Origin of the sequence: Kribbella pittospori (genome assembly GCF_004331465.1) — a bacterium.
Lineage (GTDB): Bacteria > Actinomycetota > Actinomycetes > Propionibacteriales > Kribbellaceae > Kribbella > Kribbella pittospori.
Window position 1 is genome coordinate 54,664 of sequence record NZ_SJKB01000019.1, and the last position, 55,300, is coordinate 109,963.

58 protein-coding genes (2 of these 58 running past the window's edge) are annotated in these 55,300 nt (G+C 68.2%); 27 read left to right on the forward strand and 31 right to left on the reverse strand.

Features of this window, described 5'->3' with window-relative positions:
• Positions 1 to 247 carry the 5' portion of a RidA family protein gene (locus E0H73_RS38840; RefSeq protein ID WP_131365141.1) on the reverse strand. It extends 122 nt beyond the left edge of the window, so only the first 247 of its 369 coding nucleotides appear in the window; the start codon lies at positions 245 to 247; the stop codon falls past the left edge of the window.
• 142 nt (positions 248 to 389) lie between these two features.
• Here E0H73_RS38840 and E0H73_RS38845 point away from each other — a divergent pair, with 142 nt between their 5' ends.
• Complete coding sequence (locus tag E0H73_RS38845) at positions 390 to 704, forward strand: DUF427 domain-containing protein (RefSeq protein WP_202867779.1); 315 nt, start codon at positions 390 to 392, stop codon at positions 702 to 704.
• Between the two features lie 200 nt (positions 705 to 904).
• Here E0H73_RS38845 and nadC read toward each other — a convergent pair whose 3' ends face one another.
• Both nadC and E0H73_RS38860 read right to left on the reverse strand, forming a co-directional pair.
• Positions 905 to 1,774: a carboxylating nicotinate-nucleotide diphosphorylase gene (nadC, locus tag E0H73_RS38855; RefSeq protein WP_131365143.1), complete on the reverse strand. Its 870-nt coding sequence runs from the start codon at positions 1,772 to 1,774 to the stop codon at positions 905 to 907.
• A gap of 194 nt (positions 1,775 to 1,968) precedes the next feature.
• Positions 1,969 to 2,805, reverse strand: a complete 837-nt coding sequence (locus E0H73_RS38860; protein WP_131365144.1) for an enoyl-CoA hydratase/isomerase family protein — start codon at positions 2,803 to 2,805, stop codon at positions 1,969 to 1,971.
• A gap of 146 nt (positions 2,806 to 2,951) precedes the next feature.
• Here E0H73_RS38860 and E0H73_RS38865 point away from each other — a divergent pair, with 146 nt between their 5' ends.
• Positions 2,952 to 3,899, forward strand: a complete 948-nt coding sequence (locus tag E0H73_RS38865) for an ornithine cyclodeaminase family protein (protein WP_131365146.1) — start codon at positions 2,952 to 2,954, stop codon at positions 3,897 to 3,899.
• Positions 3,900 to 3,978: 79 nt separating this feature from the next.
• Here E0H73_RS38865 and E0H73_RS38870 read toward each other — a convergent pair whose 3' ends face one another.
• Positions 3,979 to 4,356: a winged helix-turn-helix transcriptional regulator gene (locus tag E0H73_RS38870; RefSeq protein ID WP_337590340.1), complete on the reverse strand. Its 378-nt coding sequence runs from the start codon at positions 4,354 to 4,356 to the stop codon at positions 3,979 to 3,981.
• A gap of 225 nt (positions 4,357 to 4,581) precedes the next feature.
• Here E0H73_RS38870 and E0H73_RS38875 point away from each other — a divergent pair, with 225 nt between their 5' ends.
• Both E0H73_RS38875 and E0H73_RS38880 read left to right on the forward strand, forming a co-directional pair.
• The gene (locus E0H73_RS38875; protein WP_131365150.1) at positions 4,582 to 4,998 is read left to right on the forward strand and encodes a YciI family protein; all 417 of its coding nucleotides are present in this window, start codon (positions 4,582 to 4,584) and stop codon (positions 4,996 to 4,998) included.
• On the forward strand, positions 4,998 to 6,212 hold the full coding sequence (locus tag E0H73_RS38880; RefSeq protein ID WP_131365152.1) for an RNA polymerase sigma factor: 1,215 nt from the start codon (positions 4,998 to 5,000) through the stop codon (positions 6,210 to 6,212). The genes E0H73_RS38875 and E0H73_RS38880 overlap by 1 nt, the downstream gene beginning before the upstream one ends.
• Here E0H73_RS38880 and E0H73_RS38885 read toward each other — a convergent pair.
• Both E0H73_RS38885 and E0H73_RS38890 read right to left on the reverse strand, forming a co-directional pair.
• Positions 6,177 to 7,190 carry a serine hydrolase domain-containing protein gene (locus E0H73_RS38885; protein ID WP_131365154.1) on the reverse strand — a complete coding sequence of 338 codons (1,014 nt, stop codon included), beginning with the start codon at positions 7,188 to 7,190 and terminating at the stop codon, positions 6,177 to 6,179. The two genes, E0H73_RS38880 and E0H73_RS38885, sit on opposite strands and share 36 nt — an antisense overlap.
• A 77-nt stretch (positions 7,191 to 7,267) precedes the next feature.
• The gene (locus E0H73_RS38890; protein ID WP_131365156.1) at positions 7,268 to 7,651 is read right to left on the reverse strand and encodes a DUF3224 domain-containing protein; all 384 of its coding nucleotides are present in this window, start codon (positions 7,649 to 7,651) and stop codon (positions 7,268 to 7,270) included.
• A 163-nt stretch (positions 7,652 to 7,814) separates the two neighbouring features.
• On the opposite strand from E0H73_RS38890, the gene E0H73_RS38895 reads away from it, so the two are divergent.
• The gene (locus E0H73_RS38895; protein ID WP_131365157.1) at positions 7,815 to 8,084 is read left to right on the forward strand and encodes a hypothetical protein; all 270 of its coding nucleotides are present in this window, start codon (positions 7,815 to 7,817) and stop codon (positions 8,082 to 8,084) included.
• Between the two features lie 83 nt (positions 8,085 to 8,167).
• Positions 8,168 to 11,134 carry a helix-turn-helix transcriptional regulator gene (locus tag E0H73_RS38900; protein ID WP_131365159.1) on the forward strand — a complete coding sequence of 989 codons (2,967 nt, stop codon included), beginning with the start codon at positions 8,168 to 8,170 and terminating at the stop codon, positions 11,132 to 11,134.
• On the opposite strand, the gene E0H73_RS38905 is transcribed toward E0H73_RS38900, so the two are convergent.
• A complete protein-coding gene (locus E0H73_RS38905) occupies positions 11,116 to 11,949 on the reverse strand; it encodes a helix-turn-helix domain-containing protein (RefSeq protein ID WP_165555994.1) in 834 nt (277 codons plus the stop codon). The two genes, E0H73_RS38900 and E0H73_RS38905, sit on opposite strands and share 19 nt — an antisense overlap.
• Before the next feature lie 122 nt (positions 11,950 to 12,071).
• On the opposite strand from E0H73_RS38905, the gene E0H73_RS38910 reads away from it, so the two are divergent.
• Positions 12,072 to 12,623 carry a carboxymuconolactone decarboxylase family protein gene (locus E0H73_RS38910; RefSeq protein WP_165555995.1) on the forward strand — a complete coding sequence of 184 codons (552 nt, stop codon included), beginning with the start codon at positions 12,072 to 12,074 and terminating at the stop codon, positions 12,621 to 12,623.
• 4 nt (positions 12,624 to 12,627) lie between these two features.
• On the opposite strand, the gene E0H73_RS38915 is transcribed toward E0H73_RS38910, so the two are convergent.
• Entirely contained in the window at positions 12,628 to 13,311 is a 684-nt protein-coding gene (locus E0H73_RS38915) for a hypothetical protein (protein WP_131365164.1), read from the reverse strand.
• A 171-nt stretch (positions 13,312 to 13,482) separates the two neighbouring features.
• Here E0H73_RS38915 and E0H73_RS38920 point away from each other — a divergent pair, with 171 nt between their 5' ends.
• Together E0H73_RS38920 and E0H73_RS38925 are read left to right on the forward strand one after the other, a co-directional pair.
• Complete coding sequence (locus E0H73_RS38920; RefSeq protein WP_131365166.1) at positions 13,483 to 14,637, forward strand: sensor histidine kinase; 1,155 nt, start codon at positions 13,483 to 13,485, stop codon at positions 14,635 to 14,637.
• On the forward strand, positions 14,634 to 15,341 hold the full coding sequence (locus tag E0H73_RS38925; protein WP_131365168.1) for a response regulator: 708 nt from the start codon (positions 14,634 to 14,636) through the stop codon (positions 15,339 to 15,341). The genes E0H73_RS38920 and E0H73_RS38925 overlap by 4 nt, the downstream gene beginning before the upstream one ends.
• Here the strand turns inward: E0H73_RS38925 and E0H73_RS38930 are convergent.
• The 3 genes from E0H73_RS38930 to E0H73_RS38940 are packed head-to-tail and all read right to left on the reverse strand — an operon-like array spanning position 15,334 to position 16,890.
• On the reverse strand, positions 15,334 to 15,960 hold the full coding sequence (locus E0H73_RS38930) for a hypothetical protein (RefSeq protein ID WP_131365169.1): 627 nt from the start codon (positions 15,958 to 15,960) through the stop codon (positions 15,334 to 15,336). The genes E0H73_RS38925 and E0H73_RS38930 overlap by 8 nt on opposite strands.
• Positions 15,953 to 16,249: a DUF167 domain-containing protein gene (locus E0H73_RS38935; RefSeq protein WP_131365171.1), complete on the reverse strand. Its 297-nt coding sequence runs from the start codon at positions 16,247 to 16,249 to the stop codon at positions 15,953 to 15,955. Before E0H73_RS38935 ends, E0H73_RS38930 begins: the two co-directional genes overlap by 8 nt.
• Positions 16,250 to 16,254: 5 nt before the next feature.
• Positions 16,255 to 16,890 carry a TetR/AcrR family transcriptional regulator gene (locus E0H73_RS38940; RefSeq protein WP_131365172.1) on the reverse strand — a complete coding sequence of 212 codons (636 nt, stop codon included), beginning with the start codon at positions 16,888 to 16,890 and terminating at the stop codon, positions 16,255 to 16,257.
• An 84-nt stretch (positions 16,891 to 16,974) separates the two neighbouring features.
• Here E0H73_RS38940 and E0H73_RS38945 point away from each other — a divergent pair, with 84 nt between their 5' ends.
• The gene (locus E0H73_RS38945; protein WP_238164559.1) at positions 16,975 to 18,450 is read left to right on the forward strand and encodes an MFS transporter; all 1,476 of its coding nucleotides are present in this window, start codon (positions 16,975 to 16,977) and stop codon (positions 18,448 to 18,450) included.
• 66 nt (positions 18,451 to 18,516) lie between these two features.
• Positions 18,517 to 19,935 carry a serine hydrolase domain-containing protein gene (locus tag E0H73_RS38950; RefSeq protein WP_202867780.1) on the forward strand — a complete coding sequence of 473 codons (1,419 nt, stop codon included), beginning with the start codon at positions 18,517 to 18,519 and terminating at the stop codon, positions 19,933 to 19,935.
• A 31-nt stretch (positions 19,936 to 19,966) separates the two neighbouring features.
• On the opposite strand, the gene E0H73_RS38955 is transcribed toward E0H73_RS38950, so the two are convergent.
• Together E0H73_RS38955 and E0H73_RS38960 are read right to left on the reverse strand one after the other, a co-directional pair.
• On the reverse strand, positions 19,967 to 20,620 hold the full coding sequence (locus E0H73_RS38955) for a response regulator (protein WP_131365174.1): 654 nt from the start codon (positions 20,618 to 20,620) through the stop codon (positions 19,967 to 19,969).
• Positions 20,617 to 21,747: a sensor histidine kinase gene (locus tag E0H73_RS38960; RefSeq protein ID WP_131365176.1), complete on the reverse strand. Its 1,131-nt coding sequence runs from the start codon at positions 21,745 to 21,747 to the stop codon at positions 20,617 to 20,619. Before E0H73_RS38960 ends, E0H73_RS38955 begins: the two co-directional genes overlap by 4 nt.
• A 133-nt stretch (positions 21,748 to 21,880) precedes the next feature.
• Here E0H73_RS38960 and E0H73_RS38965 point away from each other — a divergent pair, with 133 nt between their 5' ends.
• Positions 21,881 to 22,546 carry a hypothetical protein gene (locus E0H73_RS38965; protein ID WP_131365177.1) on the forward strand — a complete coding sequence of 222 codons (666 nt, stop codon included), beginning with the start codon at positions 21,881 to 21,883 and terminating at the stop codon, positions 22,544 to 22,546.
• Here E0H73_RS38965 and E0H73_RS38970 read toward each other — a convergent pair.
• The 5 genes from E0H73_RS38970 to E0H73_RS38990 are packed head-to-tail and all read right to left on the reverse strand — an operon-like array spanning position 22,494 to position 25,677.
• The gene (locus E0H73_RS38970; protein WP_131365179.1) at positions 22,494 to 23,165 is read right to left on the reverse strand and encodes a nucleoside/nucleotide kinase family protein; all 672 of its coding nucleotides are present in this window, start codon (positions 23,163 to 23,165) and stop codon (positions 22,494 to 22,496) included. The genes E0H73_RS38965 and E0H73_RS38970 overlap by 53 nt on opposite strands.
• Positions 23,162 to 23,377, reverse strand: a complete 216-nt coding sequence (locus tag E0H73_RS38975; protein ID WP_131365181.1) for a hypothetical protein — start codon at positions 23,375 to 23,377, stop codon at positions 23,162 to 23,164. Before E0H73_RS38975 ends, E0H73_RS38970 begins: the two co-directional genes overlap by 4 nt.
• Positions 23,374 to 23,640, reverse strand: coding sequence for a hypothetical protein (locus E0H73_RS38980; protein ID WP_131365183.1), 267 nt, complete (start codon positions 23,638 to 23,640; stop codon positions 23,374 to 23,376). Before E0H73_RS38980 ends, E0H73_RS38975 begins: the two co-directional genes overlap by 4 nt.
• A 31-nt stretch (positions 23,641 to 23,671) precedes the next feature.
• Positions 23,672 to 24,670, reverse strand: a complete 999-nt coding sequence (locus E0H73_RS38985) for an RNA polymerase subunit sigma-70 (protein WP_131365185.1) — start codon at positions 24,668 to 24,670, stop codon at positions 23,672 to 23,674.
• A gap of 32 nt (positions 24,671 to 24,702) precedes the next feature.
• The gene (locus E0H73_RS38990; protein WP_131365187.1) at positions 24,703 to 25,677 is read right to left on the reverse strand and encodes an NADPH:quinone oxidoreductase family protein; all 975 of its coding nucleotides are present in this window, start codon (positions 25,675 to 25,677) and stop codon (positions 24,703 to 24,705) included.
• A gap of 161 nt (positions 25,678 to 25,838) precedes the next feature.
• Between E0H73_RS38990 and E0H73_RS38995 the strand changes: the two genes are divergently transcribed.
• Complete coding sequence (locus E0H73_RS38995; protein WP_131365189.1) at positions 25,839 to 26,750, forward strand: AraC family transcriptional regulator; 912 nt, start codon at positions 25,839 to 25,841, stop codon at positions 26,748 to 26,750.
• Here the strand turns inward: E0H73_RS38995 and E0H73_RS39000 are convergent, their stop codons facing one another.
• Positions 26,751 to 27,191 (reverse strand): hypothetical protein, encoded by a 441-nt coding sequence (locus tag E0H73_RS39000; RefSeq protein ID WP_131365191.1) that lies wholly within the window; start codon positions 27,189 to 27,191, stop codon positions 26,751 to 26,753.
• A complete protein-coding gene (locus E0H73_RS39005) occupies positions 27,191 to 29,488 on the reverse strand; it encodes a CehA/McbA family metallohydrolase (RefSeq protein ID WP_131365193.1) in 2,298 nt (765 codons plus the stop codon). The genes E0H73_RS39000 and E0H73_RS39005 overlap by 1 nt, the downstream gene beginning before the upstream one ends.
• A 184-nt stretch (positions 29,489 to 29,672) precedes the next feature.
• On the opposite strand from E0H73_RS39005, the gene E0H73_RS39010 reads away from it, so the two are divergent.
• Genes E0H73_RS39010 through E0H73_RS39030 form a run of 5 tightly spaced genes read left to right on the forward strand, consistent with a single transcriptional unit; the run spans position 29,673 to position 35,012 of the window.
• Complete coding sequence (locus tag E0H73_RS39010; RefSeq protein ID WP_131365195.1) at positions 29,673 to 30,758, forward strand: amidohydrolase family protein; 1,086 nt, start codon at positions 29,673 to 29,675, stop codon at positions 30,756 to 30,758.
• Positions 30,745 to 31,920: an NAD(P)/FAD-dependent oxidoreductase gene (locus E0H73_RS39015; protein ID WP_131365198.1), complete on the forward strand. Its 1,176-nt coding sequence runs from the start codon at positions 30,745 to 30,747 to the stop codon at positions 31,918 to 31,920. Before E0H73_RS39010 ends, E0H73_RS39015 begins: the two co-directional genes overlap by 14 nt.
• The gene (locus E0H73_RS39020) at positions 31,917 to 33,188 is read left to right on the forward strand and encodes an ABC transporter substrate-binding protein (protein ID WP_131365200.1); all 1,272 of its coding nucleotides are present in this window, start codon (positions 31,917 to 31,919) and stop codon (positions 33,186 to 33,188) included. The genes E0H73_RS39015 and E0H73_RS39020 overlap by 4 nt, the downstream gene beginning before the upstream one ends.
• A complete protein-coding gene (locus E0H73_RS39025; protein WP_238164560.1) occupies positions 33,185 to 34,159 on the forward strand; it encodes a carbohydrate ABC transporter permease in 975 nt (324 codons plus the stop codon). The genes E0H73_RS39020 and E0H73_RS39025 overlap by 4 nt, the downstream gene beginning before the upstream one ends.
• Positions 34,152 to 35,012 carry a carbohydrate ABC transporter permease gene (locus E0H73_RS39030; protein WP_238164561.1) on the forward strand — a complete coding sequence of 287 codons (861 nt, stop codon included), beginning with the start codon at positions 34,152 to 34,154 and terminating at the stop codon, positions 35,010 to 35,012. Before E0H73_RS39025 ends, E0H73_RS39030 begins: the two co-directional genes overlap by 8 nt.
• Positions 35,013 to 35,015: 3 nt before the next feature.
• On the opposite strand, the gene E0H73_RS39035 is transcribed toward E0H73_RS39030, so the two are convergent.
• The 10 genes from E0H73_RS39035 to E0H73_RS39075 form a co-directional block, all read right to left on the reverse strand.
• Positions 35,016 to 35,864, reverse strand: coding sequence for a DeoR/GlpR family DNA-binding transcription regulator (locus E0H73_RS39035; protein WP_131365202.1), 849 nt, complete (start codon positions 35,862 to 35,864; stop codon positions 35,016 to 35,018).
• A 97-nt stretch (positions 35,865 to 35,961) separates the two neighbouring features.
• Positions 35,962 to 36,978, reverse strand: coding sequence for an N-acetylglucosamine-6-phosphate deacetylase (gene nagA / locus E0H73_RS39040; RefSeq protein ID WP_165555996.1), 1,017 nt, complete (start codon positions 36,976 to 36,978; stop codon positions 35,962 to 35,964).
• Positions 36,979 to 37,151: 173 nt separating this feature from the next.
• A complete protein-coding gene (locus E0H73_RS39045; protein WP_131365206.1) occupies positions 37,152 to 38,621 on the reverse strand; it encodes a glycoside hydrolase family 3 protein in 1,470 nt (489 codons plus the stop codon).
• A gap of 19 nt (positions 38,622 to 38,640) precedes the next feature.
• Complete coding sequence (locus tag E0H73_RS39050; protein WP_131365208.1) at positions 38,641 to 39,462, reverse strand: carbohydrate ABC transporter permease; 822 nt, start codon at positions 39,460 to 39,462, stop codon at positions 38,641 to 38,643.
• Complete coding sequence (locus tag E0H73_RS39055; RefSeq protein ID WP_131365210.1) at positions 39,459 to 40,433, reverse strand: carbohydrate ABC transporter permease; 975 nt, start codon at positions 40,431 to 40,433, stop codon at positions 39,459 to 39,461. Before E0H73_RS39055 ends, E0H73_RS39050 begins: the two co-directional genes overlap by 4 nt.
• 12 nt (positions 40,434 to 40,445) lie before the next feature.
• Positions 40,446 to 41,582 (reverse strand): extracellular solute-binding protein, encoded by a 1,137-nt coding sequence (locus E0H73_RS39060; RefSeq protein WP_165555997.1) that lies wholly within the window; start codon positions 41,580 to 41,582, stop codon positions 40,446 to 40,448.
• 19 nt (positions 41,583 to 41,601) lie between these two features.
• Entirely contained in the window at positions 41,602 to 41,745 is a 144-nt protein-coding gene (locus E0H73_RS46230; protein WP_165555998.1) for a hypothetical protein, read from the reverse strand.
• Positions 41,742 to 42,968, reverse strand: a complete 1,227-nt coding sequence (locus E0H73_RS39065) for an ROK family transcriptional regulator (protein ID WP_131365214.1) — start codon at positions 42,966 to 42,968, stop codon at positions 41,742 to 41,744. Before E0H73_RS39065 ends, E0H73_RS46230 begins: the two co-directional genes overlap by 4 nt.
• A 162-nt stretch (positions 42,969 to 43,130) precedes the next feature.
• A complete protein-coding gene (locus tag E0H73_RS39070) occupies positions 43,131 to 44,471 on the reverse strand; it encodes a GGDEF domain-containing protein (protein ID WP_131365216.1) in 1,341 nt (446 codons plus the stop codon).
• A 173-nt stretch (positions 44,472 to 44,644) separates the two neighbouring features.
• Positions 44,645 to 45,889: an MFS transporter gene (locus tag E0H73_RS39075; protein WP_131365218.1), complete on the reverse strand. Its 1,245-nt coding sequence runs from the start codon at positions 45,887 to 45,889 to the stop codon at positions 44,645 to 44,647.
• 180 nt (positions 45,890 to 46,069) lie between these two features.
• Between E0H73_RS39075 and E0H73_RS39080 the strand changes: the two genes are divergently transcribed.
• The 3 genes from E0H73_RS39080 to E0H73_RS48495 all read left to right on the forward strand — a co-directional run bounded on the left by E0H73_RS39080 (position 46,070) and on the right by E0H73_RS48495 (position 47,321).
• Entirely contained in the window at positions 46,070 to 46,543 is a 474-nt protein-coding gene (locus E0H73_RS39080; RefSeq protein WP_131365220.1) for a hypothetical protein, read from the forward strand.
• Positions 46,544 to 46,824: 281 nt separating this feature from the next.
• The gene (locus tag E0H73_RS46730; RefSeq protein ID WP_202867781.1) at positions 46,825 to 47,142 is read left to right on the forward strand and encodes a PHB depolymerase family esterase; all 318 of its coding nucleotides are present in this window, start codon (positions 46,825 to 46,827) and stop codon (positions 47,140 to 47,142) included.
• Positions 47,139 to 47,321 carry a hypothetical protein gene (locus tag E0H73_RS48495; RefSeq protein WP_420323449.1) on the forward strand — a complete coding sequence of 61 codons (183 nt, stop codon included), beginning with the start codon at positions 47,139 to 47,141 and terminating at the stop codon, positions 47,319 to 47,321. The genes E0H73_RS46730 and E0H73_RS48495 overlap by 4 nt, the downstream gene beginning before the upstream one ends.
• A 461-nt stretch (positions 47,322 to 47,782) precedes the next feature.
• Here the strand turns inward: E0H73_RS48495 and E0H73_RS39095 are convergent, their stop codons facing one another.
• A complete protein-coding gene (locus E0H73_RS39095) occupies positions 47,783 to 48,466 on the reverse strand; it encodes a GAP family protein (protein WP_131365222.1) in 684 nt (227 codons plus the stop codon).
• Positions 48,467 to 48,618: 152 nt separating this feature from the next.
• Here E0H73_RS39095 and E0H73_RS39100 point away from each other — a divergent pair, with 152 nt between their 5' ends.
• From E0H73_RS39100 to E0H73_RS39125, 6 genes are all read left to right on the forward strand, one after another.
• Positions 48,619 to 49,128: a hypothetical protein gene (locus tag E0H73_RS39100; RefSeq protein WP_131365224.1), complete on the forward strand. Its 510-nt coding sequence runs from the start codon at positions 48,619 to 48,621 to the stop codon at positions 49,126 to 49,128.
• A gap of 106 nt (positions 49,129 to 49,234) precedes the next feature.
• Entirely contained in the window at positions 49,235 to 50,068 is an 834-nt protein-coding gene (gene qcrC / locus E0H73_RS39105) for a cytochrome bc1 complex diheme cytochrome c subunit (protein WP_131365226.1), read from the forward strand.
• 173 nt (positions 50,069 to 50,241) lie between these two features.
• On the forward strand, positions 50,242 to 52,920 hold the full coding sequence (locus tag E0H73_RS39110) for a LuxR C-terminal-related transcriptional regulator (protein WP_131365228.1): 2,679 nt from the start codon (positions 50,242 to 50,244) through the stop codon (positions 52,918 to 52,920).
• Positions 52,921 to 53,040: 120 nt separating this feature from the next.
• A complete protein-coding gene (locus tag E0H73_RS39115; RefSeq protein ID WP_131365230.1) occupies positions 53,041 to 53,589 on the forward strand; it encodes a hypothetical protein in 549 nt (182 codons plus the stop codon).
• Positions 53,586 to 54,098: an RDD family protein gene (locus E0H73_RS39120; RefSeq protein WP_131365232.1), complete on the forward strand. Its 513-nt coding sequence runs from the start codon at positions 53,586 to 53,588 to the stop codon at positions 54,096 to 54,098. The genes E0H73_RS39115 and E0H73_RS39120 overlap by 4 nt, the downstream gene beginning before the upstream one ends.
• Before the next feature lie 77 nt (positions 54,099 to 54,175).
• Positions 54,176 to 55,300, forward strand: the 5' portion of a protein-coding gene (locus tag E0H73_RS39125) for a leucyl aminopeptidase family protein (RefSeq protein WP_131365234.1). Its footprint extends 405 nt past the window's final position; 1,125 of the gene's 1,530 nt are visible here — the first part of the coding sequence; the start codon lies at positions 54,176 to 54,178; the stop codon falls past the right edge of the window.

Sequence of the window (55,300 nt, forward strand, 5' to 3'; positions counted from 1 at the left end):
CGTCGTTGCGAACCTTCACGTAGGTGTCGAAGTCGTCCGGGTCGGTGAGCCAGGACCGGACCTGAACGATGTCACTCAGCTCCGCTCCCGCACACCGCAGCGCCTCACGCACGTTGCCCCAGGCCAGCCGAGCCTCGTCGGCGAAGTCCTCCGGCCGGGTCCCGTCAGGTCGCAGACCCGGGGTGCCGGACAGCACCACCTGGGTCGCGCCGACCGGGAGCGTGACGTGGATGGGTCGATGACTCACACTAGAAGTGGACCATAGCGTCTATTTAGAGTCAATCGATCGACATTGATTTTCCCCGTAGAGAAGGACCCTCGGAGCAGGTTGTCAGGCTGTTGTGGTCTATATAGTCCTTATTACACCAGCTGCCAAAGGAGAGACAGCGATGCAGACAGACATCAAAGCGAGCGTCGACGGAACGCTGCTGGCCGAGGCCGCCGCCGACGCAGTGGTCGTCATCGAAGGCAGCCGCTACTTCCCGCCGGACTCCCTGGTCATCGGCACCCTCAAGCCGTCGGCGAAGCCGTACGTCTGCCCCTGGAAGGGCGCTGCAGAGTACTTCGACGTGACGACCCCGAAACACACACTTCGCGACGCCGCCTGGACCTACCCATCCCCCAAGCACTCAGCCATCGAGCAAGTAGGCCACGACTTCACCGGCTACATAGCCTTCGACACCCACCAGGTCCAAGTCGCCTAACCGCTTGGCCGGTGAGACCAGCCACCTGCTCGGTGCGAAGATCCAGTTCCTGGCCGAGATGTACCTGGTCGAGGTGGCGGAACCGGTCTTCTCACCCCCGCGATCCTGACTTGTTTGACGTGCCTCTGTTGTCGTTCGGCTCGTCTCAGGGCTGATCGCGGACTTCCCGCGCCGGCAGCTTGCGATTGGCTCTCCACTGTTCAAGACGCTGGACTGGGTTCGATCAGGAGACTGATGTCAAGTGCGGCAGGGGAGTGGGTCAGGGCGCCGACCGAGAGGGCGTCGACGCCGGAGGCGGCGATGCCGGCGACGCTGTTGAGAGTGATGTTGCCGGAGGCCTCGAGTCGGGAGTTGGACCCGGAGGTGTCGCGCCGCTTGACGACCAGGGTGATGTCCTCGGTGGGCATGTTGTCCAACATGATCCACTCGACCCCGCAGTCGAGTGCCTCGTGGGCCTCGGCCAGGGTGGTGACCTCGACCTCTATGGCCAGGTCCTGACCTTCCGCGGCCATGCCGTCGCGGATGCGTCGAACGGCCGGGCGGACGCCACCTGCCGCGGCGAGATGGTTCTCCTTGAGCAGCACCATCGCGGCCAGGTCGAGCCTGTGGTTGGTCCCGCCGCCGCAGCTGACGGCGTACTTGTCCAGGGCCCGGAGACCAGGTGCCGTCTTGCGGGTATCGAGGAGCCGGACGTCATGCCCGCCGATCGCAGCGATGAAGGCCGACGTGAGGGTCGCGATGCCCGACATCCGTTGCAGAAAGTTCAGTGCCACCCGCTCACCGGTGATGATCGAGCGTGCCGGACCGCTGACCGACGCCAGCGGCTGTCCGGGCAGAACCGAGTCGCCATCACGAACAGCCGGCCGCACCATGACGGACGGGTCGGTCGCGGCGTACACCGCTTCTACGACCGACAGGCCGGCTACGCGTCCGGGCTGCTTGGCGATCATGATTCCGTCGACTCGTAGCGTCGCCGGCACGCTCCACCGCGTGGTGACGTCGTTCGCTGCATGGTCTTCAGCCAGTGCGGCCAGGACCGCGGTCCGGATCGTATCCGTCGTCAGTTGCATGAGTTGCGTCAGCCTTCTCTCGTCGGTGATGGGGTCCGCGCGTCATCGCGCTCCCCGCAGTCGGTGTCCTTCCAGAGGTTTTCGCCTGATAGACGATAACTGGGAATCACGTTACCATCGTCGGCGTTTCTGCTGCCAAGAAAGGTGATCCGGCTAACGTCCGGACTGTGAGGAGAGTCGGCGGTCGGTTCAGGTCAGGATGCGTCCGGCAGGGGCGGGGTGTCGCCGAGGAGCCAGGTCAGGTCGAGCTCGCCTTGTCGAGTCTGGCCGCCGGCTTCGAGGAAAGCCTTCATGCGGCTCCGGGTGTCGGGAAGGGCAAGAAGCTCGTTGAAGAGGTGCGCCTCCTCCTGCAGTCCTTCGTAGCGTCCGCCGGCCGCTAGCTGGACGCTGCGCTTGGCGCGCTGGACGGCATCGGCGGGGAATCGTGCGATTCTCCTCGCCAGGGCGTCGACGAACTCCGGCAGTTGGTCGGCCGGGAGCGAGCGGTTGACCCAGCCGTAGCGTTCGGCCAGATCCGCGTCGACATCGGCGCCGCCGATGATGACCTCCAGCGCACGCGCATGACCGATGAGGCTCGGCAGGTTCTGCGTTCCTGCCCCTCCCGGCAGGAGACCCACGGCGACCTCGAACTGACCGAGCACGGCTGAGCCCGAGGCGGCGAACCGCATGTCCAGCGCCAGGAGGAACTCGCTGCCGGCGCCGCGTGCCCGTGCCTCCACCCGGCCGATCGTCACCTGGGGCAGTTGGCGGTAGCGCTCGAGCAGTTGATGGAAGGGCTTGAGTCCTCCGGGCCGGGTCGGAGGTGCGGTCCGGTCAAGGAGATCCTCGATGTCGTAGTGGGCCAGGAAGTAGTCGGGGTCGGCGCTTCCGAAGACGACGACACGCGTAGTGCGGTCGTGTTCGAGCACTCCGACCAGCTCGGCCAGTTGGCTCACGAGATCGGCGTCGAGGAGGTTCATGGGTGGATGGGCGAAGTCGACGTACCTGACTCCGTCTTGGTCGCGGATCCGCAGGCTTGGCAACTCAACCATCACTGGACACCACTGGAGATTGCTTCGAATTTAGAGGCACACCAGGATCCTAGCCATGCTGCTTCGGAAATAGAAGAGGCCCTTCCTGGCGCCGGCGTGATTCTCGTTGTGCCGTTGCGGATCACGATTCCTCCTACGATGGCCGGGTGACGGTGTTGCTCTCTCGCTCAGATCTGATCTCCCTGCTCGACGTGGACACGTGCATTCAGGGACTGCGCAACGGCTTCCTCGAAGCGCCGGCCGTTGTTGACGCCCAACGAGTCCGTAGCGGACTGCCCGGGCCTGGTACGGCGACAGTCCTCATTCCTGGGTTGGTCACGAATATTCCTGCCTACACGGTGAAGACCAATGCGAAATTCCCTGCTGCACGGCCGGCGCTTCGGGGGGTCGTCTGCCTGCACGACGCAGCCAACGGAGAGCTCCTGGCCGTGCTGGACTCCGCGACCGTGACCGCTTGGCGAACAGGGCTGGCTGCTGCCATCGGCACCGACGTGTTGGCACGCGCGAGTGCCGGATCGCTTGCGGTCATTGGCGCCGGGGCGCAGGCCGAACTGGTGCTCCGTGGTCTCACCGCACTTCGCCCGATCCATCGGCTCGTGGTTTGTGATCTCGATCCAGTACGTGCACGTTCCTTTGCGGAGCGGCACGGAACTGGTCGGCTGGTGGAGATTGCCGCGGATGCCCGGACTGCGGCGCGCGAGGCGGACATTGTCATTCTCGCCACCTGGTCGCGCGACCCCCTGCTCGATGTCGGGGACGTGGACCCGGGGACGCACATCACCTCCCTGGGCGCTGACGAGCCAGGCAAGGCGGAACTCTCCGCCGAGTTGCTCAGATCCGCGCACATCGTCGTCGACGACACCCGGCTCGCTGTCAGCTCTGGAGCCTTGGGCACCGCCGGGCTCTGCGAGGCGGATGCCGCCGGTGAGCTCGGAGAGATCCTGGCGGGTCGCGACGCCGGGCGGACTTCGGAAGCCGAGGTCACCGTGTATACCCCGGTTGGCCTTCCCTGGCAGGATCTCGCTCTGTCCTGGATCGCCTACCAGCGAGCTGTGCAGACAGACGTCGGGCAGAGATTCGACTTCCTCACCTGATCAACACATCGTCCCGGAGACCAACATTGCGGGCGAGTCCAGACCCGACCTGCGACGATGGCGAGTAGTGGAACGCGGGTCATCGACGGCGAGTGTTCGCTGCCCATCTCGTTGCCCACGCATCGAGCGGGAGCAGATGCCCCAGTAGCGATCTGCCCTGGCTCGTGAGGAGATAGCCCTCTCCCAAGTGGGTGATCAGCCCGGCTTCATCAAGGTCACGCAGGCGCGTGGTGAGCACGCTGGAGGAGATGTCGCCGCAGCGGGACTGGAGTCCCCGGAACGTCTGCGGGGTCGAGTCCCGAAGTTCCCACATCACGCGGAGCGTCCACCGGCGCCCGAGCAGGTCGAGCAGGGCCATGATCGGCCGGCCCGTGCGTGAGCCACGCGCCGGACGGCCCGGCAGCGGTGTGGGTGGCATTCGTTTCCCTTCTGAGGTACGAGGGCCCTGCGAGACCATTGTTCACCACTACGGCGCGAGCGGGCGCCGTCGACGACTGTCGCGGCATGGCGGACCTCCTTGCTTCGATTACCGAAGCGGCATACGCTACCAGCGGCGCGGGTCGGGCGGATGCGGCTGGGTCGCGGGGAGATTTCTTCGGGGGCGTGTCGATCTGCGGGGCGCTCGTTCGACCAGTGGGTGCGTGAGGGCCGAGAGGCGGTCCCGGCGGACGAGGAGAGCGCGATGCCGAAGTACATGCTGATCATGCGGGGCACCGACGAGTCGAACGCGGCGATGATGGCCAACATCGACGAGATGATGACCACGACCCGCCAGTTCATCGAGGACATGTTCAAGGCCGGCGTCTACGTCGCGGCCGAAGGGCTGGACGATCCGAGCCTCGGCGTCGTGGTCGACTTCAGCGGTGAGGCCCCGGTGGTCACGGACGGGCCGTACGGGGAGACCAAGGAACTGTTCGGAGGCTTCTTCCTGCTCGATGTCGCCTCGAAGGAGGAGGCGGTCGAGTGGGCCAAGCGGGTTCCGGCGGCCCGCGGGTCCAAGATCGAGGTACGGCGGGTGCCGGGGGAGGACGAGGTCCCGCAGGACAGCGGGGAGTTCGTCAAGGAAGGGGCCTCGCGCGAGAGCGACGGCCAGAGCTGATGAGTGCGGCCGAGGTCGAGGCTGTCTGGCGGATCGAGTCGGCGCGGATCGTCGCCGCGCTGACCCGGTTCACCGGCGATTTCGGCCTGGCCGAGGATGCCGCCCAGGAGGCGGTGGCCGAGGCGCTGGTGTCGTGGCCGCGCACCCCTCCGGTCGATCCGGCCGGCTGGCTGATGGCCACGGCCCGGCGGCGGGCGATCGACGCGATCCGCCGCCGTACCGCTCTGAAGGACCGGTACGCCGTGCTTGCGGCTGACCCGGTGGTCGACGAGGAGATCGATCCCGACCGGATCGACGACGACATCCTGGCGCTGATGTTCATCAGCTGCCACCCGGTGCTCTCCCGCGAGGCCCGGGTGGCGCTGACCCTGCGCGTGGTCGCCGGTCTGTCCACTGAACAGATCGCCCGGGCGTTCCTGGTACCTATACCGACTGTGCAGGCCCGCATCACCCGGGCGAAGAAGACGATCGCGGCGGCCGGGGTGCCGTTCGAGTTGCCGCCGGCCGATGAGCGCCGCGAACGGCTGGGCGGCGTACTCAGCGTCGTGTATGTGATCTTCACCGAGGGGTCGACGGCCACGTCGGGAGACCAGCTACTACGTCCTGACGCGGCGTACGAGGCGATCCGATTGGCGCGAACTCTGGCCGCGCTGCAGCCGGACGAGCCGGAGGTACACGGTCTGCTCGCGCTGTGCGAGCTGACGGCAGCGCGGTTCCCTGCTCGGACCGGGCCGGATGGTACGCCGATCTTGCTGGCCGACCAGGACCGGCAGCGTTGGGACTTCTCGGCGGTCCAGCGTGGGCTGGCCGCGCTGGCCAAGGCATCGGTTCGCGGGCTCGGTCCGTACGGCCTGCAGGCTGCGATCGCCGCCGTTCACGCGTCGGCTCCGTCGGTGGAGGCAACCGACTGGGACCGGATCGTGGTGCTCTACGAGGCGCTCGGCCGGGTCGCGCCGTCGCCGGTGGTCGAGCTCAACCGGGCCGTCGCCGTGGCCATGGCCTCGGGTCCGGCACACGCCCTGGCCATCGTGGATGAGCTGATCGCGTCGGACCGGCTGCCCGGTTCGCATCTGGTTCCGACCGTACGCGGTGAGCTGCTGACCCGCCTCGGTCGGCGACCGGAGGCCCGCGCCGAGCTGGAGCTGGCGGCCCGGCTGTGCACCAACCAGCGCGAACGCTCAGTCCTGCTCCGCAAGGCCGCTGCGCTGGACTGACGTCTCCAGTGTGAGAGCGATCGGCCAGGCGCCGGGGGAGGTGTTCGACAGCACGGTCCAGGTGGTGCCGGTGTGTGGGTCGTGCGCGGACTTGAACGACGCGCCTGCGTCGTACCCGGTCAGCATCACAGTGTCGGTGCTCTCGTGCAGCCAGAAGCCGAGGCCGTAACGCCTGGATTTCTCGGGTACGTCGCGACGCGGCCGGACGACCTCTTCGACGGAATCCACGATGTCGCCGGCGAACAGCGCGCGCCAGAAGGTGGACATGTCGGCGGCGGTGGTGTGGATGCCACCGTCGCCGGTGGCCAGCACCGGTAGGTGGAAGACGTTGGAACGGTCGACTCCGTCCAACGGCAGGTAGCCCACGGCCGCGTCGGCGGGCAGCTCGTCGGAGCGGAGGAAGCCGGTCCTGGTCATGCCGGCGGGGCGGAGCACGCGCTCCCGGACCAGATCGTGGTAGCCGACGCCGCTGGCCCGCTCCGCCAGCAGGGCAAGGACCACGAAACCACCGTTGCAGTAGGCGAACCGCTCACCGGCGCGGAACTTGGTGGGATGTCCGTCCAGCAGGGGCAGGAAAGCCTCCGTGGTCGTCAGCTCGTGCGCCGCGCCGACAAAGTAGTCGGTGATCTCGGTGTCGGCCTCTTCGTCCAGATAGTCACCGATGCCGGAGGTGTGCGTGAGGAGATGTTCGACGGTCACGTCGTCCGCGATCAACGGAAGATCGTTGCCGAGCAGGGATCGGGCGGTGGTGCTCAGCTCCAGCGCACCGTCCTGCACCAGCGAAAGCACGGCCAGGGCGGTGAAACCTTTGCTGCCGCTGGCGATGCCGAATCTGGTGTCCAGCGAGTTCGGAACCTGGTAGGCGCGATTGGCCAGCCCATAGGCCTTTGCGAACTCAACCTCGCCGCCCCGGTCAACCCAGACCACACCGGAAAACCCGGTCTCCTCAGCAATCTTGTCAATCTCCCCCTGCGCCATGGCCGCACACTAACCCAACCGGCGCAATTTCCGGGTCGCTGCCTGCCTGTACGCCGTGAGCCACGCGCAACGCTCGATCAGTTGTCGTACTCGAGGGTCAGAACGCCCTGGGTCGCCTCGGTCGCGTGGCCGGTGATGCCGGCCAGGTCGCCCGTCCCGGAATGCGGCACGATCGTTCCGAACGTCGAGTGATGGTCCCCGTCGGCCAGTCCGCCGTGCTGGATCACGAAGCTTCCCGTTCTCCCGTTCAAGCTGCCGACCACCCGCTCGGACGCGAGAAAGCCGTTGCCCTCGGCGCCGCGAACAGCCAGGACCTCGGCAACTCCGGTCCCCTCGATGGCACCGGAGTACCGCTTGCTGATCGTGATCCGAACCAACTTCGGCCCCTCGGCAGGCTCGTCGTACGGCGTCTCCGTCCAGTCGACAATCTCAAACTTGGCCTCAATGGTCTGTGAACTCATGCCCCGACACTAGTCAGCCACCGGATGCAGGCGAGCACCTCGCTGCCTGCTCTGACGACTAAGGGGTCTCAGCCGTTGATCTCAGGGGGTTCGCCTGATGTGGCGTTCCGGCGCTCGGCCGCACGGTGAAGGAAGACGGCGAGCGTCGCCGTGAGGAGGAACCATGAAGCACATCTACGCCCTCGCCGCCCTTCCCGTTCTGGCGTGCGGATTCGTTCTGGCCGGCTCCGCCCAAGCCTCGGCGCGAGTGATTTACCCCGAGGAGAGCTACTCCGGAAGTGTCGTGGTCGTTCATGAGCCAGGACCGACGATCAGGGTCGACGACAACCTCGCTGAAGCCGTTCAAACAGGTGTTGGTGCCATCGGTGGGGCTGCTGTCGCCATGGCGACGCTGTGGGCCTACCGGCGCCGCTACCCGGCTGGAGCGCACTGATCCCGCAGCCGCCGCTCTGCCAGAGCGGCGGCTGAGGCTCACCCGCTGCAGACAGGACGGTGTGCGGCGGGGAGACTGGGGGGATGGGGGTCGCGTCGCGGTCGCCGCGTATTGCCGGGCGGGTCGAGGAGTTGGCGAACCTCTCCGCGGTGATCCAGGGGGCGGCACAGAACGAACCCGCCGCGGCATTTGTGCACGGCGAGGCGGGGGTGGGTAAGACACGGCTGGTTTCGACAGCTTGTGATCTGGCGAGCGGTGTCACCGTGCTGTGGGGGCGCTGTGTGCGCTTCGGGGCGATCGATTCACCTTATGTTCCGCTGTTCAGTGCGCTGCAGGGTTGGCTTGAGGCGGCTTCACCCGCTGTGGTTGCCGAGGTTCTGGACGCCGTGCCGGGTGCCGGGGAACTCCTGCCGTCTCTCGGCGGCGGCGGCGCGCAGAGCCCGGTGCGGCTGCTGACGGTGCTGGATGGATTGGTGACTGCCATCGCATCGCACCAGCCGACAGTGCTGGTGGTTGACGACGTTCAATGGGCAGACGTTGCCTCACGCGATGCCTTGGCCTATCTCATCAACGGATTCCGGGCCCAGCGGCTGGCAGTCATCACCACCTACCGCGACGAGGAACTCGCCGTCGGAGACCCGATGCACAGTTGGCTTGCCGACCTGCGCCGGCTGCCGCTGGTCAGAGACATTCGGCTGCAACGTCTGACCAGGGACGAGACCGAGCAGCAACTGACCCTCATCATGGGTGGCCGGCCCGAGCAACGCTTGACGGACGCTGTGGTCCAGCGCTCCGACGGGAATCCCTATCTGAGCGAACTCCTCGTCCAAGGTCTGCCTGCGAGCACGCCGGAGCTGCCCACCGACCTGCCCGCCGAGCTCGCCGGCGCGCTGCTCGCGGCCTGGCACCGGCTCTCGACGCCTGCTCGCGAACTGGTCAGGATTCTCGCCGTCGCGGGGCGGCCCAGTGGCGTCGACGACTTGACCCTGGTCGCCACCGCGTTCGGGATCGGCCCGGAGGCGCTCAGCGCCGCGCTCGTCGAGGCCACCACGCGGGGCATCGTAGTCGCTCTCGACTCGGCCACCTGTTGGTTCCGGCATCCCCTACTCGCCGAGGTCCTCTATGCCACGTTCGTTCCCGGCGAGGCAGCGCCGTACCACGCGGCGTGGGCGAAGACCCTACAGACCGAGACTGCTGCCGGAATCGACGAAGTGCGGTGGCAGGGCGACCTGGCCCTGCACTACGAGGGCGCGCACGACCTGCCGGCGTGCCTCGAAGCCTCGCTGCGCGCGGCCGACCTCGCGAAGAGGATCAAGGCGATCCGGGAGGAAGCGGTGCACCTGCGTCGCGCCGCTCGGCTGTGGCCCGCCGTGCACCCCGAGGGCAGCGATGCCGATGCCGAGGTCGACCTGCTCGAGCGAGTCGGCCGGACCACGAGTCAGGTCGGCGAGACTGACGCGAGTTACGCGGCGTGGTCTCGTGCACGTCAGTTGGTGGATCCGGCTGCCGATCCGCTGCGCGCAAGCCGTGTGCTCATCGAGTCGGCCGACAAAGCCTGGGAGACAGGCAACATCGCCGCAGAGCCGCTCGCCGAGGCGCGCCGTGCCGTCGAGCTGAGCCGGGAGTTCCCCGACAGCCCGGAGTACGCGATGGCCCTGGCCAACCTCGGCGACAGCGAAGCCTGGGTGGGCGACCTCGACTCGGCACAGCGGCACACTGACGAAGCGGTTCGGGTCGCACAGCGCTCGGAAGCCGTCGAAGCGCTGGCGATGGCGTACGACGCCCGAGCCTTCGCCTACTCGCGCGAGAAACAGTCCGATCGGGACAGTGCAGAAGCTCTACGGTTCGCCCTGCTGACAGGCGACCCATCGCTGATCGGCAAGGGGAGCTTGAGCAGATCCAACTACCTGCTTTACCGCGGGCGCGACCTCGAGAGTTGCCAGGCGGAGCTGACCGGGTTCCACCAGATGCTTGAGGCCGGCGCAACGGGTGATGCCGTCTACCTCGGTGGCTCGGCCTCCCGATGGCTGATGGAGATGGCGGAGCTGACCGAGGCTTCCGTCGTACTCCGAGAATGCCTGTCCCTCACGGGCCCGCCGAACGGGGCCGCGAAGGTTCGTCTCAACGCTTCAGTGCTGGCCGTACGGCGAGGCGACGTGGAGTTGGCGCGGATCCATCTGCAGCGGGCGAAAGAGCTGATCCCGTCCCTCGAGGATCGTCCCGGGCTGGAGGCACCCCCGATCTTGTCGGAGTACCTGCTCGCGACCGGCCGACCCGCTGCCGCCCTCGACCTGCTCGAACGCACGATGATCCCCCACTCCGTCGATCCCCGCGTCAACGACAGGATGCTGATGTGGGGTGCACGAGCCGCGGCCGACCTCGCGCAGCACGCCAGGGACCACCGCGACACGACGGGGGAGAAGGCCGCTCAGGCCCGGCTCGACGACCTCGTCCGGATACGCGACAGCATCGCCTATCCGCCCTTCGAGGTCCTCGTGACGGACGACCCGATACAGCCCGCGATGAAGGCACTCTACGTCGCGGAATCCGCGCGCTGCCACGCCGACGCCCCCACCTCCGACCTCTGGGCCGAAGCTGTCGATTGCTGCGCGGCCGCCGGGATGAAATGGCAGCAAATGGTCGCGACCTGGCGCTGGGCCGCAGCCTTGCTTGACCAAGGCGACAGTCGCCGGATCGCCGCCGGATCGCTTCGGACAGCACACCGCCTCGCAATGGATCTTGGGGCGCTTCCGCTGCGGCAACGACTGGAAGAGCTGGCCACCCTCGCCGCCATCCCGCTCGACGAGCCACAGCCGTTGCTGCCGTCGGCGTCCGAACCATCGCCCTTCGACTCGTTGACCAGCCGGGAGCAGGAGGTGCTGTCCTACCTGGTCGCGGGTCGCACCTACCCCGAGATCGCGACGGCTTTGTTCATCAGTGAGAAGACAGTCAGCACACACGTCTCGCACGTGCTCCGGAAGACCGGAACGACCTCGCGGCGCCAAGTCGCAGCGCTCGCCTTGCGGCTAAATCAAACTCTCCCTCGCTGAGGGTGCCCCGCTGCGGTCAGCCGGTGCCAGGTGGCTCGGGTGGGTTGGTTTGCGGGGAAGAAGGCTTCGACGCGGAGTTCCTGGGCGGTGACGTCGACTGGGGTGCCGATGGTGGAGACGACGGAGAACAGGTCGACCACCTGGTCGCCGAGGGCGAACTGTACGTCGAGCACGGGGACAGATGGTGCGGTGACGGATTGCCCGGCGAGTACGGCGCTGACGTCTGGGCGGGAGCGTAGGCGGCGTACGAGCTCGGCGGTGTCTCGGTCGAAGACGCCGCCAACGGCCTCGCGGGCGGCGCGTTCGAGCAGGGCCGGGGCGACCGAGGACCAGTTGAGCACGGCCGCGCGGACAGGGCCGGGCTCGATCATCAGCCGCAGCACGTTCGTCGGGTCCGGTAGTGGGTCAGGGGCGAGCAGGGTGCCGAACAGGTGCGAGGCGCCGCGGTTCGCCCGCAGTACGTTCCAGCCGCGGTCCATCACGACAGCCGGGTAGGGCTCGTGCTGCTCGAGCATCGACGCCAGCGCCTCCTCCACCCGGGCGAGCTGTGCGCTGCCGAGCGCAGCCGTCGGGTAGAGCGGGGCGAACCCGGCGGCGAGCAGCAGTCCGTTCCGTTCCCGCAGCGGTACGTCGAGGGCCTGCGCCAGCCGCACCACCATCTCCCGGCTCGGCTGGGACCGTCCGGTCTCGACGAAGCTCACGTACCGCGGTGTCGACCCGGCGGCCGAGGCGAGGTCCAGCTGGCTGAACCGCCGTACCGATCGCCAGTGCCGCAACAAGTCGCCGAACTCGGCCTCCGCCGGTGCTGCCCGCATGCGGCCCAGGATAGGCGCCGCAACGCGGCGATTCCCTTCCCCACGAGGGAATCGCGCCACCACACCGCCGCGCAGCACGCTGTCCTGACACGGCCGCGCCCGTCGGCCGCAAGGAGAGAATGATGGATCTGACTGTTCACACCACGAGTACGGCGCCCGCCGAGTCGAAGGCGCTCCTGGAAGGCATCGCCGAGGACCTCGGTTTCGTGCCGAACCTGGCGGCCGCGACGGCCACATCACCCGCGCTGCTGGCCGGGTTCGACGGGCTGCGGCGAGCGGTCGCCGGCGGAGCGCTCGACCCGGTGCTGCGAGAGACGGCCGGCCTTGCCGTCGGCGTTGCGGTCGACAACCGGTACGGCGTTGCGTTCCACAGCACCGTACTCACGGCCCTCGGCGCCACACCGGAAGACCTCGAGCGGATGCGCGCCGGAGACGAGCCCGCGGATGCCACTGCGGCGGCCGTCTACGCACTCGCACGCGAGCTCGTGCTCACCCGAGGAAAGGTTGCTGAGGGCACCGTTCGGCGTACGACCGAAGCCGGCCTGTCTGACACGGATGTGCTGGAGATCGTCGCCGAAAGCACCTTTGCCGGCCTGGTCGGCACCCTGGACAACCTCGCCGGCCGAGTCGCCCTCGACCAACCGTTGCGCCCGGCAACCTGGTCGGCACCGTAGAGACTCAGTTCGCCGGCACGGGTCCAGATGTGGTGGCCAGATGCGGCTGATCGTGTCGGCTGTGCACGAACCGGTGTGCGGCCAGCGCCCAGCCCCACATCAGCGGCAGTAGCGCGTTGCCCATCGACGTGACGTCGGTGATCGCGAAGAAGAATGGCAGGAACGCGATCAGCAGCCAGGCCGTGGTGCGGGGCCGAAAACTCCTGCGCAGCAGTGTGATTCCCAGGGCGATGCCGCCGACACCGATGAGCGCGAAGGCCACCAGTCCGACGACGAACATTTGCTCGGTCCACGGCGTGTAGTAGTCGCCGGCGACCGACAGGGTCAGGAGTGCGTACGCCGCGAGTTGGATCCGCCAGAGCCACTTCTCGACGCCTTGCGGTTGGCGGCGACGGTAAACCAGGTAAGCCGCGGCGGCGAAGGCCAGGCAGATCGGCAGCCAGATCTTTCCGTAGGTCCAATAGACGTAGTACGGGTCTGCCCAATCGAGCAGCGGTCGGAGCGCGCCGATCGCCGGTACGGCCCAGGCGCGGGTGAGCGGCAGTTCAAGATCCCCAGGATGGCTGTTGATCCGAGCCAGCGCATGCAGTTCGCCGGCGACGGTGCCGAATGCCGCCATCGCCCAGGCGGCGACACTGATGCGCCGCGCCGTCGCCGGCGTGAGGTCGGTCCCTGTGTGATGTCGCATGTCCGTCTCCTTGTCTGATGACCGGTCTGCCCGGTCCTTGCTGCGAAGGTATGGACCAGAGCCGCGTGCCGTCGTCGTGCGCGCGCAGGACCGACGTGGAACCACAGCAGGATTCCCAGCTCGTTCTCGGGGAGGAGGCCGGCGGGGTCTCGGCGGCGTACCGTCCGAGATGTGAGCCGCCGTAACTGGGTCTTCGATGTCGCCGTCGCGGCAGTGGTCGGCCTGCTGGGCCAGCTCGAGGCGTGGTGGGGGATCGGGGCCACGCACCGGCAGGGGCCGCTGTGGGCGCAGTCGCTGCTGTATGCCGTTACGGCACTACTTCTCGTAGTTCGTCGCGTACGCCCCCTCACTGTCCTAGTAGCTGTGGTGGCGGTCTCGGCGGCGGAGTTCGCCCTGTTCGGCTCGCCGGAGGGAGACGGGGTCGCGCTGGCGTCGCTGGTCGCGATCTACAGCGTCGGACGGTACGTCGAGGCGCGGCGGGCGGTGCTCGGACTCGTGCTCGGCGTTGCCCTGTGGGTCAGCTGGGCGGGCTTCGATCCGCTGAACGACGATCTCGCCGAACGCTTCGACGCGGTCGTCTGGCTCGCGCCGTGGGTGATCGCCTGGCTGGTTGGCGCGCTGGTGCGCATGACGCTGCTCTACCGCGAACAGCGGCGAGTGACCCGCGCGCAGGCCGCGTCGAGAGCCGTGGCCGAGGAGCGCAACCGGATCGCACGCGAGCTGCACGACGTCATCGGGCACAGCGTGAGCGTCATGACTGTTCAGGCCTCGGCGGTACGGCGCCGGCTCACCGACGAGCAGGTGGCCGAGCGCGAGGCGCTCGAAACCGTGGAGGCGGTTGGGCGCGAGGCGCTCGCCGAGATGCGGCGGATGGTCGGAGTGCTCCGCCACGGCGAGGACACCTCCGCCGACCAGGAACGCGAGCCGGTCCCTGGGCTGGATCAACTCGACCGGCTCGTCGGCAAGTTCCGCTCTGCCGGGCTGCCCGTCGAGCTCCTGGTCACAGGGGAGGCCCGGAGCCTCGCGCCGGGGCTGGACCTGACGGCATACCGGCTCGTGCAGGAGGGGCTGACCAACACCTTCCGGCACGCACAGAATCCGCACCGCGCCGAGGTGATGATCGACTACGGACTGGACCGGCTCCAGCTCGCAGTGCGCGACGACGGCCAGCCATCACGGCCGGCCCAAGCCCAGCATCGCGAGGCCGGCAACGGCCTGCTCGGTCTGCGCGAGCGGGTCGCGATCTACGGCGGCTCGCTCGTCGCGCAGACCCGGCCGGAGGGTGGCTTCGAGTTGGTCGCCATGCTGCCGTTGGAGCCGACATGAGCCACTCGGTATCTCCATCAACAGACTCGCGTGCTGCCGGCACCATCGGCGCGCTGATCGTCGACGACCAGGCGCTGGTTCGGGCCGGGTTCCGCATGATCCTCGAAATCGAGCCGGACATCACCATTGTCGGCGAGGCTGCCGACGGCGCCCAGGCGCTCGAGCTGGCCGCACAGCTGCGCCCCGACATCGTGCTGATGGACGTACGGATGCCCACCATGGATGGCATCGAGGCCACTCGCCGCCTACTGGCCGACCCCACCAGCCGATCGCGGGTCATCATGCTGACGACCTTCGACACCGACCAATACGTCTTCGACGCGCTCCGGGCCGGAGCGAGTGGATTCCTGATCAAGGACGCGCGGCCCGAACTGCTGGTCGCAGGAATCCGCGCCGTGCACACCGGTGAATCCCTGCTCGCTCCGTCCGTGACCCGCCGAATGATCGAGTCGTTCCTTCAGCAACCGCGGACGACCGATGCCGCCGGGCTCGCCCGGTATGAGACGCTCACCGCTCGAGAACAGGAAACGCTGCGACACCTGGCCCGCGGACTGACGAACTCCGAGATCGCCGCGACCCTGTTCGTGTCGGAAACAACGGTGAAGACCCACGTCGGGCACGTCTTGATGAAACTCGGCCTGCGCGACCGGGTGCAGGCCGTCATCTACGCCTACGAAGCCGGATTGGTCACCCGGCTCAGCTAGTCAGGACGCGGGATCTCAGGGCGAGGTCGTCCATTGTTTCCAGGACGCGCAGGTGGGTGACGCGGACCGGGATTCGCAGGGGTTGGAAGGTTGCCACGAGGTGGCGGAGTTCGGCGTACGCCTTGCCGGTGACGTCTGAGGTCAGCTGGAGGTAGCCCGCCAGCAGCGGCCGGTCGGCGGCGAGCGCTAGGGCGGCTTGTTCGTTGGCCGGCTCGACCGGAAGGTAGATGCGGCCGGTGTTGAACTGGCCGATCCACGGTCCGCGGATGACGAGATCGATCGGTACGTCGAGGGTTCGTGGTTCGTCACTGCCGTGGACGAGTGTCGCGTGGACCCGGTCGGCTCTCAGCTCGAGTCCTCGCCACCACACCAGCTCGGCCAGACTGGAATCAGCCAGCGCCGACAGGAACGGCTCCGGGCGCGGGTCCGGTAGTGGGACGACCAATGAGCGCGCGGGCGGCCAGAACTCACCCGGCCCGGGATCCGGCCCGAGCTGATCGCGAGGCCGGTCGGTGAGTAGCGGGAGATGCCGCGTCCGATAGCGCTCGTCCAGCCGCAGTACGTCGTACTTGTCCCACTCGTACTGCTGGCCGGCCAGCACGCTCAACACATCAGGCATCGCGATCCCCCAACCGGCCGAGGAGCCCCTCGAGTCTGGACCGAATCTCGGTGTCATCGCCCTCGACCTCGACCAGCTTGTCCCGGCTGGTCGCGCCTCGCACAAGTGTCACGGCAGTACGTCGTACGCCGAACGCCGCCGCGATCGCCTCCAGGCCCGCCTTCGTCGCCTGACCTTCCACCGCACGGGCCGCCACCGCGACCACCAGGGCCGGGCCGGCCGGACCGTCGTACCGGCCACCGACGGCGGTCCGCGAGGCGCCCGCCTTGACCCGCAACAGAATTCTCATGCTGTTCAGGCGCGCCAGCGGTTGGTCAGTTCGTCGTTGGTAGGAGGCGGTCCTGGGAGTTCCGGCGCGCCGCCCGGTTGTTCTCCGGAACGGTGCATCGCCTCCAGCATGAGGGTGAGGTAGCGGTGCCGGAGCTGGTTCGTCCGGGCCTCGTCGCCGAACTTGATCGACGTGATCTGCTCCAGGATCACCCCGAAGTCCTCGACCACGATCCCCGGCCGGAAGTGCTCCTTCGTCCGGGTGTAGATCGCCTGGTTCAGCTCAGCGGCCCGGGCGGCGTCCTGCCAGAGGTCGGGCGTCGGGGTGAACGTCCCCGCCAGCCGCTGGGTCAGTGAGTTGGTGTCGGCGTCGACCAGCGCGTGCAGGAACCCTCCGAATGCGACCCATGGCTCTCGGTCGTCGGCAAGAGCCTTCTCCGACTCCTCGATGTACCGCGCCAGTCCGTCGCTGCAGAGCTTGCGAAGCAGCTCCTCCTTGCTCGCGTAGCGCCGGTAGAGCGCGCTGATACCGACCCCGGCACGCTCCGCGACTGCAGAAATCGGGGCACCGGGATCGGCGATGAACACCGCCCGGGCCGCGCCCAGGATCACCTCGTCGTTGCGGGCCGCCTGGGCCTGCCGGCCGCTGAGAGCTTTCGTCATGTCACCAAGGTTACCACTTGAACGGAATGCTCCGTTCCGCTAGAGTTGGAACAGAACAGTTCGTTCCGTTTGAAGCTGGAGCCGATGATGACCGCAATCGCAGTACTCCCCAGCAGCAGCACAGCAGCAGTCGAGACCGCCCCGCGCGCCCGGCGCTGGCTCGCCTTCTCCGCGGTCATCACCGCGTCGGTGATGGACCTCCTCGATTCGACCGTGATGAACGTCGCCGCCCCCGGCATCCGCGCCGACCTCGGCGGCTCCTACGCGAGCCTCCAGTGGATGGCCGCCGGCTACACGATGGCCCTGGCCGTCCTGCTCCTCGTCGGCGGCCGCCTCGGTGACATGGTCGGCCGGAAGCAGGCGCTGCTCATCGGTGTCGGCGGGTTCACCGTGATCTCGTTCCTGTGCGGCCTCGCGGTGTCGTCGGAGATGCTGATCGCCGCGCGCGTCGTCCAGGGCGCGTTCGCCGCCATCATGTTGCCGCAGGGCTTCGGACTGGCCCGAGACCTGTTCGATCCGGACGAGCGAGCCAAGGCGTTCGGATTCTTCGGTCCGGTGATGGGTCTGTCAGCGGTGGTCGGTCCGATCATCGGCGGCACGCTGCTCGACGCGGATCTGCTCGGGACCGGCTGGCGAGCGATCTTCCTGGTGAACATCCCGGTCGGCATCTTCACCTTCGTCGTCGCGGCGAAGTGCCTGCCGAACACCAGGCCCGCCGACGGCAAGATCTCGCTGGACATTCCCGGGCTGCTGATCGCCGGGGCCGGCTTGGTTGCCCTGGTCTACCCGCTGGTGCAGGGGCACGAGATCGGCTGGCCGCTGTGGTCGAAGGCTCTGCTGGTCGCCTCGGTGCCGGTGCTCGCCGGGTTCGGTGCGTACCAGTCCCGCCGGCAGCGCAGCGGCGCGACCCCGCTGATCGAGCCGCGGCTGCTGCGGAGCCGCTCGTACCTGTCCGGCGTACTGTTCGCGGTCGTCTTCTTCGGTGCGATGGCCGGCACGTTCGTCCTGGGCATGTTCCTCCAGGTCGGCCTTGGCTACACCCCGATCCACGCCAGCCTGGCGATGGCGCCGTGGGCGTTCGGGGCGCTGATCGGCTCGGCGGTCTCCGGGATGGCGATGCAGAAGTACGGCCGCAAGCTGCTGCACATCGGCCTCGCGCTGATGGCGATCGGTCTCACCGGCCTGTACGGCGTACTGGCGCTGACCGGACTGAACGTCGGGCACTGGGACCTGGTGGCCCCCAACCTGATCGGCGGGGCCGGGATGGGCATGGTCTTCGTCCCGCTGTTCGACATCATCCTGGGCGGCGTCCGCGACAAGGAGGTCGGCTCGGCCACGGGCATGCTGGGTTCGCTCGAGCAGGTCGGGATCGCGCTCGGCATCGCGGTGATCGGGACCATCTTCATGGGCAAGGTCGCCGACGCCGAGCCCGCGACCCGCTCCGCGGCCGCCCTCGACGGCACCCAGACGGCCCTACTGGCAACCGTCGGCGGGATCGCACTCGCCTTCGCGGTCGGCTTCCTCCTCCCCAAGACTGCCCGCACCGGCGTAGAGCACTGATGCCCGTCGCCCTCGGCCTCGCAGAAAGCGGTGGCCGGGGGCGGGCGCGGGCGACAATCGGGGACTATGCGTTCGGATCGACTGTTGCCGCGAGCGACGCCGTCCTCGCAAGGGATTGACGCCGGGGGTCTGACGGACTTGCTGGACCGGTTGGAGGAGCGGTCGATCGAGTGTCATTCGATCGTCGTGGTGCGGCACGGTCAGGTCGTCGCGGAGGGCTGGTGGGCGCCGTACTCGGCCGACCGTCCGCACCTGCTGTACTCGATGACGAAGTCGTTCGTCGGCATCGCGGTCGGCCTGGCGATCGACGACGGGCGACTCGCGCTCGGCGACCGGGTGGTCGATGTCCTCGCCGACCATGTGCCTCAGCCGATGCCGGAGTGGGCCGGGCAGCTCACCGTCCATCACCTGCTGAGTATGTCGACCGGGCACACGGAGGATGTCCTCGAAGACGCGTGGGCACTCGAGCCGGATGACCTGGTGCGTGGTCTGCTGCGGATCGTCCCGGAGGAACCGGTCGGGTCGCGCCACGCGTACAACAACCCGACCACCTTCGTCCTGGCCCGGATGGTGGAGCGCGTCACCGGCCGGACTGTGCCGGACCTGTTGGAGCAGCGGCTGTTCGGCCCGCTGGGCATTCGAGGCGCCGTGTGGGAGCGGGTGGGGAGTGGCGCAACATTCGGCTTCCACGGCTTGTATCTGACCACCGAAGCGGTGGCCGCGTTCGGCGAGCTATTGCTCCGTGGGGGTCGGTGGCACGACCGGCAGTTGGTGTCCCGGGAGTGGGTGGAGCTGGCGACGCGGCGACAGATCGAGACCCAGCAGTTCGAGGACGGATCGCGTGCGGCGGACTGGCTGCACGGGTACGGCTATCAGTTCTGGAGGTCGCGACACGGGTATCGCGCCGACGGTGCGATGGGTCAGTTCTGTCTCGTCCTGCCCGAATCCGACGTTGTCGTGGCGATCACCGCGGCGACAACCGACATGCAGGTCCTGCTTGACGCCGTCTGGGACTGCTTGTTGCCGAGCCTGGACCGGCGTGGGAACGAGTCGAGCGACCAGAGGCTCGCAACCCGGCTCCGCGCTCTCGCCCTGCCGATGATCTCCGGCCGACATCGCCCCGACGCGGAAGTCAGGGCAATCGTGGACGAGTCCGTTCTGCCGCCGGGGTCCTCGATCGCCGTACAACCGTGCGCCGGCGGCTGGACCCTGCGGATCGAAGCCGAGGGCACCACATTCGACGTCGCCGTAGGCCACGACGAGTGGCGCGAGAGCTCACCCCTGGGCCGGCCGATCGTGGCGGCCGGCGGCTGGCACGACGAAACCTTCGTCGCGGACCTGTACGTCATCACCAGCCCCAGCAGGGTCCGAGTCCGAATCGAGTCAGGTCGCGCCAGCACCACCTGGAACATCCCACCGCTCGTAGGCCCAAACCTCCTCCACCAACTCCGCGGCGCCCTGATAACCCGCCCCGACCGATCCTGAATCCCACACCCCTGCCGTCCTACCTGGCCCGTCAACGGCCGGGGCTGATCAGTCCTGTCTCGTAGGCGAGGACGACAACCTGCACCCGGCTGCGGAGGTCGAGCTTGGCCAGGATGTGGTTCACGTGCGTCTTCACCGTTGCCTCGCTGACGACCAGGGAAGCGGCAATCTGCTCGTTCGACAGGCCGCGCGCGATCTCCGTGAGCACGTGGACCTCACGCGGTGTCAGTGCTGCCAGTTCGGTCGGCAGACCCCGCACAGGCGGCGGTCTGCTGATGTGCTCCTCGATCAGTCGCCGGGTGATGCCGGGCGCGAGCAGCGCGTCCCCCGCGGCCACTGTGCGGATTCCCGCGGCGAGGAGATCGGGCGGCGTGGCCTTCAGCAGGAAACCGGCGGCGCCGGCACGGAGCGCGTCGTACACGTACTCGTCCAGATCGTAAGTGGTCAGCATCAGGATCTTGGTCCGGCAGCCGAGCCGGGTCAGTTCGCGGGTCGCACCGATGCCGTCCAGTACGGGCATCCGGATGTCCATCAGGACGACGTCTGCCTCGGTACGCCGTACTGCGCTGATCGCTTGCCTGCCATCCGCGACCTCCGCCACCACGGTGAAGCCACGGGCCTGCAACACGAGCGCCAGCCCGGACCGCACCAATTCCTGGTCATCGGCGATCACGACACTGTTCATCGGGCCTCGGACACGAGCGGCAGGCTGGCGGTGAGGACGAAGCGTCCGTCGTCCGTCAGACCGTGGATGAGCCGGCCGTCGAACACCGCGATGCGTTCGGCCATTCCGAGGAGTCCGAGCCCGCCGCCGCCCGACCGGCCGGAAGTGCGGTTCTCGATGCCGATGACCAGCGCCGTCGCCGAACGGGAGACGCTGACCGACGCCATGCGATCGGTCGCGTACCGCAGTGAGTTGGTCAGCGCCTCCTGCACGATCCGATAGGCCGAGATGTCGATGCCGGACGGCAAAGTGTCCAGCTGCCCTTCGACGGTCAGGTCCACCCGCAAGCCCCGGCGCCGGAAGCGGTCCACCAGCTCGGACAGGTGATCCAGTCCCAGGTCCGGAGCGAGCCCGAGCTCGTCGTCGGTGTCGCGGATCAGCCGCAGCAGCCGACCGGTCTCACCGAGAGCCTCGCGCCCCGCGGTCATCACCTCGTCGATCGCCGTCTCCGCCCCGTCCGCATCGCGCCGTACCAGGTCGCGAGCAGCAGCGGCCTGCACCACCATCGCGCTCACCGAGTGCGCGATGACGTCGTGCAGCTCGCGTGCGATGCGCGCTCGTTCGGCCGTGATCGCCTCTCGCCGGACCATCTCCTGGTGCCTGACAAGCAGCTCGGCCTGCTCGGCCAGCCGGGCGTTCCGGTTGTCCAGAGAACGCATCAGCAGGCCGAACGCGTAAGGCGGCAGTACGACGGCCGAGACGAACACCAGGTCGGCGACATCCCAGGGTCGATCGAGCCGAAGATAGCCCCAGAACAGAGCCGCAAGGAACAGCCCGATGGGCACCAGCGCGCGGACCCCACTGATCCGCCGGGCCAGCGTGAAGGTTGCGAGCGCAAGAATGAGGATGGGCGCGGCCGCATCGTCGACGCGACCCACGACCGGGGTGACGAGCACGACGCCCGCGAGAGTGCAGGCCGTCAGAGGAAACCGCTTGCGCAGAACGAGCAACGCACAAGCGATCCAGTCGACAGCCAGCGCCGCGCCGGTGCCCGGAAGATCGAGGGCCAGGAGCTCGACGGTGGCGACGACGCCCAATGTGGCCGGCACAGCGGCCTCGCGCAGCGCCGGCGGAAGTCCCCACCCCACGCCTCGATGCTAGATCCACCTGCCGCTCGGCGCGTCAACCAAACGGTGGAGAACAAGCCAATCCCGAAGCCGACGCCCAGGACGCAGCACCAGACCTACCGTCGACGCAAATGATCCGACCGGGGAGGCAGAGATGGACCACGAACATGGGCTGGTCAGAAGGCTGGCATGGCCGGCAGTAGGGATTGCGGTCGTACTTGCGCCGCTGCACGCACTGGCACGGTTCGCGACAGCGGACGGAAAGGAAGACCTGGACAGCGGCGTCGTCCGCTTCTGGGCCGAGCCAGCGGCGCGCGCGTTGCAGCCACTGCTGGACTGGTCGGACGCCGACACGGTCTACCGCGCGTACGGCAAGGCGTGGCCGGTTCTCATCGCCGCTGCCATCGTCAGTGCGGTGCTGGTCAGACGCAGCCGTCGTCCAGGACGCCTCGAGCGCTGGGGCTGGCGACTGACTCTGCCCGGTCTCACCCTGATGGCTCTGGGGCTGTTCGGGTTCTTCTGGCTCGGGCGAGATGCCGCCTACGTTGTGGCCGGCCTCCCCGGATTCCTGCTGGCAATAGTCGGTTCGGTGATGCTCGGTATCGCATTCCTTCGCGACGGCTTTCGACCCTGGCTCGTTCCGGCGCTGCTGCTCGCCTGGTTGCCGCTGGACCTCGCGCTGAGCGGTGTGCTTTCCGCAGGGGCCGGCACGGTACCGATGATGGCTGCGTGGGCGCTGGCGGTACGGACAGTACGCCGCGACGCGGTCAGCCGATCGGCACGGCCGGGCGCTCTCCCATCCGGCGGCCCCGTCGCGTGAGCCTGGGGCAGGTGGTGTGTTCGCGGATTTCGGGGTGGGTTGGGTCTTGGTTGTTGATGGTGATGGTGGCGGCTGTGGTGGGGTTGTGTTGGGCTTGGTAGGTGCGCCAGCCGGGGATGTACTGCGTTTCGAACTGGTGGCGGACGGCGTCGGGGCCGCCGTCTTGGGCTTGGTCGCGGAGTATGCCGCGGCGGAGCATCTCGGGCTCGTCGATGTGTAGGTAGATGGTGAAGTCCCAATAGGGGCGTAGGGCGGACTGGAGCAGGAACACGCCGTCGACGAGGAGTACTGCGTTGGGCGGTGCGGTGCCGGTGGTGCCGTCTGCGGTGCGGTAGTGCCGGTCGCCGTCTGGTCCGAGGGGGATGAGCAGTTCGGTGGTTAGCGCGGCGAGGTCGAAGTTGTCGTCGAAGTAGCCCGCTGGTTGGACTGTGGGTCGGATGTAGTCGTCGACGGTGGCGCGGATCGTTGGCCGGACCCCGGACAGGGCGACGGCGAGTTCGTCGGCCAGCGTGGTCTTGCCGGCGGTATCGGGGCCGTCCACCGCGACACGGACCGGATGAGCTTGAGTGACGTTGACGATCAGCTCGACCAAGTGCGTCAAGACGTCCTGTCGCCTCATCGTGGGCTCAGTTGGTCTGGGGTGACTCCGGTCCACTCGAGCAGGGTGGCGAGGTCGAAGGGCCGGTGCTCGGGCTGGGCCGCGGCGGGCGCGTGCAGTGCGCGGGCTGCCGCGGCGATCCCGAAGGCCGTCGTACGGAATCGCAGTTCCAGGACCGGATCGTCGTTCGGCTCGCAGAGGAAGACCTCGAGGCCGTCGGGGTAAACGATCACCGGGGAATCGCAGATCGCGACTGCGCGCGATGCACGAACTCGTCCAGCAGCCCGGCCATCGGTGTGGCCAGCTTGGGTGAGGTCACGGACAGTTCGATGTACGGGAAGGCGTCGGGGATGCGGTGCGTGAACGTGAGGGTCAGTGTGTCGCCGAAGTTGGAGGACCTCTTCTTCGCGCAGTAGTTCCACTCGTCGCAGTCCTCGTCGAGCAGCAGCAACTCGCCGAGCTCGTCCTCCCGCGCACCCATGTCGGAGTCAAACACTCCAAGATCGACAGACACAATGCCGCGGCGCTCAGGTCAAATGGAGTACGTCGGGGAAGCCCAACATCGTGACCAGGGTGGGGTCGTGGAACTTGGTGACGGCCGAGATGCCGGTGGGGGTGGGGGTGAGTACGACGGCGCCGTCGGGGTGGAGGGTGCCGTCTGGGGTTCGGTGGTAGACGACGGCAGCGGGTTGGCCGTTGGCGGTGGTGGGGATCATGCGCCAGTCGCCGGGCGCGCCTAGAACGTACGCGTCGAGAACGTGGATGCACATCGCCCGGCCCGACTGCCAGTCGCGGAACGGGGTTGCCTCCAGCGTGGCGTCTGCGCGGAGGACTTGTTCCAGCAGACTGGCATCGGAGCGTTCGAAGGCCGCGATGTAGCCGTCGAGCAGGGCACGTGCTCGTTGGTCCGCCGGCTCGAGCAGTTCCGCGGGGTTCGGCTGCAACTCGTCGAGCCGGGCGCGGCCGCGCTGCAGACCGCTCTTGACCGCCGCGACGGTGGTGTCGAGGATCTCCGCCGTCTCCGCCGCGGAGAACGCCAGTACGTCGCGCAGGATCAGGATCGCCCGTTGGCGAGCGGGCAGGTGCTGCAGACTGGCGATGAGCGCGAGCCGCACCGACTCACGTGCGACCACGACCGCGGCCGGATCATCGGCGGGCGCGGCGATCCACTGGTCCGGCAGCGGTTCCAGCCAGGAGACCTCGCCCGGTGCAAAGAGACTCGGCTCGCGATCGGGTCCGTCGTACGGGCCTGCCAGACCCGAGGGGAGCACCCGGATCGGGCGCGGCTTCAGTGCCCTCAGGCAGACGTTGGTGGCGATCTTGTAGAGCCACGACCGCATCGACGCTCGACCCTCGAAGCCGGCGTACGACCGCCACGCCCGCAGATAGGTCTCCTGCACCAGGTCCTCAGCATCGTTCGCCGAGCCGGCCATGCGATAGCAGTGCGCCAGCAACTCCCGGCGGTACCGCGCGGTCTCGGCGGTGAACGTGTCCTGATCCGGCGCCGCCCGCGGATGCGATGTCACGTCGCGAGCCTAGCCATCAGATCTCGCATCCTTCAGGGCAGCAGGGCCAGCTTGCCGACGGTGGCCCTGGCTTCAAGCTCCGCGAGCGCTTTCGGGCCGTCGGACAACTCGTACGTCGTGGGCCGGCCGGGCGGCAACACGCCGGCGGCGATGAGCCCGGACAGCTCGCCCATGACCTCGCCGAAGACCTGCGGTGCGGCCTGGATGAGTACGCCGAGGTTGAAGCCGATGATGTGGACCTGGTGCTTGTACACCAGCTCCCAGTTGGTGATCGCCGCTTCGCCGCCCGGCAGGCCAGACACGATGACCCGGCCGGTGACCCGCTTGGCTGCGGCCAAGCTGGCGTCGAAGGTGGAGCCGCCTGCGGACTCCAGCACCAGATCGGCGCCAGCAGCGTCGGTCAGCCGCAGCACCACGGTGGCGAGATCGCCGCCGACGGAGTCCAGGACATGGTCGGCGCCGGCTGCCAGCACTGTCTCGTGCTTGCTCGGTGAAGCGGTGGCGATGACCGTCGCGCCGTAGTACTTGGCCAGCGTGACCGCGGCCTGGCCGGTCGCGCCCGCGGCGGCGTGGATCAACACGGTCTGCCCTGCGGTGATCCCGCCCAGAGGCTTGAGTGCGGCCAGTGCGGTGGGCCAGTTCACGACCAGGCCCAGTGCCTGCTGCTCCGTCCAGCCGTCGGGCAATGGCATCGCTGCCGCCGCGGGCAGCACCATGTACTCCGCGAAAGCGCCGTAGCCCACGCCGACGACGCGGGTTCCCGGCTTCGGGTCGTTCACCGCGTTGCCTACGGCAACAACCTCTCCGGCGGCTTCGAAACCGGCCAGGTACGGCGGCCGCGGACCGTTCAGGAATGTGCCGTGGGACTTCGAGATGTCGGCGAAGTTCACGCCGGCGGCGGCGACCCGGATCAGGACCTCGCCCTGGCCCGGGCTCGGCCTCGGCGCGTCGGTGATCAGGCGCATGTCCTGCGGGCCGTTGAGGGATGTCTGCTGCAGCGCGTGCATGGTCGCGGAAGCCTTTCGTTCTCGGCGTACATGACAGAGGCCTGCGCCTCCCACCAGGTAGATCCCGGTCACCGCACAAAGGAATCGATGCTTGCCCGATCCTGCTGGTCCGGCCACCAGCTCCGACGTCAGCCCGTGCCGTGGATTGTATGATTCTGCCCATGGAACGGAGTCGTGGGACCGGAGCCGGCCGGCTTGCTGAGCTCGTCGATCTCATCGCCAGGCATGCGCGTCCCGACCAGACCACACGGATTGACGGCGTACTGGCGTCGGCGGAGACACGAGTCGGGGAGCCGGCCCCGTCTCGATCCGGGACCGTGATGGCGTTGATCGCCCAAGGCGCGAAGCGGATCGCGTTGGGCGACCGCACGTACGAGTACCGCCAAGGGCAGTACCTTGTCGCGTCCGTGGACCTCCCGATCACCGGCCATTACGTCGAGGCTTCGGCGGCAACACCGGCGCTTGGGTTCGGACTCGTCATCCGTCCGTCGGTCGTCGCCACACTCCTGCTGGAAGCAGGGCCGAGTCAGCGGCCGGCCGTGCCTGCACTCGGAGTCGCCGACGCCAGCGAGGCCATGATCGACGCCGCCGTACGCATGCTGACGTTGCTCGAGCGTCCGCGGGATCGTGATGTCCTCGCGCCGATGATCGAGCGGGAGATCCTGTGGTATCTCCTCAACGGTCCGATGGGTCCGGCGATGCGGCAGATCGCGATGACCGACAGTGGACTGACGCAGATCAGCCGCGCGGTTCGATGGATCACCGACAACTATGATCAGCCGCTGCGGGTGCAGGAGTTGGCCGGCATGTGTGGAATGAGTGTGTCGTCGTTCCATCGAAACTTCCTGGCCGTCACGGCGTTCAGTCCGCTCCAGTTCCAGAAGCAGGTGCGGCTCCAGCAGTCCCGTTTGCTCCTGCTGTCCGGTGTTGGCGATGTCGCCACCACCGGCCTACGCGTCGGCTATGACAGCGCGTCGCAGTTCAGCCGCGAGTACCGCCGCCATTTCGGCCTACCGCCCGGCCGCGACGCCGCCCGCCTCCGAGCCCTGGCCGAAGCCCCGCCCAAATGGTGATCACCCGCCTAGAACGGTGAGGGGTCTCCTGTGGTGGTGCTCGGTGTTGGTGGTGGAGCGGAGGATGAGGTGTAGGGAGCTGTGGTTGGCGAGGCCGCCCAGGGCTCCCAGGGCTCGGAAGGTGAGGGTGATGTCTACGACGGTTGGTGCAGCGAAGCGGACGCGGAAGCCGCCCTCCTGGCGTGGATCGCCGGTGAGGTCGTGGAGGGGCAGGTCGAGCTCGACGCCGGGCACCGGATCGCTCTCGATTGCCAACTGGCCCGTCACATAGCCCTGGTTGACGATCGTCATGTCGATCGTGTGCCAGTCGCCCGTGGTCAGACTCTGCACCCGGGTTGCGGTCCGGGCGACGTTCACCCGGGCCTCCGGGTTGATCGCGACCGAGATCGGCGCCGCGGTGTCGACCGGGCCGCAGCAACCGGCTGCCTCGCCGTGAATCATCAGTCCACCTCGCATTCGTCCCGACGGGTCAGGTAGGCGGCCTGCGCGGCGTCGTACGCCTCCCGCGCTTCGGCTCGCTCGGTCTCGCGGATGAAGCCGGACTTCGCCTTCCACAGCGCGTCGACCGAATCGTGCAGCCACTGCGCGCTGCGACGCGAGGCCCGGATCGGCCGGCCCGCGATCTCGACGAAGATCGGCTGGGTGTGCACGCTGCGCAGGATTCGCAGCGCCACCCAGGACGAACGCTCCAGCGGTACGTCGAACTCGACCACCTGCTCGTTGCCGTCAGCAAGCACCTCCTGAGACCCCACCGGTACGCCGTTCACCAGCACCTCGACCAGCACCGTGCGAGTCTGGCCGATCCGGGCGCGTTCGATGTGCCAGCCGACCGGTGCGCTGTACGCCGGCTGGCCCGCCGCCGGTGCCGCGGGCGGCTGCTCGGGCAACCAGGCCGCGACCGTCGCGCTCACCCGAACCGGTCCTGCAGCATCGACGCTACGCTCCCGCGCTGTGTCGCCATCGACCGCGAAGTCGTACACATGGCTGCGGCCGTCACCGAAGTACGACGCGCCGTCCTTCAACCCACCGAGCCACGACTCCAGCGCCTGATCGCCCTGGGGCGGCTCGGGGAGCTGGACGTACGTGCGCCCGACGCCGGGACCGTCGTCGTAGATGCAGGGGTAGTCGGTCTCGCCGAGCATCAGAGTGCGGTAGCCGACGTTCAGCAAGTGGTACCAGACGTTCATCTCGGCGGCAGGGGAGAACTCTGCGCCGCACTGGAAGTCGGCGGCACCGAGCGGTACGTCGACGATGATCTCGTTGGAGCCGATCGACTGGAACTCCGGGATGACGTAGTTCGGCAGATCCTCCGTGCCGACCGCGAGGCCGAGACCGCAGTGCGCGTACCCGACCATCGCGTTCTGCGCGTGGCCCCAGCGCATCACCGGCAGGTTCCAGGACGGCCAGTCCTCGATCACCTTGGTGCCGGGATAGTCCTGGTCGGTCAGGCCGAGCAGGATGACATGACCGGAGTGGCTGGACGGGAAGCCCGACACCTCGAGGTCGTACCGGAGCAGGCTCTGGCCGTCGTGGTCGGTGTCCTGCGGATCCCAGGTCATGCCTTGTGCGCGCTGCATGTCGGGGTACTCCAGCTCGGCGCGCGGGCTGATCGACGAGCCGCTGAAGAACTGCTTCTGGTGGTAGTAGCACGGCCCCCAGGTGAGCACGCTGCCCATCCACAGGCCTTCGCCGCGCACGTGCCGGATCATCGTCTCCGGATTGACGCCCTCGGACGGGACGCTGTAGTGCGAGCAGCCGCCGGCGTGGATGTGCGGGTCGCCGGAGTAGTAGCCACGCGTGGCCGGATCGGCCCAGCGATCGAGCTCGATCGTGACGGCCTCGGTGTCGGACTCCACCTCGACGTCGACGCGGACTTCGCGGTACTCCGGTCCGCGGCGTGCGGAGATCTCGTACTGACCGGCCGGGAGCGTGATCACCTCCCCGGTCGCCCGATACACGTGTTCGTGGAAGAACATGTCGGGCGCCAGCCGCATCGCCTTCGACGGGTACGCGCGCCGCTGCGAGTCGCGGACCGTCAGCGCGGCCACACAGCTGCTGCCGTCAGGCTCCCGGATGTCGAACCGGACATCGCGGGCCGGCAGGCAGTCGAACTCGATCGCCGCGCCGTACTGGCGGCTCTCGAAGCCCATCCGTTGCCCGGCCTTCGCGAACGGCGGCCGGGTCAGGCTCTCCGTCGCCTCCTCCACCGCCAGGATGAAGGCCAGCTCGCCGCGCCGGCTCCCGCCATCGCGGCTGTACAGACTCATGACCTTGTACTCGACATCGAGCCCCGACACGTCGGTCGGACCGGCGAGCCTCGCCTGCAGCCAGATCTTCTCGATCCGCGGTACGACGGTCAGCGTGTCGGGCAGCGTGATCCGCGCGGCATGGCTGTGGTGGTCGACCAGTCCGAGTACGCCGCCCGGACCGCCGGCCAGGTCGCCCAGCAGGTGATGCGGGTTCACGACCCGGACCAGGAAGCTGCGCCATCCGTGCTGGACGAGTCGCGGTGGAGCCGCGCCCGGCGTACTCGCCGTGTAGCCCTGCTCGTCGATCTCCACGTCGACCAGGACGTACGGCCGCAGCAGCTCCTCGACCGCGGTGGACCGCACGGTGTCGGATTGCGAGTCGTCGGCCAGCTTGGCCAATCGGCCGGCGAGGTCTTCGGGGAGCGGTTCACCGATGTCGCGCAGTTTCTCGACGGCTCGGGTCGCGGACGCATGCAACGGTTGGAACACGAGGCCTCCTCATGGTGCACCGGACTTCGACCCTATGGTCGAACGCCCGCCTCGTCATCTCCTTTGTTCGGCCGGGAGCAACCGCGGCCGATCGATCACTTCGACTGATCGTTTGCTGGTCGCCGATCGACGGCGGTCCTAGCGTCGGGCCCGATCTCCAACCGTGCTGTGAATCGAGGGATGAATGCCCGAGCCACTCGCTGAGGTCCGGCTGCGCGACTTCGCGCCGGTCTCGATGATGACCACCACAACCACCACCGTGACCGATCCGGCCGCGCCGATCGTCGACGTACACAACCATCTCGGTCGCCGTAACACCGGAGTCTGGCGGGCGCCCGACCCGGACGCCCTGATCAAGACGATGGACGAGGCGGGCGTGGCAACCATCGTCAACCTCGACGGTGAGTGGACCGATGAGCTCGAGGCGAATCTCGATCGCTACGACCGTCAGTACCCCGGGCGGTTCGTCACCTTCGCACGCCTGGACTGGTCCGACACGTCGACCCCCGGCTGGGGCGATCGGATGGGTGCCTCGCTGACAGATTCGGTACGCCGGGGCGCGGCAGGACTCAAGCTCTGGAAGGACATCGGCCTCCGGATTCGCGACGAGAACTCCGAGCTGATCTTCCTCGACGATCAACGCCTCGAACCGCTCTGGGACGCGCTGGCCGAGTCGGGTGTGCCGGCTCTGATCCACACCGCCGACCCGGCGGCCTTCTTCCAGCCGCTCGATCGCCACAACGAACGGCTCGAGGAACTGCTGCGCCATCCCGACTGGCACTTCTACGGGCCCGAGTTCCCGCCACTGCAACGGTTGCTGGACGCGCTCGAGGCAGTCATCGCCGCGCACCCGCAGGTGCGTTTCATCGGCGCCCATGTCGGCTGCCTGGCGGAGAACCTCGACTGGGTTGAGCAAATGCTCGACCGCTACCCGAACTACCGCGTCGACCTCGCCGCGCGGATCGCCGAGCTCGGCCGCCAGCCACGCCGTACCAGGGCTTTGATCGAACGGCATCCCGACCGCGTCCTGCTCGGCACCGACTGCGCGCCGCCCGAGGTCGCCGACTACCGGATGTACCTGCGCTTCCTGGCCAGCGCCGACGAAGGTTTCGCGTACTCGTCGACCGAACCGCCGCCGAACGGGCGCTGGACGATCTCGGGCCTCGGGTTGCCGGACGAGTTGGCCGCGCGGGTCGAAGGCGACAACGCCCGCGCGTTCATCCCGGCGCTCGCGCAAACCCCGGCGGGGAACAGCGATGGCGGACTTTGACCTGATCATCCTCGGTGGCGGCATCGTCGGAGCGAGTGCCGCGTTGGCCGGCGTACGGAAGGGCGCGCGGGTCGCGGTCGTCGACGCCGGCCTGGCCGGCCGTGCGACCGATGCCGGCGCGGGCATCGTGTCCCCGGTCGCGCTCGATCGTGGCGAGCAACGCCCGGACTGGACCTCGGTGATCACCGAATGCGTCGGCTACTACCGCAGTCTTCTGGCCGAGCTGGATGCGGTCGATCCGGCCGGCGCCGGGTCGGCGACGTTCGAGCAGGTCGGCGAGTTGGTTGTAGCCGGCAACAATCCTCACGAGCTGGCGGCCCTCGACGCGGTGACCGAGCGCCTCTCTCGTCCAGAGGGGCGTCGAGCGCACGGCGTCACCAAACCGGTCGAGACCGTCGACGGCACAGACCTTCGCAGGTACTGGCCGGAACTGCGCGGCGATCTGCGCGGGATCTTCATCGCCGAGGTGGGCCGGGTCGTCGGTTCGCGGCTCCAGGATCGGTTGATGACGGCGGCGCGCCGGCGCGCTCAGGGCCGGTCCGACGGTGCTCGACTCGAGGTGATCCCCGGCGCCGGGATGCTGGACGCGCAGCATCCGGTACCGCGGGTCCGCGTCGGGCACCGCGTGATCGAGGGACGGGCCGTGCTGCTCGCGACCGGTGCCTGGGCGGGCGCAGACCTGGCCGCGTTCGGCGTACGGGTCGACATCCGGCCGATCCGTGGGCAACTCGTGCATCTGCGACTCGATGGCCAGCAGACCGGCATGCGACCGGTGGTCAACACGCCTGGTGCCGGCTACCTGCTCGGCTTCGACGACCGCATCGTCGTTGGTGCCACCCACGAAGACGTCGGCTTCGACGCACGAGTCACGGCCGGCGGACAGCAGTCGGTTCTGAATGCCGCACTGAACCTGGCGCCCGGCCTGTCCGACGCCACAGTCCTCGAGACCAGGGTTGGCCTGCGCCCGGCCACCAGCGACGGTCTGCCCTTGGTGGGGGCGGTAGCGCCCGCGATCCATGTCGCCACCGGGCTTGGGGCGTGGGGCCTGACGCTCGGGCCCTTGCTCGGCGACCTGGCGGCTCGGCACGCACTCGGCGACCAGATGCCGGCCCGCCTCGACTTCCTCAGCCCAGGCCGCCCACTCATGAAGGAGTCCGCATGAAGCGTCTACTGAGTCTGTTGCTCGTCCCACTGTTGCTCGCCGCGGCCGCCTGTTCGGGATCCTCCGAGTCCGGCGGCGACAGCGACGAGCAGGTCACACTCACCTACGCCATCTGGGACGTGGCGCAGGCAGCCGCGATGAAGCAGATCATCCAGGAGTTCCACACCCAGCACCCGAACATCGACGTACAGGTCCAGGTCACGCCCTGGGAGAGCTACTGGACGAAGCTGCAGACCAGCGTCACCGCGGGCAGCGGCCCCGATGTCTTCTGGATGACCATGGTGTACGCCCAGTACTACGCCATCGGCGGTGGCATCGCTCCGCTCGACGACCAGGTCAAGAAGTCGAAGCTGGACACAAGCGTGTACGTGCCGGCCGTCACCAAGGCCTACACGGTCGACGGAAAGCTGTACGGCATCCCGAAGGACGTCAACGGCTTCGGGCTCTGTTACAACAAGAAGCTCTTCGACGCTGCCGGTGTGAAGCACCCGGACGCGTCCTGGAAGTGGACCGACGTGATCGCCGCCGCCCAGAAGCTGACCAACCAGCAGAAGGGCATCTACGGGTTCGTCGCACCGGAGGCCGACGAGCTGAGCTGGTACCTGACCGTGCCGCAGGTCGGCGGGCAGGTGATCTCGCCCGACGGCAAGAGCTCCGGGTACGACCAGGACGCGACGATCCAGGGCATCCAGTTCTGGACCGACATGATCACGAAGTACCACGTCTCGCCGACACTGCAGCAGACCACGGACACCGACCCGCTCGCGATGCTCACCTCCGGCAAGGTCGCGATGCGGTACTGCGGATCCTGGGAGCCCGAGGAGATCGCTGCCGTCCCGTACGGCAAGGCCAACATAGGCATCGCGCCGCTGCCGGCCGGTCCGACCGGGAAGCGGGACTACTACAGCAACGGGCTGGCCAACAGCATCTCCGCCAAGACCAAGCATCCCGAGCAGGCGTGGCAGTTCCTGCAGTTCCTCGGGTCCGAGAAGGCCGCCGAGATCCAGGCGAAGACGGGCACCGTGATCCCGGCGTACCAGGGGCATGCCGACGCGTACGCCAAGGCGATGCCGGAGTTCGACCTGCAGGTCTTCGTCGATCACCTGAAGTACGCCCAGCCGTTCCCCGCCTCAACCGACACCTCCGTCTGGCGCGACGAGGTGACGAAGCAGTTCGCCGAGGCCTGGACGGGCAAGGCCCCGGTCGCTGACGTCTCCAAGAGCGTGGCGGAGATGATGAACACCGCGCTGTCGAAGGAGAAGAAGTGAGCGGCCAAGGCACCGCGACGGCGCCGCCCGATGTGCTGACCGGTGGTGAGACCGGCCGGCGGGCGGGCCCGGCCCGCCGCCGGCGGCCGCGACCGCCGACCCGGGACAGCGGCTGGTGGGCCTTGATGTTGCTGCTGCCGGCCGCCGCGGGGCTCGCGATCTTCGAGATCTGGCCGACGTTCCAGACGATCTACTACTCCTTCACCAGTTGGGGTGCGTTCGGTGGGCACGCCTGGTCGGGGCTGGAGAACTACCGCACGCTGATCGCCGACTCCGACGTCTTCCATGCCATCGTCAACACGGCGATCATCACCGCGATCACGTTGCTCGCCGTGCCGTTGTCGGCGATCGTGGCGGCGCTGCTCAGTCTTCCGGGGATGCGCGGCGTCACCATCTACCGCACGCTGTACTTCCTGCCGGTCGTCACGTTGCCGGCCGCGGTCGCCCTGACCTGGAAGTGGCTCTTCAACGGGGACTACGGCCTGATCAACTGGCTGCTGTCCAAGATCGGCATCGACGGTCCGCACTGGCTCTCCGACCCCGCGACCGCGATCTTCGCGATCAGCATCGTCGGGGTCTGGGGGTCGATCGGCTACAACATGGTGATCTTCCTGTCCGGCATCCGCGGTATCCCGGTCGACTACTACGAGGCCGCCGAGCTGGACGGTGCCGGCCGGCTGGCGCAGTTCTTCCACGTCACGATTCCGCTGCTGACGCCGTCGATCTTCTTCGTCACGGTGATCACGGTGATCAACTCACTGCAGGCGTTCGACCTGATCTATCTGATGGTGGGCCAGCAGTCTCCGGCGATCGAACGGACCGAGACGCTGGTCTATCTCTTCTACCAGCGGGGATTCGCCGAGCACGACGGCGGTTACGCGGCCGCGATCGGCGTACTGCTGCTGATCGCGACCCTGATCCTGACCGCGGCGCAGTTCCGGCTGCAGAAGAGGTGGGTGCACTATGGCTGACTCGATGCAGCTGACCGCCCGGCGAGGCAGCAGGCGTTTTCGGCCGCGGCACCCGATCGCGCATCTGGTGCTCTGCCTGGGTGCGATCTTCATGGTCGGGCCGTTCCTCTGGCAGCTCTCGACCTCGCTGCAGACGTTCGGTGAGTCGGTGAGCGTCCCGCCGACGTTCCTGCCGCACTCACCGCAGTGGTCGAACGTGACGACCGTCTTCAGCGCCCTGCCGTTCGGCCGGGAGTTGATGAACACCACGGTGATGACGATCGCGCGGACCGTCGGTCAGGTGCTGTTCAGTTCGCTGGCCGGCTTCGCCTTCGCCCGGATGCGGTTCCGCGGCAACGCCGTACTGTTCGCGATCTTCCTGTCGGTGACGATGGTCCCGTACCAGGTGTTCCTGTTGCCGCAGTACCAGATCATGCAGGGCCTGGGGTTGCTGAACACATTGACGGCGCTCTTCCTGCCGGGCATGTTCAGCGCGTTCGGGACCTTCCTGATGCGGCAGTTCTTCCGGCAGATCCCGATGGAGATCGAGGAGGCCGCGCGGATCGACGGTGCGAACATCCTGCAGATCTTCTGGCGGATCATGCTGCCGATGAGTGCTCCCGGGATGATCGCGCTCGGCGTACTGGTGATCATCTGGTCCTGGAACGACCTGCTCTGGCCGCTGGTGGTCAACTCGGATCCCCGGCAGATGCCGGTGTCCGCGGGACTGGCCAGCCTGCAGGGGCAGTACACGACGAACTTCCCGGTGCTGATGGCCGGATCGCTGCTGGCGAGCCTGCCGGTGATCATCGTGTTCATCGTCTTCCAGCGGCACCTGATGAGCGGCATCGCGTTCTCGGGGGTCAAGGGGTGAGCGTCAGCTGAGTGGGAGTGAGACGTCGGCGGAGAGCCGGGCGAGATGCACCGTGACGCCCAATCCAGTGAGTCGGGCGAGTTCGTCCGGATCCGCCGACGGATCGGTGACCAGGACGTCGATCTCCGACGCGTCGGCGACCTTGGCCACGGTCGTCTGGCCGACCTTGGAACCGTCGGCCACCACCATCAGCCGGTGCGCATGGGTCACCATGGCGTGATTCGTGCGAGCCTCGGTGTGGTCGTGGGTGGTGACGCCGTGCGCCGCGCTGACGCCGTCGGCGCCGAGGATGGCCAGGTTGACGTTGATCCCGTTGAAGGCGTTCTCCGCGAGGCTGCCCACCAGTTCGAACGAGCTCGCCCGGATCACCCCACCCGTCATGATCACCTGCAGGTTCGGCCGCGCCGCCACCGCGGCCGCGGTGGTGAGTGCGTTCGTCACGATCGTCAGCCGCTGCCGGTGACCGAGCTCCCGGGCGACCTCGGCAGTCGTCGATCCGCCGCCGATCGCCACCGCGAGCGGCCGGTCGGTCGGCAGCAGGGCAGCAGCCGTGACGGCGATCGCGTGCTTGGCCAGTGGGGACTTGGTGTCCCGGAGCCGGACGGGCAGTTCGGGGCCTGTGTTGGCCCGGGCGCCGCCGCGGGTCCGGGAGACGAGGCCCTGGTCCTGTAGGTGGGTCATGTCCCGGCGCAGCGTCGCCGGTGACACCTGGAGCTCGCCGCACAGGGCGCCGACGGACATCGCGCCGCGCGTGGTCAGGAGGTCGAGGATGTCGACCAGCCGTTGGGTACGGCGGGGAGAGGGGGCGGACGGTTGCCAGGAGTGGAGCGCGGGGAGGGCTGCCGTACTCATGACGATCACCTCGTTCCGGCCTGGACGGCGGGATGGATCGCCTCAGTGTGAGGGTCTGCGCACGCGCCGTCGCGGTTTCGCTCAGTCAGGGTGAGCGCTAACGATCAATGGGCTTGCCTGCCAGGTAGACGGACTGGACGGTGAGGTCTTCCGAGAGGAGGACGAGGTCGGCGGACTGGCCGATCGCGATGGTGCCGCGGTCGTGCCAGCCGTAGTGGCGGGCGGCGTTGGTGGAGACGAGTGGGGCGGCTTGTGGGGGAGTCAGGTGGAGGAGGCGTACGACGTTCGCGAGTGCGTCGGAGAGGAAGTGAACGGAGCCGGCGAGGGTGTCGGTGTCGCGGAGTTTGGCGATGCCGTGGTGGACGGTGACGTGGCGATCGGCGTACGAGTAGTCGCCGTCGCCCAGGCCGGTTGCGGCCATTGCGTCGGTGACGAGGATCGAGCGGTCCGGGCCCGCGGTTCGGGTTGCGACCGTCAGGGCTTCGGGGGACAGGTGGGTGCCGTCGGCAATCAGTTCGCAGGCGACTCGGTCGTCGAGGAGGGCGACGCCGACCGGGCCGGGGTGGCGGTGGGTCATGGTGGGCATCGCGTTGAAGAGGTGGGTCGCGGCACGGGCGCCGGCGTCGAAGGCCTGGCGGGTGTGGGATCCGTCGTCGTCGGTGTGGCCCACGGCGAAGGTGAGCTGGTCGTGGTGGCGGTGGATGAGGTCGACGGCGCCGGGGAGTTCGGGGGCGATGGTCATCGAGACGGTCAGGCCGTTGGCCGCATCGATCAGGTCGGTGAACACCTGCTCGTCGGGGGTGAGGAGGGCGGACTCGGTCTGTGCGCCGCGGCGATTCGGTGAGAGGAACGGGCCTTCGAAGTGGATGCCGCGGATGTTCGGTGCCTGGTTGCTGGCGACGGCGTCTGCGGTGGCGGTGGCGGCGGCAAGCATCCGATCGAGCCGCATAGTGGCGACCGATGCGATCAGCGTGGTGGTGCCCTGCTGCAGGTGACTGCGGGCGACCTGGATGACGTCGTCGGGGTTGCCGGAGTACAAAGCCGCTCCGCCACCGCCGTGGCAGTGGGTGTCGATGAAGCCCGGCAACACCCATCGACCCCCGGCATCAACCACCACCTCCCCGCTCGTGGCGCCGGCAGAGCCGGCGCCACGAGCGGGTCTTACAGGCGGCTGGTCGGCGCTGGGCGGGCGCTGGCCGGGGCCTAGGGCTGTTATGTGGCCGTCGTGCATCTGCAGCCAGCCCTGGATAAGGGTTGGCGTGCAGATGCGGGCGTTGGCCAGGGTGATCATGAGCCGAGGAGCCGCCTACTGGCTGCTTCGGCGCAGACGCGGGCGCTGCCGAAGGTTTGGATCCAGCCGGCGAAGCCCGAGTAGTCCGTGCCGGGAACGCCCATGTCGACGACGATCATGTCCGGGTGCTGACCCTGCAGCTCCCCGATCAGCTTCTCCTGCCAGTCGAACCGATGAGCGCCCCGAACCATCAGCACCACCTGACTGTCCGCGCCATACTCCGACCGGAACTCACCCACCCCGGCCCGAGCCATCCCAGGTCCGTTGTACGTCTGCCCCGACAACCCGATGCTCTCGACAACCTTCCCGGCATCGCGCAGCAGCTTCTCCACACCCCAGCCAGACGAGCCGGCCGCGGGGGAGTGCGTCGGCTCCAACCGGATGATCAGTACGGCGTCACTCCGCAGTACCGGATCCCCGTGGGTCACCACCACCTGCTCGGCAAGCCGCTCACCAAGCGCGTTGTCCCGCAGCGAGACATCCGCCTTGGGCCGAGTCCCGAGCCGAGCCAGTCGCTCGTTGGCACTCTGCAACCGCTCCAACGGCAGCCGTCCACTCTCGACCGCCTCGACCAGAGCAGCAGCCGCCACGTCCACGTCGTCGAGGAACGCCCACGATCCAAGGCAGAGTGCGTCGGCTCCAGCCTCGATCGCCCGTACGGCGGCCTCCGGCAACGGCGCCACGTCGGCGATCCCGTACATCTCCAACGCGTCAGTGATCACCACCCCGTCGTACCCGAGCTCTCCGCGCAGGATGTCGGTGAGCAGCACCTTGCTGATCGTCGCCGGTACGTCGTCCAGCTGCGGTACCAGGTCGTGCGACACCATGATGCTGTCGACTCCGGCCTCGATCGCAGCGCGGAACGGATCGAGGTAGCTCGCCAGCAACTCATCCCGGGACACGTCGACAAGCGGCGTCGCCAGGTGCGCGTCGGTCCCGCTCATGCCGTGGCCCGGGTAGTGCTTGGCACACGCACTGACCCCGGCCGCCTGCATGCCTTCTACCCAAGCGGCGGTGTGCCGGCTGACCAGGTCGCGGTCCGCGCCGAAGCAGCGAATCCCGTTCGGGCTCAGCGGATTGACGGCCGTGTCGACCGCCGGGGCCAGGTCCCAGTCGACTCCGGCCTCGACCAGCGACAGGCCGATCTGGAACGCGGCCTGCCGGGTCAGCTCGACGTCGTTCAGCTCACCGAGCGCGCGGTTGCCGGGCATCGAGAAGCCGCCGAGGTTCGCCAGCCGGCTGACGTCGCCGCCTTCCTCGTCGATCGACAGCAGGACGTGGTCCCGCAGACCGTGGAGTTCGGCGGCCAGGCCCTGGAACTGCGAACCGTCGACGATGTCCTTGCCGAAGATCACGAAACCGCCGAGACCGGCCTCGATCCGCGGCCCGACCCAGTGGGGGACTTTGGGCCGGCCGAGTGCGGGGAACAGCACGCCATGGGCGAGCCGGTCGAGCTCTGAACTCACAACATCCTCCTGAGGGGATTCATCCTTTGACGGCGCCGCTGGTCATCCCGCCGACCAGCCGGCGCTGGACCAGCAGGAAGACGACCAGCACCGGGAGCGAGAAGATCGCGGACGCAGCGATGGTGGCGCCGTTGTCGATGCCGTCGGAGGTCTGGAACGAGACCAGCCAGACCGGCAGGGTGTAGTTGCTCTGCGACTTCAGGAACACGTAGGCGAACAGGTAGTCGTCCCACGCGCTGATGAAGGCGAAGATCGAGGTGGCCACGATGCCCGGGGCGAGCAGCGGGAGCTGGATGTGCCAGAACGCACCGAACCGGCCGCAGCCGTCGACCATCGCGGCCTCCTCCAGCTCCAGCGGGATCCCGTGCACGAAGCCGCGCAGGGTCCAGATGGTGAAGGGCAGGACGAAGGTCATGTAGGTGATGATCAGACCAGGGACGAAGTCGATCGCCCCGACCGAGCGCAGCATCAGGTAGAGCGGGATCACCATCGCCGACCCCGGCACCATCTGGACCAGCACGAGCCCGATCAGGAACGCCCGGCGGCCGAGGAACCGGAACCGGGCCAGCGCGATCGAGGCGCCGAGGGCGACGACCAGTGCGATCAGTACGGTCGACACCGAGACCAGCAACGAGTTGCGGACATAGTGCAAGAACGAGCCGTGGGTGAGCGCGGTGTGGAAGTTCTCCAGACTGATCGGCCACGGGATGAACTCCGGCGTCGCCGACAGGATCTTGCCTGGCTCCTTCAACGCGGTGGCGAACATCCAGTAGACCGGGAAGATCACCACCAGCGACACCAGAACGGCGATCGTGTTGGGGAGTGCTCGCTTGTTTCTCATGCAGTGACCTCGCCCTGCGCGAACAGTCGTCGTACGTAGAGCACTGCCAGCGCCGCGAGCAGGATGACGGTGATGATCGCGATCGCCGCGCCGCCGCCGTAGTCGTTGCGGGTGAAGGCCTCGAGGTACGAGTAGACGCCGAGCGTCGTCGTACCGCCGTCCGGGCCGCCCTGGGTGAGTACCCAGAACGGCGTGAACGAGTTGACCGACCAGATGACCTCCAGCAGGACGAGTACGGCGAGCACCGGGCCAAGGATCGGCAGCGTGACGTGGCGCGCCATCGACCACCGCCCGGCACCGTCAAGGCCTGCCGCCTCGTACAGGTCGTCCGGGATCTGGCCCATCGCGGCGTACAGGGTCAGCGCCACGAACGGCAGTCCCTTCCACACGATCAGCGCGATGATCAGGAACAGCGCCTGCCCCGGCGACCCGAACCAGTCGTGCGTGGAGAAGTCACCGAAGACCTTGAGCTGCGTGATCACCCAGTTGAGTACGCCGTACTGCGGCTCGAACAGCCACCGCCAGATCATCGACGCGGACACCATCGGCATCGCCCAGACCAGCACCAGGCAGACCGACAACATCACCCTGGCCCAGCTCGACACCTGGCGCAGCAGCGACGCAAGCAGGAACCCGATCACCATCAGCGCGGCGACACAGGCCACGCTGACGATCAGCGTGCGGAGCAGGACGGACCAGAAGTCGCTGTCGCCGAGCACCCGGGTGAAGTTGCCCAGGCCAACGAACGGCGCCTCCCCGGTGAACAGCGACCGCGGTCCGAAGTCCTGCACCGACAGCCAGATCAGCCGCACCATCGGGTACCCGAGCACGACCGCGAACGCGAGCACGGCCGGCCCGACCAGCCCGTACGGCGTGAAGCGGGCCAGCCGGTTCGTCCGGACCGTCTCGTCGCCGCGTGGTGGCGTCGGCGCGGTGGTTCCCGTCTCCGGCGCTTGGGTGAGCGAGGTCATCAGCCGCTACCGTCAGCGCGGACCGGATTGGGCGTTGAACGCTTCGGTCGCGTGTTTGTCGTACTCACCAGCAGCGCTGCCGATGTCACTGCCCTTGGCGATCTTGGAGAAGAACTGCTCGTTGTAGCTCTCGGTCTCCAGCGTCGCCTCGCCCGGAGTCGCCGGCAGCGCCTGGCTGACGGTCGCGGCCTGAGCGCCGAGCTTCAGCACGTCCGGCACGTTCTGGGTCGGCAGGAAGTCGGTGACGACCGGGAGTTTGTGAATGGTCTGCGTCATCGTCTGCTGGAAGGTCTTGCCGGTGATGATCTTCAGCCACTCGACCGCGGTTTCCTTGTTCGGGCTGTTCTGGGCAATGCCGATGGTGGAACCGGCAACGATCACCGGCAACGGCGAGCCTGCCTCGTAGCCCGGCATGATGAAGTAGCCGGCGTCGGCTGCGGCCTTGGCGTTGATCTCCTTCACCGCGCCCGGCTCCCACGCCTTCACGTAGATCATCGCCGCTTTCTGGTCGGCGAAAATCTGGTCCTGGTCGGGGCTGTCGGTGTTCGCACCGATCGAGGACGGCGTCGAGCAGGCGTTCTGGAACTTCTTCCACTCCGCCAGGCCGGCCTGGTTCTCCGCGCTGCTCATCGTCGCGGTCCACTTGCCGTTGTCCTCGGTGGCGATCTTGCCGCCCTTGCCGAACAGGAACGGCATCCCGGCGAACCAATACTGGCCGGGCATGTAGAACGCGGAGAAGTTCGGGATCGAGGTGTGTGCCTTGGCCAGCGTCGTGCAGTCCGCGACCAGTTCGTCAAGCGTGGCCGGCGGCTTGTCGATGCCCGCCGCGGCGAACATCTTCTTGCTGTACATGACGACCTTCGTGCCGCCGTAGAGCGGAGCGGCGTACAGCTTGTCCTGGTACGTCGATGGTCCGGCGAGCCCGGCCAGCCACTTGTCGGACGACTCGAAGCCGGCCTTGTCGTCGGTCAGCTCGGCCAGCGCGCCAGAGGCCGTCAGCATCGGGGTCTGCGTGTTGCCCATCTCGACGATGTCCGGCGGATTGTCCGAGGCGAGCGCGGTGGTCAGCTTGGTGACGATGTTGTCCCACTGCTGCACCTCGACCTTGACCTGGACGTCGGGATGCTTCTGGTGGAACTGCTTGGTCACGTCGTCGATGATCTTGTTGTCACCCGGGCCCGCCGGTCATCATCCAGACCGTCAGCTTGTTGGTCGGTGCTGCTTTGCTCGAGTCGGCCCCGCCGCAGGCGGCCAGGCTGACGAAGGCGGCTGAGATCGACGCGATGACACCCAACGTCGTCCAACGTTTCATGCCGGTTCCTCTTTCGCTGATTGGTCGACAGCGCAGCCGTCCAGCTGGGCCACGACACCGGGGGCGGACGTGGTGATCGAGGCGACCTGATGGCGGGCCACTCCGATCGCGGTGTAGTAACCGCTCAGTGCTGCGGCCATCGCACCCAGCAGGCCGCCGGACTCGCCGAGCACGGATCGGTGCAGATCGCTGTGCACACCGACGGTCTCGTACGTCTCGGCGCTCACCGTCTCCAGCACGGAGTCGCTGAACGCCCCGGAGAAGCCGCCGGTGAAGACCACCGTGCTCGGCTCGTACGCCAGAGCGACGATCGACACCAGGTGCAGCAGCGCCTCGTGGATCTCGTCGACCAGGCCGCCGAAGCGGTCCGGGTCGGCGAACACATCGTTGGCCGAGCCGAGCTGATGCCCAGCCGCCTGCGCGAGCGAGAGCAGTCCCGCACCGGACAGCAGGTCTCGCAGACGTTCCTTGCGGCCGGGCAACCGCAGCCGGCCGAACTCGCCGAGCAGGCCCTCGGGTCCGGCCAGCACCTGCCGGTTGATGGCGACCGCCGAGCCGAGACCGGTGCCCAGGCTGAACAGGACGACGGTCTCGTGCCTGGGCAGATCGCCGTAGTGCAGCTCACCCAGCAGGGCCAGGTTGGAGTCGTTGTCGATGATCGTCGGTACGCCGAGCTCGGCGCTGACGGTCTCGACGAAGGTGGTGCCGAGGATCTGCGGCAGGTTGAACGCGCCGACCACCCGGTCCTTGCTTGAGGCAACCACACCGGGCAGGCCGATCGCGACCGAGGTCAGCGGTACGCCGTCGCCGTACCGCTCGACCAGACCGAGCACCCGGGCCGCGATCCAGGACGCCAGCTCGGCGGCATCCAGGTCCCGCGGTGTCTTGTCCCGGCAGCGGATGATCGCCGAACCGATCCCGTCGGCGATCACCATCCGGCAGTACGTGCCACCGAGATCGATCCCGCAGACCAGCCCCGACCGCGGGTTGAACCCGAGCGCGGCAGCCTGCCGGCCCGGTCCTTCCCGGACGATCTTGTGCTGCTCCAGGGCCAGCCCGTCGGCGAGCAGATCGTCCACGATCCGGGCCACCGTCGCCCAGCTCAGTCCGGTCTGCTCGACCAGTTGCTTCCGGTCGATCCCGGCACCCGACAGCAGCGCGGCGATGATCGCCCCGCGGTTCGCCGTCCGGGTCCCGGCACTGCCTCGCACCAGCTTCGTCATTTATTCTCACGATGAATAGAATTAGTTGAGCTGAGACAGTAATCCCGCGATATGGTCCGTGTCCAGGGGTAACTGCATCTCCACCCGACGTGAGCACACGTCGTCCCGCCGGCCGCCCATGGCTGACCGCGGCCGCCCGGATCCCGCGCGACAACCGGTGCGTCAGTTGTCGGAGGTGCCTTCGGCCGGTTCGGTGGCGGGGGCAGTGACGACGCGGTTCCGGCCGGCTTGTTTGGCCACGTAGGTGGCGGTGTCGGCGGCGAGGATGAGTTCCTCGAGGGTGGTTCCGCAGGTGGGGTACGTCGCGGTGCCGACGGAGCAGGTGAGGCCGTCGAGAGTGGTCTGGCCGCGGGGCGTGGTGATGGTGACGGTCAGGGCCTCGATGCGGTGCCGGATGCGTTCTCCGGTCGCGGTGGTGTCCTTCGCGTCGGTGTTCGGCAGCAGTACGGCGAACTCCTCGCCGCCGAACCTGCCGACCAGGTCGTCGGTCCGCACTTCGCGGCGCAGTTCGTCGGCGATCGCCTTCAGGACCTGGTCGCCGGCCGGATGCCCGTGCGTGTCGTTGACGGTCTTGAAGTGGTCCAGGTCAAGGAACACGATGCCGAGCGACGTCTGGGTCCGCGCTGCCCGAGCGAGTTCCTTCCCGGCCATCTCGTGCCAGAACACGCTGTTGGCCAGGCCGGTCTGCGGGTCGGTGCGCGCCGCGGTCTGGAACTGGCCGACGAGCAGCGCCCGGTGCAGTCCGAGGATGGTCAGCAACAGTACGACGACCGTCCAGGGCTCGTGTCTAAGCAGGCTGGCCGTGGCGACACCCAGTCCGAGTGATCCGGCGACGATCAGCTGATCGCTGAGTCGGCCGAGCGCCTTCTGGGCGGTGGAGTCCGGGTTGGACAGCAGGACCGCGCCGACGACGAGCGCGTAGTTCACGAACCAGTACCCGAGCCCGGCGACGGTGACCGCGACGAGGCCGAGCGGTCCGGGCGGATAGCCCGGGTACGTGTCGGGGGAGAGGGCGACCAGGGAGACGGCGGCGGCCGCGCCGGCCAGAACGATGGTGGCGGCGGAGAAGAACCACCGGTACGGCGTGACCCGGCGGAGCCGGAACCACGAGTGGGTGTAGGTCAGCGCGATCAGCGCGAAGGCCAGCGGCGGTGGCAGGACCAGAACCCCGGCGAACGTCCACATGCCCTTGAGGTTCACGTACGGAACGCCCTCGGCGGCGACCTCACGGAGGCGCTCGATGCCGCGCGCCGCCTCGATGTGGATGGCGGACCCGATCGCGAGCATGGCGAGCCAGACCCAGTCCTCGACCCGGATGTCGATGGCACGGGCAGTAGCGATCAGCAGGACGAACGCGCTCAGGTCGATGGCCAGGACATAGCCGACGACTACGGGCGGTGCCGACCACAGCCCCCAGCGGCTCAGGTGCCAGGCGCCCGGGCGTGCGGTATCGGTTCGGCGGCGATGCCGTCGCCGAAATCGCCAATGCCGGATACTCGACATGAATCGGTCCCCCACAAGCCTCACTCGTCCACGGACCAGGGTAGCCGCGAAATCACCCAACGTCACTGCCTCAGGCTGACCCCGCCGGCGGACGATCCGGATGCCGGGAGGAGGTGTGTCGCCATGCGCAACAACGACTGGCACTGAGCCCCCATTGTCGTGCCCAACCCTAACTAGTGCGGCGAAGTCGTCGTACGCCGGTAGCCGATGGCCGCGCCGAGCGCCACGGCAGTCCCGAGGGCACCCGCGATCGCTACCACCGACGCGGGGTGCCACCGGTCTGCCGCGGCGCCGGCGGCCAGTACGCCGAGCCCCTGCGACACGATGAGCGCAGTGCGGGCCAAGCCGAAGGCCTGGCCCCGCTGCGCGTCCGGCACGGTCAGTACGAACGAAGCGTTCGCCGCGAGCTGGTACGACGAGCACAGTCCCGAGACCACCCAGAGGGCGACCGTCACCCAGAGTCCGGGGTGGATGAAACAGACGATCAGTGGGACGCACGACCCAACGGCGAGGGGGCCCATCAATGCCAATCGACGTGCGGGGGCGAGCCGGGTCAACAGCAGCATGCCGACCATCTGGCCGGCCGGGTTCGCGGCGAGCAGCAGGCCGACCGCGAGTGGCCCTCCGCCGACGACTGCGGCGTACGGCGCGGCAAGGCCCTCGACACTCACGTAGAAGCCCGCCACACAGGCGAGCGCGATCAGGTAGCGCAACCGCCGATCGCCCCAGACCAAGCGAGCGCCCGCCGACAACGAGCCCCACCAACTGATCCGGTCGGCCGAACTGGTGGCCGTAGGCAACGGACGGTCCCGGACACCAACCCGGACCAGCACTGCGGAGAGTAAGAACGTGGCCGCATCGACGGCGAGGGCCTGACTTGTCCCGAAGGCAGCCACCAAGGTGCCACCAGTCACGAAGCCGGCCAACTGTGCGGCCTGCGCGGTCACATTCGACACCGAACTCGCCAGCACATAGGTGTCGCCGGTCAGGATGTCCGGCAACATGGCGGCCCGCGCGGACTGGAATGGTGCCGCCAGCAACTGAACCGCCACCAGCAGCACGCACAGCAGCCAGATCGGCGCTCCGGGAATCGCCATCAGCGCCACCAGCAAGGCTCGGGCGAGGTCGCACCACACCATCACCCGGCGCCGCGGGAACCTGTCCGCGAGCCACGACAGCAGTGGGCCGGCGACGATGTCCGGCAGGAACGTCAGCGCGTACGTGACGGCCGACAGACCGGCCGACCCCGTCCGGTCGAACACGAGTACCGCGAGTGCGACCCGAGCCAACTGATCGCCGATCACCGACCCGAGTTGGGCACCCCACATCCACCGGAACTCCGCGACGGCGAACACCTCGCCGTACGTCGCGGGTCTGTCCGCCGGATCAGGTCGAGCGGACTCGGCGGAGCGGGTCATGAGAACGAAGCTACCCCGCCGCCGAGGCCCGCAGACTCTGTCCGGCGAGTCGGGGACCGCGCCGGTTTCAAACCGGCCGGAGGTGGTCACAGGATCCGCTAGAGTGCTGGCGGCCGACTCGTTGCCTTCGGCGCATACATCGACTCAGCGCCGTTCGTCTCGCGAACAGAGAGTGCTTACGTGGTAATGGCTTGGCGGTTCGGCGCAGTCGGCGCCGAGTCCGTCATGGCCGTCGTGAGCGATGCGGATCTGTTCAACGAGTGGATCGTCGCCGTGCCGCCGGTGGGACGCATCGACCCGAAATGGCCGTACGCCGGCGCGGTCGTGCGAAAGGCGACGGATCGTGAACCGCATGGCAGACATTCCTACGATCGGCATCTGACCATCGCGGTCGTCGAGACGTGGGATCCGCCGCAGGAGTTCGTTCTGCGGCTGCGAAGCGGCCTGGGTGGCTGGATCCGGCTGTCCGTCAGGGTGCAGCCGAGACCCGGTGGCTCCCTGGTCGAAGTGCGATCCGATCCGCTCACAGTTTCGGCGCGGCTTCGGTACGCCGGATCGGCCAGATCGCACGCCGAGGAGCGTTGCGCGGCAGTCGCCGAGAACCTCCTTCGCCTCGGCGCCGACCTCGAGGCCGACGGTAGTTCCTTACCGTGACGGCTTTCACTCAACGTCACTAGGTGCTCTGAGGCGATGCTTCAGGCGCGTGCGCGGAGGTATGGTGCCTGGAAATTAACGGGGAAGGTGGTCAGAAATGACTGCTGACAATGCACGACACCGACGTTCAAAACGTCATCCATTCATTCAACGCCTGACACTGCGCCGGCATCGCGAGAGGCCTTCGGACCCACCACCACGCGACCATCCCAGAGCCAAGGAATCCTCCGAACCGGATTCCACCTCGTCCTGAGCGCCGGCACATTCAGCCGGCCGGGTTTGTGGCCGCGAATCTGGTGGAGATCACCGGCTTCGGCTCGAATCCGGGAAACCTGAAGATGTATCGCTACACCCCACCCGGCCCGGCCGTGGGTCGGCCGGTTGTGGTGGCGCTGCATGGCTGCACGCAATCTGCGTCGGCGTACGACGATGAGCCGGGGTGGGTCGCACTGGCACAACGAGAAGGGTTTGCTGTTGTGCTGCCGGAGCAGCAGTCGGCCAACAACGCGAGCAAGTGCTTCAACTGGTTCGAGCAGGCGACACCTCGCCGGGTGCGGGGGAGGCGTTGTCGATCCAGCAGCTGGTCGACCGCACAGTGAGCGATCTGGGCTCAGATTCTGGACGGGTGTTCGTCACTGGTCTGTCGGCAGGTGCTGCGATGGCGGCCGTCATGCTCGCGACGTACCCGAATGTCTTCGCTGGTGGCGCGATCGTGGATCGACCGCCACAACGGACTCTGTGCACCGGTCGACCATCTCGGCGGTCAGTTCGTGGTTGATCGGTGCACAAGGTCGTGGGGTGTAGGGCGAGCGGGTCCAGCGTGGAGGCATCGAGGTCGGTTGGGCCGGACGCAGTGCCGATGAGGTCGAGCGTTCCGCCGTCTGGTAGGGCTGCGACGACTTCGTCGAAGGTCGCGCGACCGACGAGGTCATAGACAACGTCGGCACCGGCACCTGCCGCGGATCGACGCCTTGGAGGTCGTCGATCACATTCCGGCGGACAGTCGCGAGATGGACCGGCCAGGCATTCTGCAGGCGCTTCGACCCGTCCGGGTCGGGCCGCTCATCGTGATCGAGACGTAGTTCGCCAAACATAAGGGGGGTTGGGCGGGGAGAGGGCGTCAGCTTCTACACCGTGGACGTGATGCGCGTCGGCGACGGCAAGATCACCGAGCTCTGGGGCGTCGCCACCCTGCTGGACCTCCTGCAGCAACTGGGCGCCGTGCCTCGGTTCGGAGCGTCAGCGGAACAGGTCGAGGCCCTGGCCGATCAGGACTGTGGACAGGACGGCCAGCAGGATCACGAGGATCGTGTTCAGGTTGGCCAGGAGCCATTGCTCCAGGGAGGACAGGGCTGGGGCGGATCTCCTCGGGCCGGCGATCACGACGGCCAGCAGCGGGAGGAGGACGGTCAGGGACGCGGCGAGGACGAAGAGGGCGGCGGCGGTGACCTGCTCGCCGACGCTCAGAGGGGAGCCGCCGATCTGGGTGCCGGCGCCGATGACTAGGGGGAGGTTCTTGACGTTCGCGAGGGCCGCTCCGGCGCCGGTCAGCATGAGAGCGGGCGCAGAGAGGGTGGTGATCTTGTCGACGATGGCGGGACGCGGCGGCGGTTCACCGGGCCGCGGGCGTTTGCGCCAGTAGCGGACCGCCAGGACCGCGAACACCACACCGATCGCCAGTTGGACGATGTCCACGCCGTCCCGCGCGCCCTCGCTGCCCTCCTCGGCGACCGCGTCCGTGAGCATCACGACGAGCCCGATCGCGATCGCCAGGGCGACGGCCCAGCCCGCAAAGAAGCTGAGACCGGCTCGGATCGGCCCACTGGACATGAGCACCAGCACGATGCAGATCATCGGCAGCGGGCTCAGGGCGATCCCCATCGCCTGCGGCAGTACCGCGCCGACGACCGGCCACAAAGTCACCACCCCCAAATAGCGCCGGGCCCACGCACATCATGCCATCGCGACCGTTGACCAACCCCACAACCGCGCGGGACCATCAAAACCGTGCCGAGGCCGTGTCTGATGGTCCCGCGCCTACTGCGCGGCACTCGGCACGACCTAGGGAGGCGGCGATGAATCAAGGCCTGCTGAACTCGTTGACCGAGGCGGAGCGGCTGCTGGTGGCCGAGACGGAGCGGGACGCGCTGAAAAGCCTGGACGAGGACGAGCTGCTGGAGTTGCATCAGCGGATCCGGCGGGCTCGCACGAAGTACGTGAAGAACTATCGCCGTGGCGCGAGCGCGAGTGTGGCGAAGGTGGGCGGACGCGGTCTGTCCTACCCGAAGAATCAGCGGGACCGTGACAAGGCGGAGCTGTTCGAGACGGTGCTGGCGCGGGTGAGCCGGGAAGTCGCGGCGGCTGCCCGGCGATCGTCGATGGAGCTGCGCAGCGAACGGCTCGAAGCGGCGCGCGCGGCCAAGTCCGCCGCTCCGGCGGCACGCGCCGCCGCCCAGCCTGTGCCCGCCGCTCAGCGCGAATCGGTGGCTACCAAGCGGGCGACCAAGACCACCGGAGGGTTGAAGAAGGACGCGTCCACTCGTGCCGCCGGCGCCCGCCGCCAGGCCAAGCGCGACGCACGCTGAGGGCTCGAAGCAGACAGACGTACAACGAGAACTCGCCCGAATCGGGTGATCCCAGCAGACTCGGCATCGTGTCTGCTGGGTCGGGCGGCAGCCGGGAGGAGCGGAGATGCGCGGTGCGGACAGCGCGGGCGCACGGCCGTTGCGCCGAGGCCGACTCGCCAGGGTTGTGCTCATCGGTGCTGCGCTGGTGACGGTCGGTCTGGCGTACGCCGTCCTGGTGCCGAACGGCGCGGTGGGCGCCGACGGGGCGCAGTCCCAGCAGATCGAGGAAGGCCGGAAGCTGTTCACGGTCGGCTGCGCGAGCTGTCACGGCATCCATGCCGAGGGCGGGACCGACGGCGAGGGGAACTTCACCGGCCCCTCACTGATCGGTGTGGGCGCGGCCGCGGTGGACTTCCAGGTCAGCACGGGGCGGATGCCCGCGACCCAGCCAGGTGCCCAGATCCCGGCGAAGCCTCCGGTGTACACCGAGGAGGAGATCGCGGCGCTGGCGGCGTACATCGCCTCTCTCGGACCGGGACCCGCGATACCGGCGGAGCAGTACTACGACGTCAGCAACGCGACGCAGGAGGAAGTCACCCGCGGCGGTGAGCTGTTCCGGACCAACTGCACGGCGTGTCACAACTTCGCCGGCAGCGGTGGCGCGCTGCCGAACGGCAAGTACGCGCCGTCGCTGATGGAGACGTCACCCAGGAACATCTACCAGGCGATGCTGACCGGCCCGCAGCAGATGCCGGTCTTCTCCGACGGGGTGCTCCTCCCCGAGGACAAGCGGGCCATCATCGCGTACGTCGTCAGCCTGCAGCAGTCGCACGACCCGGGCGGCCTCGGGCTGGGACGGCTCGGACCGGTCTCCGAGGGCCTGTGGGGATGGCTGATCGGAATCGGCCTGCTGATCGCCGTGGCCGTGTGGATCGGCGCGAAAGTTCCTCGCGCCTGAGGTCCACCCGCGCAAACGACCTACGCAAACGCTTGCGCACGTCCAGAAACCGGACGACATGCGGCGCTCAGCATCTGCCGGAATCGTCGTAGACCGGTTAGTCTCGGTTTTGGGAACGCAGGATCGAACAGTCCAACTGCAGAGCCGCCCAGCCAGGGGGAGGGGCGACGCGTGTGACGAGCCTGAAACCCGATCGGGTGCACGAGCAGTCCCAGCACTCGGCCTCGGGTCGCATCCCGCGGCCGCCGTTGACCCTGGTGGCCCGCGAGCGGTTGCATTCTGCCCTCGATCTCGGCGTACGGTCGCCGCTGACGATGCTGATCGCACCGGCCGGCACCGGCAAGACGGTGCTGCTGTCGGACTGGGTGGCGCGCCGCAGGCGGTCGGGCCAGGCGGTGCTGTGGGTTCCCGGGCAAGCGCCGGGCGCGCTCGCCGGAGCCCTCGAGCACCTGGCCGGTCCCGACGTGGCGACACCGCCGGATCCGATCGTCATCGACGACGCCCATTTGCTGCCTGCGGCAACGGTTGCCGGCCTGGCCCAGATCCTGAGGAAGTCACCGCACGCCGTCCGGCTGTTGCTGGCCAGCCGGTACGACCTGCCGCTGCCGGTGTCCGAGCTCGAACTGCGCGGGATGGCACTGACCCTGCGGTCACGGGATCTGCGCTTCACCGATGCCGAGGCCACCGAACTCGTCCAGGCCCATGCCTCGAACGCCACCGCCGCGGACGTCCGGCTGTTCCAGGAGCGGACAGCAGGCTGGGCGGCCGCCCTGGTGCTCGCGGCGCGCACGCTCGCCGCCTCCGGTGACGCCGGGTGGTCCTTCGCCAACCAGCAGCCGGTGCTCGACCTGCTCCTGGGGGAAACGCTGAGCACCCTCGACGAGCGGGTCCAGGCGGTCCTGCTGAGCACGTTCGGAGCCGCCTCGGTGACGGGACACCAGGCGGCCATGCTGAGCGGCGACGCGGACGCCGGCGCGATGCTGGGCGATCTCGCCGGCAGCGGACTGCTGGTGACGGCGTACGCCGATGATCCGGGCAGCGAGCCGCTCTACCGGTTCCACCCGCTCCTCGTCGAGTTGCTCCGGCGGCGGGTGGCCGGCCGCAGCGAGAACGCACAGATCGTCACGGCGGCGCAGCATCGGTCGGCGCTGTACTACGAGAACCGCGGCGATGGCGGCAGCGCCCTACACGCCGCGCTCGGCGCCGGCGACCCTGCGCTGGTCGCCCGGATCCTGCTCGGTCACGGGCCGGCGATCCTGGCCGCCGGCGAGCTGAGCCTGGTCGCGGACGGCTTCGAGAGCCTGCCGGAAGGCTATGTCGAGGCGCATCCGCACCTCATCGGCGTCCGTGGGCTGCTGCGGCGTGCCAACGGCGACGTGACCGGCGCGATCATGGATGCAGCGTCGGCGGACGACCTCGCGTCCGCGGCGGATCCGCAGCCGGTGACACCGGACGACAACGCGCTGGAGGCGGACGCCGTACTGCTGCGGTTGTGGGAATCGCGCTACGGCTGGCACGACGTCCACGCTGCGATCGGACGGGCGAGGACCCTGCTCGCGCTGGACCCCACGGATGCTTATGGGCGGCCGCGCGCCGTACTTGGGCCCGAGCGGTTGGCTTGGTTGCTGATCGAGCTCGCGGCGGCGGAGACGTGGGCGGACGAGCTGGACGCCGCGCTCAGCCACCTGGACGAGGCACTCGTCACCGCGCGGATGGCCGGCCATCAGCGGCTGATCGGCGGGGGACTGGCCCACCGGGCCGTCGTGCAGTACGCGCGCGGCCAGATCGAGAACGCGGCCAGCTCGGCGCAGGCCGCACTCGACGCGGCCGGCGAGCAGGGGCTTCCCCGGGAGTACGCCGTCCGCGCGCACGTCGTACTCGGCTTCGCGGCGCTGGGTCATCTCGATCTGGACAGCGCGTGGCGCCAGCACGAGCTGGTGGTGGCGACGGACGTGGCCGGCTCGGACACGGTGGTCGCGGCCCTGCGCGCCATCCTGCGAGCCGTGCTCCTCCTGGAGGGAGGTCGCCTTGAGGAGGCGCTGACAGAGCTCACCACCGATCCCGCGTCCGCCGGGCCGCTGCCGTCGTTCCTGTCGCGGGATCTGGCCCTGCTGCGGTTCCGGATGGCGACCATGGTCGGCGACCACGCCGGTGCCGAGACGCAGTGCGACGTACTCGACCGGATCGGCAACACGTCCGAGGCCGATCTGATCCGGGCCATCACCTCGATCGTCCGCGGCGACGTCCAGACCACGCTGAAGTTGATGGACGAAGCTCTCACCCGGCCGGACGTCTACCCGCCGTTGGCGTCTGCAGCCGCCTCGTTCCGGACCGTCCTGCTGGTGCGGATGGGCGACGAGGCCGCGGCCGAAGCGGCGCTGGTGGACACGTTGAATCGGGCCACGCCGCAGCGGATGCTGTACGCGCTCACCCCGGTCGGCCGTGAGCCGGACTTCCTCGACCGGTTGCACAGGCATCTCGCCGGGCCCAATCCGCATCCGTTCGCCGCCGCCACGCTCGAGCAGTTGTCGTCGTACCGGGCCGCCTGGAGCGAGGTCGGCGGTGCGTCGCTCCTGGCGCGGGCCCGGCCGGACGCGCACGTGCCGCCACCCCGCCGCCTCGACGCGGTGATCGACGGTGCCCGGATCCGGTTGACGCCGCGGGAGGCCGACGTACTCGACCAGCTCGCGCTCGGGAACTCCTACACCGAGATCGCCCGGGCCCTGTTCATCACCGAGAACACCGTCAAGACCCATCTGATGTCGCTGTATCGCAAGCTGGGCGTGGAGAAACGCTCCGCGGCCCTGCGCGTCGCCCGCACCGTCGGCCTGACCCAGCAGTCGTCGAACTAGGCGGGTTCATCCCCCGGATCGGGTGATCCGAGTGCTTCGGCGGCAGACGAAGGTGTTGCCAGGCGGAGCAGACAGGGCGGACACCGGGATGCGTCACAGCGGCTGCGGGACCGGACCACGGTGACGACGCCGCGCCCCGTCGCAGCGCTCGGGCGGCTCGCCGGCAAGGTCACGGGCCGGGTCGTCGAGACCGTCCCGCCGGACCTGATCCTCGACCACATCGACGTGGACGCTCTGCTCGATCGCGTCGACATGAACCGCATTCTCGACCGCGTGGACCTGAACCACGTCCTTGACCGCCTGGACCTGGACCGCGTGCTCGACCGCGTCGACCTCAACCACCTCCTGGACCGCATCGACCCGGACCGCCTGATCGACCGGGTCGATGTCGACCGCCTGGCCGGTCGGCTCGACCTGCAGCGCCTGCTGGCCGGCGTCGACCTGGACGAACTGCTCCGGTCGATGGATGTCGAGGCGCTTGTACGCCGCTCCGGCGTACCCGGCCTCGTGGTCGAGAGCCAGACCCAACTCGCCGGCTCACTGCTCGATCTGATCCGCCGGCAGCTCGCCGGGCTGGACGCCGTACTCGACCGGGTCGTGAACCGTCTCCTGCGCAGAGACATCGGATCGCAGCCGACGACCCCACGTCTGCTCGAGGTGCAGGAATGAACGGTCGTATGACCGTCACCGGTCACTACGCCGGCGCCGTGAGCAGGTTCGCGGCCGCCGTACTCGACGTACTGATCGTCTTCACGTCGTTCACGATCGGCTTCGCGGGTCTCGATCTGCTGACCACCGCCTTCTGGGGAGTGTCGGTACGGCGTCAGTCGACGGGCGCGACGATCGCACTTGCGGTCCTCGCGTTCTGCTACGCCTTCGGGTTCCTGGCGGTCGCCGCCCGGACACCGGGGCAGGGGATCGTCGGCCTCCGGGTGGTGCGGTCCGACGGCGGGACGATCCGGCCCGGCCGAGCCTTCGTGCGGGTGTGCGCGTACGTCCTGAGCGTGCTGTTCGTCGGGCTCGGGCTCGTCCTGATCGTGTTCCAGCGCGAGCATCGCGCCCTGCACGACCTGATCGCCGGGACCGCGGTCGTCTACGACTGGGGCGAGCGGCCCGCCGAGCTCCCCGGCCCGCTGTCGGACTTCCTCAGCCGGGCCGCAGCCAAGTCACCCGAATAGGAGGAGGCCGCAGCCTGCCCCGATTGATGGGATTGCGAGCAGGCCTGCAGTCCTGATCAGGCGCCGGAGGAGATGTCGTGAACACCACCGCGGACGATTTCGACCCCATCCCTTCGACCCGGCACCGGGTACCGGTCACCGTCGGCGCCCTGAAGCAGGCAGAGCAGGAAGCGGACGCGCTCGCCGTGCCAGTTGCCTCCGGCACCGAGCCGCCGGACGAACTCGGCACCGATGCGGCCGGGCTGGCTTCCGCGGGCTTCAGCGGCACGCGGGGCCAGACACTGGTCCAGACCCGGTCAGGCGGTCCGGTCCGGGTTGCCGTCGGGACCGGCGTACCGGATCAGATCGACGTCACGCTCGTGCGTGACCTGGCGGCCGAGTTCGCCCGCGCGGTGCCGTGGCACAAACGCCTCGCGATCGAGGTGCCGTCCCGGGCGACCGGTATCTCCGCCGGCGACTTCGCCCAGGCGGTCACCGAAGGTGTGCTGCTGGCGCGCTGGCGGTACTTCGTCGGCCAGGGTGCGGACACCCCTCAGCTCGAATCGCTCCTGGTCGTCGCCTCCGACGAGGATGCTGCAGAAGTCGCTGCCGGCGTCGAGCGCGGCCGCATCATCGCCGAGGCGTGCAGCCTCGGCCGCGATCTTGCCAACTGCCCGGCGACCACACTGTCTGCCGTCCGGATGGCCGAGGTCGCGGTCGAGGTCGGTGCGCGGACCGGCCTGCAGGTGGAGGTCTTCGACAAGGACCAACTGATCGAGATGGGTTGTGGCGGGCTGCTCGGCGTCAACCGCGGCAGTGTCGAGCCACCCCGGATGATCCGACTGCGCTATGAGCCCGCCGAACCGACCGGCCGGATCGCCCTTGTCGGCAAGGGGATCATGTACGACTCCGGCGGGATCAGCCTCAAGCCCAGCGACGAGTCGCACGCGCAGATGAAGAACGACATGACCGGAGCCGCGGCCGTACTCGCCTCCATGACCGCCTTGCAGGCTCTCGGCTGTACGACGGCAGTGACCGGCTACCTGATGTGCACCGACAACATGCCGTCCGGGTCCGCGATGAAGCTCGGTGACGTGCTCCGGATGCGCAACGGTACGACGGTCGAGGTACTGAACACCGACGCCGAAGGCCGCCTGGTGATGGCCGACGCGCTGGCACTGGCAACCGAGGAGCCGGTCGATGCGATCGTCGACATCGCCACG

Coding starts and splice junctions, on each gene's coding strand:
- E0H73_RS38965 (WP_131365177.1), top strand. CDS start 21,881: ATGGACCACGAACATGGGCTGGTCAGAAGGCTGGCATGGCCGGCAGTA.
- E0H73_RS38880 (WP_131365152.1), top strand. CDS start 4,998: ATGAGTGCGGCCGAGGTCGAGGCTGTCTGGCGGATCGAGTCGGCGCGG.
- E0H73_RS38845 (WP_202867779.1), top strand. CDS start 390: ATGCAGACAGACATCAAAGCGAGCGTCGACGGAACGCTGCTGGCCGAG.
- E0H73_RS38925 (WP_131365168.1), top strand. CDS start 14,634: ATGAGCCACTCGGTATCTCCATCAACAGACTCGCGTGCTGCCGGCACC.
- E0H73_RS38930 (WP_131365169.1), bottom strand. CDS start 15,960: ATGCCTGATGTGTTGAGCGTGCTGGCCGGCCAGCAGTACGAGTGGGAC.
- E0H73_RS38860 (WP_131365144.1), bottom strand. CDS start 2,805: ATGGTTGAGTTGCCAAGCCTGCGGATCCGCGACCAAGACGGAGTCAGG.
- E0H73_RS38895 (WP_131365157.1), top strand. CDS start 7,815: ATGAAGCACATCTACGCCCTCGCCGCCCTTCCCGTTCTGGCGTGCGGA.
- E0H73_RS39120 (WP_131365232.1), top strand. CDS start 53,586: ATGAACGGTCGTATGACCGTCACCGGTCACTACGCCGGCGCCGTGAGC.
- E0H73_RS39035 (WP_131365202.1), bottom strand. CDS start 35,864: ATGAGTACGGCAGCCCTCCCCGCGCTCCACTCCTGGCAACCGTCCGCC.
- E0H73_RS38875 (WP_131365150.1), top strand. CDS start 4,582: ATGCCGAAGTACATGCTGATCATGCGGGGCACCGACGAGTCGAACGCG.
- E0H73_RS39020 (WP_131365200.1), top strand. CDS start 31,917: ATGAAGCGTCTACTGAGTCTGTTGCTCGTCCCACTGTTGCTCGCCGCG.
- E0H73_RS39030 (WP_238164561.1), top strand. CDS start 34,152: ATGGCTGACTCGATGCAGCTGACCGCCCGGCGAGGCAGCAGGCGTTTT.
- E0H73_RS38915 (WP_131365164.1), bottom strand. CDS start 13,311: ATGCGACATCACACAGGGACCGACCTCACGCCGGCGACGGCGCGGCGC.
- E0H73_RS38870 (WP_337590340.1), bottom strand. CDS start 4,356: ATGGTCTCGCAGGGCCCTCGTACCTCAGAAGGGAAACGAATGCCACCC.
- E0H73_RS38970 (WP_131365179.1), bottom strand. CDS start 23,165: ATGAGGCGACAGGACGTCTTGACGCACTTGGTCGAGCTGATCGTCAAC.
- E0H73_RS39015 (WP_131365198.1), top strand. CDS start 30,745: ATGGCGGACTTTGACCTGATCATCCTCGGTGGCGGCATCGTCGGAGCG.
- E0H73_RS38950 (WP_202867780.1), top strand. CDS start 18,517: ATGCGTTCGGATCGACTGTTGCCGCGAGCGACGCCGTCCTCGCAAGGG.
- E0H73_RS38990 (WP_131365187.1), bottom strand. CDS start 25,677: ATGCACGCGCTGCAGCAGACATCCCTCAACGGCCCGCAGGACATGCGC.
- E0H73_RS38885 (WP_131365154.1), bottom strand. CDS start 7,190: ATGGCGCAGGGGGAGATTGACAAGATTGCTGAGGAGACCGGGTTTTCC.
- E0H73_RS39075 (WP_131365218.1), bottom strand. CDS start 45,889: ATGACCCGCTCCGCCGAGTCCGCTCGACCTGATCCGGCGGACAGACCC.
- E0H73_RS38890 (WP_131365156.1), bottom strand. CDS start 7,651: ATGAGTTCACAGACCATTGAGGCCAAGTTTGAGATTGTCGACTGGACG.
- E0H73_RS38940 (WP_131365172.1), bottom strand. CDS start 16,890: ATGACGAAAGCTCTCAGCGGCCGGCAGGCCCAGGCGGCCCGCAACGAC.
- E0H73_RS38905 (WP_165555994.1), bottom strand. CDS start 11,949: ATGCGGGCAGCACCGGCGGAGGCCGAGTTCGGCGACTTGTTGCGGCAC.
- E0H73_RS38955 (WP_131365174.1), bottom strand. CDS start 20,620: ATGAACAGTGTCGTGATCGCCGATGACCAGGAATTGGTGCGGTCCGGG.
- E0H73_RS39055 (WP_131365210.1), bottom strand. CDS start 40,433: ATGACCTCGCTCACCCAAGCGCCGGAGACGGGAACCACCGCGCCGACG.
- qcrC (WP_131365226.1), top strand. CDS start 49,235: ATGCGCGGTGCGGACAGCGCGGGCGCACGGCCGTTGCGCCGAGGCCGA.
- E0H73_RS39065 (WP_131365214.1), bottom strand. CDS start 42,968: ATGACGAAGCTGGTGCGAGGCAGTGCCGGGACCCGGACGGCGAACCGC.
- nadC (WP_131365143.1), bottom strand. CDS start 1,774: ATGCAACTGACGACGGATACGATCCGGACCGCGGTCCTGGCCGCACTG.
- E0H73_RS38910 (WP_165555995.1), top strand. CDS start 12,072: ATGGATCTGACTGTTCACACCACGAGTACGGCGCCCGCCGAGTCGAAG.
- E0H73_RS46230 (WP_165555998.1), bottom strand. CDS start 41,745: ATGAAACGTTGGACGACGTTGGGTGTCATCGCGTCGATCTCAGCCGCC.
- E0H73_RS39000 (WP_131365191.1), bottom strand. CDS start 27,191: ATGATTCACGGCGAGGCAGCCGGTTGCTGCGGCCCGGTCGACACCGCG.
- E0H73_RS38995 (WP_131365189.1), top strand. CDS start 25,839: ATGGAACGGAGTCGTGGGACCGGAGCCGGCCGGCTTGCTGAGCTCGTC.
- E0H73_RS39070 (WP_131365216.1), bottom strand. CDS start 44,471: ATGTCGAGTATCCGGCATTGGCGATTTCGGCGACGGCATCGCCGCCGA.
- E0H73_RS39050 (WP_131365208.1), bottom strand. CDS start 39,462: ATGAGAAACAAGCGAGCACTCCCCAACACGATCGCCGTTCTGGTGTCG.
- E0H73_RS38935 (WP_131365171.1), bottom strand. CDS start 16,249: ATGAGAATTCTGTTGCGGGTCAAGGCGGGCGCCTCGCGGACCGCCGTC.
- E0H73_RS39100 (WP_131365224.1), top strand. CDS start 48,619: ATGAATCAAGGCCTGCTGAACTCGTTGACCGAGGCGGAGCGGCTGCTG.
- E0H73_RS38900 (WP_131365159.1), top strand. CDS start 8,168: ATGGGGGTCGCGTCGCGGTCGCCGCGTATTGCCGGGCGGGTCGAGGAG.
- E0H73_RS38945 (WP_238164559.1), top strand. CDS start 16,975: ATGATGACCGCAATCGCAGTACTCCCCAGCAGCAGCACAGCAGCAGTC.
- E0H73_RS39010 (WP_131365195.1), top strand. CDS start 29,673: ATGCCCGAGCCACTCGCTGAGGTCCGGCTGCGCGACTTCGCGCCGGTC.